Source organism: Rhizobium subbaraonis (assembly GCF_900220975.1).
GTDB classification, from domain to species: Bacteria; Pseudomonadota; Alphaproteobacteria; order Rhizobiales; family Rhizobiaceae; genus Mycoplana; species Mycoplana subbaraonis.
Genome location: NZ_OBQD01000014.1, coordinates 1 through 54,625, shown reverse-complemented (window position 1 = coordinate 54,625; position 54,625 = coordinate 1). Strand labels below are relative to the sequence as shown.

The 54,625-nt window shown below is 61.7% G+C and carries 56 protein-coding genes and 10 pseudogenes (1 of these 66 cut by a window edge); 33 read left to right on the top strand and 33 right to left on the bottom strand.

Annotated elements, in window-relative coordinates; translation table 11 throughout:
- The 7 genes and pseudogenes from CRO48_RS20830 to CRO48_RS33510 all read left to right on the top strand — a co-directional run.
- Positions 1–453: the 3' end of an ABC transporter ATP-binding protein gene (locus CRO48_RS20830; protein WP_097141787.1), read on the top strand. Its footprint begins 657 nt before the window's first position; 453 of the gene's 1,110 nt are visible here — the last part of the coding sequence; its start codon lies beyond the left edge, outside the window; its stop codon occupies positions 451–453.
- Positions 454–493: 40 nt separating this feature from the next.
- Positions 494–1,375: a polysaccharide deacetylase family protein gene (locus CRO48_RS20825; protein WP_097141786.1), complete on the top strand. Its 882-nt coding sequence runs from the start codon at positions 494–496 to the stop codon at positions 1,373–1,375.
- Positions 1,376–1,442: 67 nt separating this feature from the next.
- A complete protein-coding gene (locus CRO48_RS20820) occupies positions 1,443–1,775 on the top strand; it encodes a hypothetical protein (protein ID WP_097141785.1) in 333 nt (110 codons plus the stop codon).
- A complete protein-coding gene (locus tag CRO48_RS20815) occupies positions 1,768–2,844 on the top strand; it encodes a CobW family GTP-binding protein (protein ID WP_097141784.1) in 1,077 nt (358 codons plus the stop codon). The genes CRO48_RS20820 and CRO48_RS20815 overlap by 8 nt, the downstream gene beginning before the upstream one ends.
- A complete protein-coding gene (locus CRO48_RS20810; RefSeq protein ID WP_097141783.1) occupies positions 2,841–4,061 on the top strand; it encodes an ABC transporter substrate-binding protein in 1,221 nt (406 codons plus the stop codon). Before CRO48_RS20815 ends, CRO48_RS20810 begins: the two co-directional genes overlap by 4 nt.
- 10 nt (positions 4,062–4,071) lie before the next feature.
- Positions 4,072–5,427, top strand: coding sequence for an amidase (locus CRO48_RS20805; protein ID WP_097141782.1), 1,356 nt, complete (start codon positions 4,072–4,074; stop codon positions 5,425–5,427).
- Between the two features lie 446 nt (positions 5,428–5,873).
- Positions 5,874–6,044: pseudogene (locus tag CRO48_RS33510) on the top strand (hypothetical protein); the annotation flags it as partial.
- Between the two features lie 161 nt (positions 6,045–6,205).
- On the opposite strand, the gene CRO48_RS20795 reads toward CRO48_RS33510, so the two are convergent.
- A complete protein-coding gene (locus tag CRO48_RS20795; RefSeq protein ID WP_097141781.1) occupies positions 6,206–6,892 on the bottom strand; it encodes a GntR family transcriptional regulator in 687 nt (228 codons plus the stop codon).
- Positions 6,893–7,030: 138 nt separating this feature from the next.
- Between CRO48_RS20795 and CRO48_RS20790 the strand changes: the two genes are divergently transcribed.
- The 3 genes from CRO48_RS20790 to CRO48_RS20780 are packed head-to-tail and all read left to right on the top strand — an operon-like array spanning position 7,031 to position 11,142.
- Positions 7,031–7,804 carry a LamB/YcsF family protein gene (locus CRO48_RS20790; RefSeq protein WP_097141882.1) on the top strand — a complete coding sequence of 258 codons (774 nt, stop codon included), beginning with the start codon at positions 7,031–7,033 and terminating at the stop codon, positions 7,802–7,804.
- Positions 7,797–9,428, top strand: a complete 1,632-nt coding sequence (locus CRO48_RS20785) for a 5-oxoprolinase subunit B/C family protein (RefSeq protein ID WP_097141780.1) — start codon at positions 7,797–7,799, stop codon at positions 9,426–9,428. The genes CRO48_RS20790 and CRO48_RS20785 overlap by 8 nt, the downstream gene beginning before the upstream one ends.
- Before the next feature lie 4 nt (positions 9,429–9,432).
- Positions 9,433–11,142: an acetyl/propionyl/methylcrotonyl-CoA carboxylase subunit alpha gene (locus CRO48_RS20780; protein ID WP_097141779.1), complete on the top strand. Its 1,710-nt coding sequence runs from the start codon at positions 9,433–9,435 to the stop codon at positions 11,140–11,142.
- A gap of 345 nt (positions 11,143–11,487) precedes the next feature.
- Here the strand turns inward: CRO48_RS20780 and CRO48_RS20775 are convergent.
- The 3 genes and pseudogenes from CRO48_RS20775 to CRO48_RS20765 all read right to left on the bottom strand — a co-directional run.
- A pseudogene (locus tag CRO48_RS20775) lies at positions 11,488–11,598 on the bottom strand (DDE-type integrase/transposase/recombinase); the annotation flags it as partial.
- Positions 11,599–12,014: 416 nt separating this feature from the next.
- A complete protein-coding gene (locus CRO48_RS20770; RefSeq protein WP_097141778.1) occupies positions 12,015–13,466 on the bottom strand; it encodes a sensor histidine kinase in 1,452 nt (483 codons plus the stop codon).
- Positions 13,463–14,128, bottom strand: a complete 666-nt coding sequence (locus CRO48_RS20765; RefSeq protein ID WP_097141777.1) for a response regulator — start codon at positions 14,126–14,128, stop codon at positions 13,463–13,465. Before CRO48_RS20765 ends, CRO48_RS20770 begins: the two co-directional genes overlap by 4 nt.
- Before the next feature lie 65 nt (positions 14,129–14,193).
- Here CRO48_RS20765 and CRO48_RS20760 point away from each other — a divergent pair, with 65 nt between their 5' ends.
- From CRO48_RS20760 to CRO48_RS20740, 5 genes are all read left to right on the top strand, one after another.
- Complete coding sequence (locus CRO48_RS20760) at positions 14,194–15,333, top strand: Bug family tripartite tricarboxylate transporter substrate binding protein (RefSeq protein ID WP_141402086.1); 1,140 nt, start codon at positions 14,194–14,196, stop codon at positions 15,331–15,333.
- A 19-nt stretch (positions 15,334–15,352) separates the two neighbouring features.
- Positions 15,353–16,327 (top strand): Bug family tripartite tricarboxylate transporter substrate binding protein, encoded by a 975-nt coding sequence (locus tag CRO48_RS20755; protein WP_097141775.1) that lies wholly within the window; start codon positions 15,353–15,355, stop codon positions 16,325–16,327.
- Positions 16,328–16,377: 50 nt separating this feature from the next.
- Positions 16,378–16,872 (top strand): tripartite tricarboxylate transporter TctB family protein, encoded by a 495-nt coding sequence (locus CRO48_RS20750; RefSeq protein ID WP_176526838.1) that lies wholly within the window; start codon positions 16,378–16,380, stop codon positions 16,870–16,872.
- A 10-nt stretch (positions 16,873–16,882) separates the two neighbouring features.
- Positions 16,883–18,385 carry a tripartite tricarboxylate transporter permease gene (locus CRO48_RS20745; protein WP_097141773.1) on the top strand — a complete coding sequence of 501 codons (1,503 nt, stop codon included), beginning with the start codon at positions 16,883–16,885 and terminating at the stop codon, positions 18,383–18,385.
- Positions 18,386–18,677: 292 nt separating this feature from the next.
- Positions 18,678–19,382 (top strand): IS6 family transposase, encoded by a 705-nt coding sequence (locus CRO48_RS20740; protein ID WP_097141772.1) that lies wholly within the window; start codon positions 18,678–18,680, stop codon positions 19,380–19,382.
- 52 nt (positions 19,383–19,434) lie between these two features.
- On the opposite strand, the pseudogene CRO48_RS32315 reads toward CRO48_RS20740, so the two are convergent.
- From CRO48_RS32315 to nikA, 6 genes and pseudogenes are all read right to left on the bottom strand, one after another.
- A pseudogene (locus CRO48_RS32315) lies at positions 19,435–19,506 on the bottom strand (helix-turn-helix domain-containing protein); the annotation flags it as partial.
- Between the two features lie 225 nt (positions 19,507–19,731).
- A complete protein-coding gene (gene nikE, locus CRO48_RS20735; protein ID WP_097141771.1) occupies positions 19,732–20,517 on the bottom strand; it encodes a nickel import ATP-binding protein NikE in 786 nt (261 codons plus the stop codon).
- Entirely contained in the window at positions 20,514–21,317 is an 804-nt protein-coding gene (locus tag CRO48_RS20730) for an ATP-binding cassette domain-containing protein (RefSeq protein ID WP_097141770.1), read from the bottom strand. The genes nikE and CRO48_RS20730 overlap by 4 nt, the downstream gene beginning before the upstream one ends.
- Complete coding sequence (nikC, locus tag CRO48_RS20725) at positions 21,317–22,192, bottom strand: nickel ABC transporter permease subunit NikC (protein WP_097141769.1); 876 nt, start codon at positions 22,190–22,192, stop codon at positions 21,317–21,319. Before nikC ends, CRO48_RS20730 begins: the two co-directional genes overlap by 1 nt.
- Positions 22,189–23,133, bottom strand: coding sequence for a nickel ABC transporter permease subunit NikB (nikB, locus tag CRO48_RS20720; RefSeq protein WP_097141768.1), 945 nt, complete (start codon positions 23,131–23,133; stop codon positions 22,189–22,191). Before nikB ends, nikC begins: the two co-directional genes overlap by 4 nt.
- Positions 23,134–23,138: 5 nt before the next feature.
- Complete coding sequence (nikA, locus tag CRO48_RS20715) at positions 23,139–24,701, bottom strand: nickel ABC transporter substrate-binding protein (protein ID WP_097141767.1); 1,563 nt, start codon at positions 24,699–24,701, stop codon at positions 23,139–23,141.
- Positions 24,702–25,019: 318 nt separating this feature from the next.
- Here nikA and nikR point away from each other — a divergent pair, with 318 nt between their 5' ends.
- The gene (gene nikR / locus CRO48_RS20710) at positions 25,020–25,472 is read left to right on the top strand and encodes a nickel-responsive transcriptional regulator NikR (RefSeq protein WP_097141881.1); all 453 of its coding nucleotides are present in this window, start codon (positions 25,020–25,022) and stop codon (positions 25,470–25,472) included.
- Here nikR and CRO48_RS20705 read toward each other — a convergent pair.
- The 9 genes and pseudogenes from CRO48_RS20705 to CRO48_RS33505 all read right to left on the bottom strand — a co-directional run bounded on the left by CRO48_RS20705 (position 25,469) and on the right by CRO48_RS33505 (position 31,982).
- The gene (locus tag CRO48_RS20705; protein WP_245423613.1) at positions 25,469–25,792 is read right to left on the bottom strand and encodes an SCO family protein; all 324 of its coding nucleotides are present in this window, start codon (positions 25,790–25,792) and stop codon (positions 25,469–25,471) included. The genes nikR and CRO48_RS20705 overlap by 4 nt on opposite strands.
- Positions 25,793–25,954: 162 nt before the next feature.
- On the bottom strand, positions 25,955–26,887 hold the full coding sequence (locus CRO48_RS20700) for a copper uptake system-associated protein (protein ID WP_097141765.1): 933 nt from the start codon (positions 26,885–26,887) through the stop codon (positions 25,955–25,957).
- Positions 26,884–27,669, bottom strand: a complete 786-nt coding sequence (locus CRO48_RS20695; RefSeq protein WP_097141764.1) for an ABC transporter ATP-binding protein — start codon at positions 27,667–27,669, stop codon at positions 26,884–26,886. Before CRO48_RS20695 ends, CRO48_RS20700 begins: the two co-directional genes overlap by 4 nt.
- On the bottom strand, positions 27,666–28,700 hold the full coding sequence (locus CRO48_RS20690; protein ID WP_245423605.1) for a FecCD family ABC transporter permease: 1,035 nt from the start codon (positions 28,698–28,700) through the stop codon (positions 27,666–27,668). Before CRO48_RS20690 ends, CRO48_RS20695 begins: the two co-directional genes overlap by 4 nt.
- 26 nt (positions 28,701–28,726) lie before the next feature.
- Entirely contained in the window at positions 28,727–29,830 is a 1,104-nt protein-coding gene (locus CRO48_RS20685) for an ABC transporter substrate-binding protein (protein ID WP_097141762.1), read from the bottom strand.
- 64 nt (positions 29,831–29,894) lie between these two features.
- Positions 29,895–30,575, bottom strand: a complete 681-nt coding sequence (locus CRO48_RS20680) for a Crp/Fnr family transcriptional regulator (protein ID WP_245423604.1) — start codon at positions 30,573–30,575, stop codon at positions 29,895–29,897.
- A gap of 89 nt (positions 30,576–30,664) precedes the next feature.
- Positions 30,665–31,069, bottom strand: a complete 405-nt coding sequence (locus CRO48_RS20675) for a hypothetical protein (RefSeq protein WP_097141761.1) — start codon at positions 31,067–31,069, stop codon at positions 30,665–30,667.
- A 168-nt stretch (positions 31,070–31,237) separates the two neighbouring features.
- Positions 31,238–31,764: pseudogene (locus CRO48_RS20670) on the bottom strand (response regulator transcription factor).
- The gene (locus CRO48_RS33505) at positions 31,764–31,982 is read right to left on the bottom strand and encodes an ATP-binding protein (protein WP_407071946.1); all 219 of its coding nucleotides are present in this window, start codon (positions 31,980–31,982) and stop codon (positions 31,764–31,766) included. Before CRO48_RS33505 ends, CRO48_RS20670 begins: the two are co-directional and overlap by 1 nt.
- Positions 31,983–32,218: 236 nt before the next feature.
- Here CRO48_RS33505 and CRO48_RS20660 point away from each other — a divergent pair.
- Together CRO48_RS20660 and cydB are read left to right on the top strand one after the other, a co-directional pair.
- Positions 32,219–33,295 (top strand): annotated as a pseudogene (locus CRO48_RS20660) (cytochrome ubiquinol oxidase subunit I); the annotation flags it as partial.
- Complete coding sequence (cydB, locus tag CRO48_RS20655) at positions 33,285–34,289, top strand: cytochrome d ubiquinol oxidase subunit II (protein WP_097141760.1); 1,005 nt, start codon at positions 33,285–33,287, stop codon at positions 34,287–34,289. The pseudogene CRO48_RS20660 and the gene cydB, both read left to right, overlap by 11 nt.
- A gap of 485 nt (positions 34,290–34,774) precedes the next feature.
- Here cydB and CRO48_RS20650 read toward each other — a convergent pair whose 3' ends face one another.
- Positions 34,775–35,077: a hypothetical protein gene (locus CRO48_RS20650; RefSeq protein WP_097141759.1), complete on the bottom strand. Its 303-nt coding sequence runs from the start codon at positions 35,075–35,077 to the stop codon at positions 34,775–34,777.
- A gap of 42 nt (positions 35,078–35,119) precedes the next feature.
- Positions 35,120–35,350, bottom strand: a complete 231-nt coding sequence (locus tag CRO48_RS20645) for a hypothetical protein (protein ID WP_097141758.1) — start codon at positions 35,348–35,350, stop codon at positions 35,120–35,122.
- A gap of 152 nt (positions 35,351–35,502) precedes the next feature.
- Here CRO48_RS20645 and CRO48_RS20640 point away from each other — a divergent pair, with 152 nt between their 5' ends.
- Entirely contained in the window at positions 35,503–35,838 is a 336-nt protein-coding gene (locus CRO48_RS20640; protein WP_407071948.1) for a hypothetical protein, read from the top strand.
- Positions 35,738–36,178 (top strand): annotated as a pseudogene (locus tag CRO48_RS20635) (3'-5' exonuclease); the annotation flags it as partial. The gene CRO48_RS20640 and the pseudogene CRO48_RS20635, both read left to right, overlap by 101 nt.
- Before the next feature lie 61 nt (positions 36,179–36,239).
- Here the strand turns inward: CRO48_RS20635 and CRO48_RS20630 are convergent.
- From CRO48_RS20630 to CRO48_RS20595, 9 genes and pseudogenes are all read right to left on the bottom strand, one after another.
- Positions 36,240–36,434, bottom strand: a complete 195-nt coding sequence (locus CRO48_RS20630) for a hypothetical protein (protein ID WP_141402084.1) — start codon at positions 36,432–36,434, stop codon at positions 36,240–36,242.
- 41 nt (positions 36,435–36,475) lie between these two features.
- Positions 36,476–36,658, bottom strand: a complete 183-nt coding sequence (locus tag CRO48_RS20625) for a hypothetical protein (protein WP_245423602.1) — start codon at positions 36,656–36,658, stop codon at positions 36,476–36,478.
- 29 nt (positions 36,659–36,687) lie between these two features.
- Positions 36,688–36,861 (bottom strand): hypothetical protein, encoded by a 174-nt coding sequence (locus CRO48_RS32310; RefSeq protein ID WP_176526837.1) that lies wholly within the window; start codon positions 36,859–36,861, stop codon positions 36,688–36,690.
- A 117-nt stretch (positions 36,862–36,978) separates the two neighbouring features.
- Positions 36,979–37,188, bottom strand: coding sequence for a hypothetical protein (locus CRO48_RS20620; RefSeq protein WP_097141754.1), 210 nt, complete (start codon positions 37,186–37,188; stop codon positions 36,979–36,981).
- Positions 37,189–37,298: 110 nt separating this feature from the next.
- Positions 37,299–38,471: a tyrosine-type recombinase/integrase gene (locus CRO48_RS20615; protein ID WP_097141753.1), complete on the bottom strand. Its 1,173-nt coding sequence runs from the start codon at positions 38,469–38,471 to the stop codon at positions 37,299–37,301.
- A 26-nt stretch (positions 38,472–38,497) separates the two neighbouring features.
- On the bottom strand, positions 38,498–38,773 hold the full coding sequence (locus CRO48_RS20610) for a type II toxin-antitoxin system RelE/ParE family toxin (protein ID WP_097141752.1): 276 nt from the start codon (positions 38,771–38,773) through the stop codon (positions 38,498–38,500).
- Entirely contained in the window at positions 38,773–39,033 is a 261-nt protein-coding gene (locus CRO48_RS20605) for a CopG family ribbon-helix-helix protein (protein WP_097141879.1), read from the bottom strand. The genes CRO48_RS20610 and CRO48_RS20605 overlap by 1 nt, the downstream gene beginning before the upstream one ends.
- A 64-nt stretch (positions 39,034–39,097) precedes the next feature.
- Positions 39,098–39,474: pseudogene (locus tag CRO48_RS20600) on the bottom strand (type II toxin-antitoxin system VapC family toxin).
- A pseudogene (locus tag CRO48_RS20595) lies at positions 39,471–39,662 on the bottom strand (prevent-host-death protein); the annotation flags it as partial. The pseudogenes CRO48_RS20600 and CRO48_RS20595, both read right to left, overlap by 4 nt.
- 84 nt (positions 39,663–39,746) lie before the next feature.
- Here CRO48_RS20595 and CRO48_RS20590 point away from each other — a divergent pair.
- Positions 39,747–40,497: pseudogene (locus CRO48_RS20590) on the top strand (IS6 family transposase).
- Between the two features lie 96 nt (positions 40,498–40,593).
- On the opposite strand, the pseudogene CRO48_RS20585 reads toward CRO48_RS20590, so the two are convergent.
- A pseudogene (locus CRO48_RS20585) lies at positions 40,594–40,838 on the bottom strand (IS6 family transposase); the annotation flags it as partial.
- Positions 40,839–40,948: 110 nt separating this feature from the next.
- Here CRO48_RS20585 and CRO48_RS20580 point away from each other — a divergent pair.
- From CRO48_RS20580 to CRO48_RS20525, 12 genes are all read left to right on the top strand, one after another.
- Positions 40,949–41,854 (top strand): dihydrodipicolinate synthase family protein, encoded by a 906-nt coding sequence (locus tag CRO48_RS20580; protein WP_097141751.1) that lies wholly within the window; start codon positions 40,949–40,951, stop codon positions 41,852–41,854.
- A gap of 138 nt (positions 41,855–41,992) precedes the next feature.
- Entirely contained in the window at positions 41,993–43,000 is a 1,008-nt protein-coding gene (locus tag CRO48_RS20575; protein WP_097141750.1) for a TRAP transporter substrate-binding protein, read from the top strand.
- A 54-nt stretch (positions 43,001–43,054) separates the two neighbouring features.
- The gene (locus CRO48_RS20570; RefSeq protein ID WP_097141749.1) at positions 43,055–43,621 is read left to right on the top strand and encodes a TRAP transporter small permease; all 567 of its coding nucleotides are present in this window, start codon (positions 43,055–43,057) and stop codon (positions 43,619–43,621) included.
- Entirely contained in the window at positions 43,618–44,895 is a 1,278-nt protein-coding gene (locus CRO48_RS20565; RefSeq protein WP_097141748.1) for a TRAP transporter large permease subunit, read from the top strand. Before CRO48_RS20570 ends, CRO48_RS20565 begins: the two co-directional genes overlap by 4 nt.
- A gap of 105 nt (positions 44,896–45,000) precedes the next feature.
- Positions 45,001–46,320, top strand: a complete 1,320-nt coding sequence (locus CRO48_RS20560) for an FAD-binding oxidoreductase (RefSeq protein WP_342588286.1) — start codon at positions 45,001–45,003, stop codon at positions 46,318–46,320.
- 1 nt (position 46,321) lies between these two features.
- Positions 46,322–47,317: a dihydroxyacetone kinase subunit DhaK gene (locus tag CRO48_RS20555; protein WP_097141747.1), complete on the top strand. Its 996-nt coding sequence runs from the start codon at positions 46,322–46,324 to the stop codon at positions 47,315–47,317.
- Complete coding sequence (locus CRO48_RS20550) at positions 47,314–47,919, top strand: DAK2 domain-containing protein (RefSeq protein ID WP_097141746.1); 606 nt, start codon at positions 47,314–47,316, stop codon at positions 47,917–47,919. Before CRO48_RS20555 ends, CRO48_RS20550 begins: the two co-directional genes overlap by 4 nt.
- An 88-nt stretch (positions 47,920–48,007) precedes the next feature.
- Positions 48,008–48,817, top strand: coding sequence for an IclR family transcriptional regulator (locus tag CRO48_RS20545; protein WP_097141745.1), 810 nt, complete (start codon positions 48,008–48,010; stop codon positions 48,815–48,817).
- Between the two features lie 272 nt (positions 48,818–49,089).
- Entirely contained in the window at positions 49,090–49,995 is a 906-nt protein-coding gene (locus CRO48_RS20540) for a dihydrodipicolinate synthase family protein (RefSeq protein WP_097141744.1), read from the top strand.
- A 99-nt stretch (positions 49,996–50,094) separates the two neighbouring features.
- Positions 50,095–51,075 (top strand): Bug family tripartite tricarboxylate transporter substrate binding protein, encoded by a 981-nt coding sequence (locus tag CRO48_RS20535; RefSeq protein WP_210202010.1) that lies wholly within the window; start codon positions 50,095–50,097, stop codon positions 51,073–51,075.
- 61 nt (positions 51,076–51,136) lie between these two features.
- Positions 51,137–51,622, top strand: a complete 486-nt coding sequence (locus CRO48_RS20530; protein ID WP_097141743.1) for a tripartite tricarboxylate transporter TctB family protein — start codon at positions 51,137–51,139, stop codon at positions 51,620–51,622.
- On the top strand, positions 51,619–53,118 hold the full coding sequence (locus tag CRO48_RS20525) for a tripartite tricarboxylate transporter permease (RefSeq protein WP_097141742.1): 1,500 nt from the start codon (positions 51,619–51,621) through the stop codon (positions 53,116–53,118). Before CRO48_RS20530 ends, CRO48_RS20525 begins: the two co-directional genes overlap by 4 nt.
- 579 nt (positions 53,119–53,697) lie before the next feature.
- Here CRO48_RS20525 and CRO48_RS20520 read toward each other — a convergent pair.
- Positions 53,698–53,994 (bottom strand): type II toxin-antitoxin system RelE/ParE family toxin, encoded by a 297-nt coding sequence (locus CRO48_RS20520; RefSeq protein WP_097141741.1) that lies wholly within the window; start codon positions 53,992–53,994, stop codon positions 53,698–53,700.
- Positions 53,984–54,256, bottom strand: coding sequence for a type II toxin-antitoxin system ParD family antitoxin (locus CRO48_RS20515; RefSeq protein WP_097141740.1), 273 nt, complete (start codon positions 54,254–54,256; stop codon positions 53,984–53,986). Before CRO48_RS20515 ends, CRO48_RS20520 begins: the two co-directional genes overlap by 11 nt.
- Positions 54,257–54,625 lie beyond the last annotated feature (369 nt).

The following is a 54,625-nucleotide window of genomic DNA, read 5'->3' as shown; positions in this document are numbered from 1 at the left end:
CCGCACCAGCTCTACACCCGGCCGAACACCCCCTTCGTCGCCCAGTTCATCGGGCGCAACACCATCTTTTCGGGCGAGGTGCAGAAGGCCGACGGAGATAACGCCGTCGTGAACACGCCGGCAGGCGTGCTCTCGGGCCGGATCAACGGCGCCGTCGCCAGCAAGGCGAAGGTGAACCTCGTCGTGCCGGCCGAAGCGATCGAAATCCATGGCACGTCGGAGACCGATCGTGGTCGCGCCAGCGCCGAGTTCGGCGGCAACGTCATCGACGCGAAGATCACCCGCTCCGACGTCGTCGGCCATCTGGCGCAACTCACGGCGGCACTGCCGGACGGACGGGCCATTTCGCTCGAGGCGCATATCGACAAGTATCGTCCTGGCGCCTTTGCGACGGGATCCGACGTCCTGCTCGCCTGGAAACCCTCCGAGGCAACTGTCATCCCGGCCCACTGAACATCTCAAACAGAAAAGCACCACAGAAGGAGACTTACCCATGGCGAAGGAAATTTTCTGCAGCTTCGGCATCGACGTCGATGCCGTCGCGGGCTGGCTTGGTTCCTATGGCGGCGAGGACTCGCCCGACGACATTTCGCGCGGCCTCTTCGCCGGCGAGGTCGGAAGCCCTCGGCTGCTGAAACTCTTCGAACGTTTTGGCATCAAGACGACCTGGTTCATCCCCGGCCACTCGATCGAAACCTTCCCCGAGCAGATGCAGGCGGTGGCCGAAGCCGGCCACGAGATCGGTATTCACGGCTACACCCACGAAAATCCGATCGCGATGACGCGCGAGCAGGAAACAGAAGTGCTCGACAAGTGCATCGAGCTCGTAACCAAGCTGTCTGGCAAGCGCCCGACCGGCTACGTGGCGCCGTGGTGGGAATTCTCCAACGTCACCAACGAACTCCTGCTGGAGCGCGGCATCAAGTACGATCACTCGTTGATGCACAACGACTTCACGCCCTACTATGTGCGTGTCGGCGACAGCTGGACCAAGATCGACTACTCCAAGAAGCCGTCGGACTGGATGGTCCCGCTGAAGCGCGGTCAGGAAACTGATCTCATCGAAATTCCGGCATCATGGTACCTCGACGACCTGCCGCCGATGATGTTCATCAAGAAGTCGCCGAACAGCCATGGCTTCGTCAACCCGCACGATATCGAACAGATGTGGCGCGACCAGTTCGACTGGGTCTACCGCGAGATGGACTATGCCGTCTTCCCGATCACGATCCATCCCGACGTCGCCGGCCGTCCGCAGGTGCTGATGATGCTGGAACGCCTCTACGCGTACATGATCAAGCATCCGGGCGTGAAGTTCGTGACGATGAACGAGATCGCAGACGACTTCGCCAAGCGCTTCCCGCGCAAGAAGTAAGGATGCAGAATGCCGGCGGGCGGTCAGAAGCCGCCCGCCGGTCCTTCAATTGAGACAGAGGCAGCACATGTGTTCGCTTTGCGGCATTCTCGGAGGCAACGAGCACTGGGCGGACGCGGTGGCCCGGCCGGGGATCTATACCCGCAACACCGAGCGCCTGGACCGAAGGCGCGAGCGTGTAAACCGCGTCAACGCCGCCAACAGGGTGTTGTCCTGTTTCGCGCTCAGCCTTTCCGACTGGCAGGGCTCGTCCTATGTGATTGCGAACCGCACCGGCAAGAGCGAGATGATCGAGGATCTGGGCCATCTGTGGCCGGCCGCCGAGAAGATGACGGGCCGGCCCCTCGACCCGCTCGATCTTGCCCTGATCGCCCGCATGGAAGCGATGTGCGATGACTGACCTTCCGCCTTTCACGAGCGTCAACCTGCTGACCGGCTTTCTCGGTTCCGGCAAGACCACACTGCTCAAACGCCTGCTGGCCGATCCATCGCTTGCCGATGCTGCCGTTCTGATCAACGAGTTCGGAGAGACCGGGCTCGATCATCACCTCGTCGAACGCATCGATGAGAACATGGTGCTGCTGCAATCGGGCTGTGTGTGCTGCACGGTGCGCGGGGAGCTCGCGGACGCCATCCGCGATCTTTTGTCCAAGCGTGATCGTGGCATCGTGCCGCCTTTCCGGCGCCTCGTCATCGAGAGCACCGGCCTTGCCGATCCGTTCCCGGTGCTTTCCACCCTCAAGGCCGATCCGGTCCTGCGTCACCATTTCAAGGCGGGCAGCGTGATCACCACCGTGGACGCGGTGAACGGTATGAGGTCGCTGGATACCTATCTGGAATCCAATCGGCAGGCGGCAGTCGCCGACCGCATCGTCGTGACGAAGACTGACCTTGTGCCGGATACGGAACGGCTCATCGAGCGGCTACGACGCATCAATCCCGATTGCGCGATCATCGACGTCCGCGATCCCGCTCTGTCGGTCGATGCGCTTCTGGCTGACGACGGCTGCTCCAGGGGCAACCAGTCGCAGTCCGCCTCCGGCTTCTACTGCGAGGAAAGCCTCGACGTGACGGATGCCGAGGGAAATCCACACAGCGCCCGCTTCCGGTCGTTCTCGATTTCCGTCGATCGTCCCGTCGACTGGACGGCATTCGGCATCTGGCTGACGATGCTGATCAACCGCCACGGCGAACAGGTGCTCCGCGTGAAGGGCATTCTCAATATCGCCGGCGAGGAACGCCCCGTCGCCATTCACGGCGTGCAGCATCTCGTCCACCCGCCGGTCCACATGGAAGCATGGCCGAGCGAGGACCGGCGCTCGCATGTCGTTTTTATTGTTGACGGACTCGACCCGGGCTTGATCAAACGCTCATTTGAAGCCTTCACATTGGTCAAGCGTGCAGCGGACGGCGGGCCTCGGCGTGAAGCACGAGACGAGGAGCCCATGATGGTCGGGATCGGCGGATGAACAAGCATCAACCAGCGCCGGACGTGTCCGACGCACCGGCGCTTCACCTGGGCGGCAAGCCGCGGCTGCGCGTGCTCGGCACTGCCATTTCCCTGCTGGAGGAATTGCGGGTCCAGGCGGAACGGGACCTGGATATCGAGATCGTCTTCGACAACAACGACTTCCTGACGGCCCAGACCAAGGCCGCGCAGGAGCCGGAGAGCTACGACATCTACGATCAGTGTTTCCACAACCTCGATATCGTCTGGTACTGGCGCGCCATCCAGCCGATCGATATCGGCCGCATTGAACTGTGGGACGAAATCACCGACCTGACGAAGACCGGGCAGATCGCGCCGACGGCTCGGCTGGGGCAGGGCGATGCGCCGGTGAAGAAGCTGTTCGTGCAGTCCAATCTCGCCCTTGGGGAAAAGCCCAGCAGCTTGATCTCCATGCTTCCGACCACGCACAATTTCGACAGCTTCGCCTATCGGACCGACGTGGCCAGCGCGGCGGAAGTCAATAGCTGGGCGGCCCTGTTCGACGACCGCTGGAATGGGCGCTGCGCGCTGGTCGACGAGCCGGCGATCGGCATTTTCGATGCGGCGCTCGCAGCCCAATCGGCGGGCCTGCTGAGCTTCGGCAACATCGGCAACATGACGATCGCTGAAATCGACAGTCTCTTCGATCTGCTCGAAACAAGGAAGAAGGCCGGTTTCTTCCGCGGTTTCTGGCGCACCGCAGAGGAAGCTGCCGAGCTCATGGTCAAGGAGCAGACCGACATCCAGAGCATGTGGTCGACCGGCATAGGCATCCTCAACAGTGCCGGCCTTCCCGTCGAGCAAAGCGTTCCGGCGGAAGGTTACCGCGCCTGGCACGGCGGACTGTGCCTCTCGCGCGGGCTGGAAGGGCGAATGCTGGACGTGGCCTACGAGTATCTGAACTGGTGGATTTCCGGCTGGCCGGGCGCAGTCGTCGCCCGGCAGGGTTACTACATCTCCACCCCCCACCACACGCGCCGGCACATGACCGAGGCCGAGTGGGACTACTGGTATCGCGGGCTTGCGGCTGCGGAAGACCTGCCGGGGCCGGACGGCTCCATGCGCATCAAGGCCGGTTCCGTGCGCAGCGGCGGCTCCTACTGGCAGCGCGCCAACTCGATCGCGCTTTGGAATACGACGATGGACGAGCACAACTATCTGGTCCGCCGGTGGATGCAGCTCGTCGGACGAAACTGATTGCCGAGGAATGCACAAGATGAAATCGATCGCCCAGCTTTCAAGCCTCATCCAGTCCGGTCAGTTGGACCCCCTCGCGCTTGCCGAGGAGACCATTGCCGGCATCGAGGCCTATTCCGACAAGGCCGTTTTCACAACGCTGACCAGGGACCGCGCACTGGCCGAGGCCCGCGCGGCATCCGCACGCATCCGCAACGGTCGCTCGCTTGGCGCGCTCGACGGCATTCCGATCGCCTGGAAGGACCTGTTTGCGATGGAAGGCCTGCCGACGACGGCGGGATCAAAGGTGCTGGCGAACGACCCGCCCGCCGCTGCAGACGCGGCCGTGGTCGCCTTGCTCAAGGCAGCGGGCATGGTCAGCGTCGGCCGCGTCAACATGAGCGAGTTCGCCTTTTCCGGCCTCGGCATCAATCCGCACTACGGCACGCCGGCCAATCCCATATCCACCGACGGCCATCGGCTGCCCGGCGGCTCTTCGTCGGGTTCAGGCGTCGCAGTGGCTGCAGGGCTGGTGCCGGTCTCGATCGGGACCGACACCGGCGGCTCCGTTCGCATTCCGGCCGCCTTCAACGGCATCGTCGGCTACAAGGCGACGCGCGGCCGCTATTCGATGCAAGGCGTGTACCCGCTGTCGAAAAGCCTCGATTCGCTTGGTCCACTCTGCCGCACGGTCAAGGATGCTGTCCTGATCGATGCCGCCATGCGCGGTGCGACGACGCCGACGCTTGCGGCGCGCAGCGTCCGGGATCTCGCCCTGCTGATCCCGGAAACCGTCATGTTCGACGGCGCCGAGCCTGAAGTGGTCGCCGGTTTCGAAGCCGCGTTGGAGCGCCTTCAGGCGGCCGGCGCAAAGATCCGACGCTCGCCTGTGCCGGTGTTCGGCGAGATCTTCGAACTCATGGCAAGGCACGGAGCTTTGGTGACCGCGGAAGCCTATGCGCTGCATCAGACCCGTCTCGCAGGCGCGGAAGCGGACGGAATGGATCCGCGCGTCGTGGCGCGCGCGCGGCTGGGCGCCAATATCTCGATGCCGGACTATATCGCCACGCTTGACGCCCGCGAGCGCCTGATTGCCCGGATGGCCGATATCCTTCGGCCCGGCGAACTGATCGCTTCGCCGACGCTGCCGCACGTCGCACCGAAAGTGGCGCCGCTCATTGCAGACGACGATGCCTTCTTCGCGATGAACGGCAAGACCTTGCGCAATACCCTGATCGGCAATTTCCTCGACTGGTGCGGAGTATCGCTGCCGTGCGGCCACGGTGCGCATGGCATGCCCGTCGGTTTCCTGCTGTCAGGGCCGGCGAATGCGGACGAGTTGCTGCTCGGCCATGCGCTGGCGGCCGAGGAAATCGTCCGCGGCTAGACTGCAAACGTGCGATCTGCCCCCTTCGCGTCAAACATGCGCGTCGGGCTGGATCATCGGGCGGTGAGCCCGCAGGCGGGCTCGCGCCGACGGACCTGAAATGGCTGCCGTGGCGGGGCCTGCCGACATGCGCGACCAATCACCGATGCACCTTCCAGATTCTGGAAAAATATCCTCCTCCAGATCACCATTCTCATTACACAGGAATTTTTGTACCAATTTTCTCCGGAGCGCGTTGAGCCGTGGCGAGAATAATAGTATAGTTATTTTATAGATTAATTGCTTCTGGGAAGGGGATACGGCATGGCGAAAAGCGGTGATTTGACCATTTCGACCGTCATGAACGATGCCCCGATCGCAAGGCATTGTCGCCGCTCTAGTTAGGCCATCCGCGGCCGTGAACACGGCTGGATATGAAACTGATCAGACATCGGCGGTCAACGACCATGAGCAAGCAAGTCATCGAGCATGCAGGGGTACCTGTGGGCATAGCGATCCCGGACGAGGGGCAACTGCGGTTTTTTGCCGTGAAATTCAGCGTATTCGACCTGGACCAGCGCCACCTTCTGGACATTGGCAATGCCGGCCACATCAACATCGCAAGCGGCTTCGGTCGCTGGACGGACGGCTACGATTTCCTCGATCGCCTGAAGGCCAGTATCGGACGGGAAGCTTTTTCCGCGGGGAACGGCACCCGGCTTTTCTCGGCAGCCGTCGCCAATACCGGCCTGACGATCTAGCGGCTTCCCCCGGCGTGATGCTCGACCGGCCCGCGGTCCTAAGCCAGCTTTCGGGCCTGTCCCTTTTGCCGTTGCAGCGCTGCCAGCACCGCGCGTTCCGATTTCAGCAGATATACCTCAAGCTGTGTTACGGCATCCGCAATCCGCCCCGCTTCGAGGGCGATCACCAGTGATTTGTTCAGCGCCACATAGGGCTCGTGCAGGTGGGCGGTGTCGTCCAGCTGGCCGAAGACGAGCCGCAGTTCGGCCAGCACGAGATCGAACCAGGCGCTCAATCGCGGGCTGTCACAAAGCTCAACCATTGCGCGGTGGAACTCCATGTTGAGCGTGCCCACCTTTTGCCAGTCGCCCAGGTCGAGCGCCGTCTCCGCCTGCGCAACGAGTTCCCGCATCCGCTTCAGTGCCGGGTGGCCGGGGCCGGCCGCGATGACGGCACCCCGCTGGATCACCTGCCGCACCCGGTAGATGTCCAGGACCGCCGCTTCGCCCGGAGCGGCGACGAAGGCACCGCGATTGGGGATGTGCTCGACCAGCCCCTGGCTGCTCAGCAAGCGGAAGGCCTCCCGCAGGGTGTTACGCGAAACCCCGAACTGTGAAGAGATCTGCTGCTCCGACAGCTTCTCTCGCGGCGAGAAGCCTCCGTCGATCAGCATGTCCCTGATCCGGTCCGCGACCTGGATGGCGAGCGATTGGTCCTCTGCTGGCAGTGCGGACGTGACGGGCATGAAATATCCTTGCGAACTGTACTTCGCCGCTGCCTCAGGCCAATTTTCGTGCCTTCAGCGGATTTTATATTGTTGAACAATCCATAATAGGTTATTGAACAATAATCGACATAGGGCGTGCGTTCAATGGGGTGCGACATGGCAATCATCGATCTCAACAGCGATCTCGGCGAGAGCTTCGGCCCGTGGCCGATGGGCGACGATAAAGCGATGCTCCAGATCGTCACCAGCGCCAACATCGCCTGCGGTTTCCACGCTGGGGATCCGGCCGGCATTCTGACGGTTCTTCGCGAGGCAGCAAAACGCGGTGTGACGGTCGGTGCGCATGTCGGCTATCGCGACCTCGTCGGCTTCGGCCGCCGCAACATGGATCCGTCCAGCGCCGAGCTCGTCGGCGACACGATCTACCAGATCGGCGCCCTGCAGGGGCTCGCGCGCGCAGCGGGCACGTCCGTACGATACGTCAAGCCGCACGGCGCGCTGTACAATACCATCGCCGACGACGCGCGGCAGGCTGCCGACGTGATTGCCGGAATCAAGGCGATCGACCCCTCTCTCGTGCTGATGGCGCTGGCCGGGGCCCCGATCGTCGCGCAGGCGCGGCAGGCCGGGCTTGCCGTGGTCTGCGAGGCCTTTGCGGACCGCGCCTACAATGCGGACGGGAGCCTGGTCAGCCGCCGCCTGCCGGGATCGGTGATCCATGATCCGGCCGTGGTGGCCGAACGGATGCTGCGCATGGTCACGGAAGGCCGCGTGACGGCCATCGACGGTACCGACATTGCGCTGGAGGCGCAGTCGATCTGCATTCATGGCGACACGCCGGCAGCCGTTGCCATCGCCCGTACCCTGCGCGAAACGCTCGAGGCGCATGGCGTCGAGCTGAAATCCTTCGCAGACGCGGCCCATGTCTGAGCGCCTGCGCTTCCTGCAGGCGGGCAGCGACTGCTTCCTCGTCGAGCTCGCCGACCTCGAGGCGACACTGACCCTGCTCGACGCGCTCCTCGCCGACATGCCCGAGGGTGTGATCGAGGCAATCCCGGCTGCAAGGACCATCATGGTCCGGTTCGACCCGCTGGTCACGGACCGCGGGCGGTTGACGGCGCTCATCTCCCGGCTAGACCTAACGAAACGCAGTTCGCGCCAGGGAGAACTGTTCGAGATCCCGGTGACCTATGATGGCGAGGACCTGGGCGACGTGGCCGATATCCTCGGCTGGACGGTCGATGAGGTCATACGCCGCCACACGGAAGCGACCTATACCGTCGCCTTCACCGGCTTTGCGCCGGGCTTTGCCTATATGACCTGCGACGATCCGGGTTTCGACGTGCCGCGACGCAAGAGCCCGCGCGTGCGCATTCCTGCAGGCTCGGTCGCCATCGCAGGAAAATTCGGCGGCATCTATCCCTCTGACACTCCCGGCGGCTGGCAGTTGCTGGGGTCGACGCCGCTGAAGATGTGGGACACGACGCGCGCGCGCGCGGCGTTGCTCTCGCCCGGTGACCGCGTGCGCTTCCGCAACATTGCTAAGGGAGCGAGCGTACCTGTGGCCGCGCCACCGACGCCAAAGCGCGAGAGTGCTGCGCAGGCAAAAGGCCTTCTCGTCACCCGTGCAGACCGGCCGGCACTCTATCAGGATCTCGGGCGCCCGGGTCGCGCCAGCCAGGGCGTCGCCCAGTCCGGCGCCCTCGACCGAGGTGCGCTGCAGGCGGCAAACCTATGCCTCGGCAATCCCCGCGATGCGGCTGCGGTGGAGATCACCTTCGGCGGGTTTGCCGTTAACGTCGATCGCCCCGTCACCATGGCAGTGACGGGCGCGCCTTGCCCCCTCACCATCCGGACGGCTGCGGGGCGGGAAGTTGCCGCACCGTTCTCGCGCCCCTTTGCGCTCGATGCCGGAGACGAACTGGTGCTTGGGACCCCGGCGGAGGGCCTGCGGAGCTATGTGGCGCTTCGCGGCGGATTCCTGGTCGAGCCCGTGTTGGGTTCAGCCGCGTCGGATACGCTGGCAAAGATCGGTCCGGAGGCCATTCAGGCCGGAAGCGTCCTCGTGCCGGCCGAGCGTGCAGCGGGCGCTGTGGATCCGGCCCCGCCGGCTCCGGCCCGCCTGCCGCGAGCCGGCGAGGTGGTAACGCTGGACGTCGTTCTCGGTCCCAGGACCGATTGGTTTGCGCAGGGTGGCATCGAGACGCTGCGCACGCAGGATTGGGAGGTGACCCCGGAATCGAGTCGCATTGGCATGCGGTTGTCGGGTGCCATCGCGATCGAGCGCCGCGACCAAGCCGAACTGCCATCCGAGGGAACCGCACTCGGCGCAATCCAGGTGCCGCACACAGGTCAACCCGTCCTTTTCCTGGCCGACCATCCGCTGACCGGCGGCTACCCCGTCATCGGGGTGGTGGCACGGCATCACCTCGATCTGGCCGGACAGATCCCGATCGGTGCGCGCATCCGCTTCAACCCGATCGAGGCCTTCGATCCGCAGGAGAGTGCCTCCGGCACGGACATCGCGGCACCCATCGCCCAACAGAAAGACTGAACCGATGAAGAAGCTGCTCATCGCCAATCGTGGCGAGATCGCCGTCCGCATCATCCGCGCCGCACGCGACTATGGCGTTGCCTCGGTCGCGATCTATTCGGATGCCGATGCACGCTCGTTGCATGCCGAACTCGCCGACGAGGCCTATGGCCTCGGTCCCGGCCGCCCGGCGGAGACCTATCTGAGCATTGAAAAGATCCTGGAGATCGCCCGGCGAGCCGGCGCGGATGCCGTGCATCCGGGCTATGGGTTTCTGTCGGAGCGCGCGGAATTTGCCAAGGCCGTCATCGACGCCGGCCTGATCTGGGTCGGGCCGGCGCCGCAGGTCATCACCGCACTTGGAGACAAGGTGGAGGCGCGGCGCATCGCCGAAAAGGTTGGTGCTCCGCTGGTCAAGGGCTCCGACGGCCCGCTGGCGTCGGCCGCCGAGGCCGTCGCATTCGCGCGCGAGGCGGGTCTGCCGCTTGCCATCAAGGCTGCCTTCGGCGGCGGTGGCCGCGGCATGAAGGTGGCACACCATCTGGAAGAGGTCGGAGAGCTGTTCGATTCCGCCGTACGCGAGGCGACCGAGGCCTTCGGACGCGGCGAATGCTATGCCGAGCAGTTCCTCGACAAGCCGCGCCACATCGAGGCCCAGGTGATCGCGGACAGCCATGGCAACACCGTGGTCCTCGGCACGCGCGACTGCTCGCTGCAGCGGCGCAACCAGAAGCTCGTCGAGGAGGCGCCGGCGCCTTTCATCACGCAGGACCAGCGCAACCGCATCCACGAAGCGGCCCGCGCGATCTGCGCCGAGGCCGGCTATACCGGCGCCGGAACGGTCGAGTTCCTGCTGTCGCAGAACGGCGTGATCTCCTTTCTGGAGGTCAATACCCGCCTGCAGGTCGAGCATCCTGTCACGGAGGAAACGACCGGGATTGACATCGTCATCGAGCAGCTGCGCGTCGCCGACGGCCTTCCCCTTTCCGTTACCGAGACTCCGGAAGCGCTCGGCCACGCATTCGAGTTTCGCATCAATGCCGAGGATCCGGGCCGCGGCTTCCTGCCCACGCCTGGCCTGATCACGCAGTTCCGCGCCCCGGGAGGGCCAGGTGTACGCCTCGATACGGGGGTCGAGACGGGTTCGGAGATCCCTGGCCTCTACGATTCCATGATGGCGAAGCTGGTCGTCACCGGTGCCACGCGCGAGGAGGCCCTGATCCGCGCGCGCCGGGCGCTTGCGGAGTTCCGCATCGAGGGTGTCGCCTCGGTCCTCCCCTTTCACCGGGCCGTGCTTCAGGAGCGCGACTTCACGGGCGAGGAAGGCTTCAAGGTCTACACCAACTGGATCGAGACGGCGTTTCGCGGCATCGAGCCCGCGCCGCGCGTCGATCCGGCCGAGGGCGGCCTGCTGCGCAGCTTCATCGAGATCGACGGCAAGCGCCACGAGCTCGGACTACCCGCCGCATTGTTCTCCGGGCTCGGCACTGCGCAGCCTGCAACGGCAACCACGCCGAAGGCCGGCGCGGGCGCCGTCACCGCACCCATTCCCGGCACGTTGCGGCAGTGGCTTGTCGAAGACGGCGCCCAGGTCGCAGAGGGCGAGGTCGTGGCGGTGATGGAGGCGATGAAGATGGAGACGCGCATCTCAGCACCGAAAGCCGGCCAGATCAGCCTTGTTGCGGAGATCGGCGCAACGGTCGGTATTGGCACCGAACTGGCGACGATAGCCTGAAAGCGGCAAGGGGGCCGCGCTCCAGGCTGATAGAGGCGTTCGTCGCCCAGGCGAAACTCAACATGCCGGCCCCGTCGCGGCTTCTGAACGGCGCGGCATGAGGTTGATGTCATGTCTGGATGGTGCCGGTCTGGCAATGTGATTTTGGCTGATGGTTGAGCTTGCGGGTCGGGTGCAGTCATGTCTCCGACCTGTTCGCGTCGCACAAATAGCCGCTGGCCCTTGTCGTTTGGCGGTTAACCGTGAGATTGCGGCCGTTGTTTTCCCATTTTGCACCTATTTTGAGATCATGTCGGCCGAGAATCTCAAATTAAGTGCAAGTGTGTCGACCCGAGGGACTCACGCGAGCAGCCTCGCGGCTATCGTATCGCGCCGTCTTTGAACGATCTCGTCGAGAACATAACCGTCTTGGTCAACGGCACGCCAAAGCCAGTGTTTGCGGCCCGCTATTTCTACGCCCCACTTACTGACAGCGGGTTTATGTGACAACACCGGTGCGTTCCATTGAAGTTTCCTTGCGATTAATAACCCATTGGCATCATTCGCAAGTCGCAGTTCAAACTTGTACCCACCGCGGCTAGCGCTTTGTAGCAAAATGAGATTTACGCATAGTGCGGTAGTTCGACGCTCGAGCCACAGGGATCTGTCCGGGCCAACGCATCGTGATACTCCCCCAGAAGAGACCCTGATGCCTATGTGGACCGACCCGGCTAGCAAGATGTTCGCCTGCTGAGCTTCCGTCGGACGCTGCAGTATAGGTCCGGCTTATCTGCGCGGGGTGGTGTGGTTTTAACCTATTTGTGCGTGTCATGACGGTATTCGCCAGCAAGGTGAACCAGCTCCTCGACAAGCGTGGATTGAGTGGCGAAGAACTAAGCCGAACCGTCAGAGAAATCACTGACTTCATTTCCTCCACCGTCGTTGTGATCTTTCTTGGCGTCGCGTAAATCCGCCTTGAAAATGACGCGGAATCGGGTTGTTTCGGCTTCGGGGCGCGATTCGAGATCGACCATCGCCCCAAGTCGATCCACGATCTGCCGAACGATGGCGAGCCCCAGGCCGGAACCACCGGCGCCCGCGGATGCGCCGCGCTGGAAGCGGCCGAATATCTTCTCTCGCTCGTCCGGCGGGACGCCCGGTCCGTCATCCGTCACGGTGAGGATGACCTGACTGCCAGTCTGCGCGACGGCCACGTCCACGACGGTGCCGTCCCCCCCGTGCCGCATGGCATTGTCCACGAGGTTCATTACGATCTCGCGGCATAGGAGCTCGACACCCTGAATGAACGTCGGCTCCGGTTGCAGCGAAAAGCCAATGTCGCAGCCCTGACGCTCGCTCATCAGCAAAAGCTCGGGCACCATCTGCCGGACCAACGCGGCGAGATCGAACCGGGTGGTCTCGGCACCGCGCAAGCCGGCTTCGTTTCGACTGTAGACCAACAACTGGTCGGCCAGCCGGGCCGAGGCGCGGGTATCGTCGACGAGGGCGGAGATCCTGTCGCGCAAGGGGCCATCCGGCAGCTCGCGCTGCAACAGCTGTGCGCGCAGCTGCAGCGAGGTCAGCGGCGAGCGCAGCTGATGGCTGGCGTTGTCGATGAACTCGCGTTCGTGCTCCATGGCCTGCCGCAGGCGGGCGACGAGCGTGTTCAGGGCCTCGCCGATCGAGCGCAGGTCACTGGGCAGCGCGGCCTGGATGGGCGACAGGTCGGTCGCAGAGCGCACGTCGAGCTGGTCGCGGAACTGCAAGAGCGAGCGCAAGCCGCGCCGCACCGCGAAGAACGCCAGCACGCCCGCCCCGGCCAGCAGCACCCCCAGCCGCAGCGCCGATGAGGTGACCGAAGCTAGCGTCGCCGCGTCGCGCTCGTTCCGGGTCATGCCGACATGAACGGTGATCCAGTCCGGCATCAGCGCGTCCGAGCCGAAAAACCGCAGCGATACCGCGCGCAGCCGCTGGCCCCGATAGGTCATGTCGCTGATCCGTGGTACGCCCGGTTCCAGCGCCGTCTCGTCGCCCGGCGGGCGCAAATCCTCATATCCGGTCAGGTACGAGCGGCTGGGCCCGATAATGCGGTAAAAGATCCGCTCCTGCGTCGTGTTGCGCAACAGCGCTATGATCTCGTCTTCAACCAGATCGCCATAGGTTCGATCGACCGCCTCCGAGATGCTGATCGCCGATGCCACCAGCATCTGGTCGTAAAGCCGGTCGGTGGCACGGCGGGCGCTGACCCAGGCCTCGCCGAGGAAGGCGAGCACCACCAGGCTCAGCGGCACCAGCAGCCACAGCAGCACTGACCATGTGACCGAGGGCCGCCGGTCGGCCCTCATCCCGCGTCCAGCATGTAGCCGAGGCCTCGCGCGGTGCGGAGCTGGCAGCCGCTACCATCCAGCCGCTTGCGGAGGCGGTGGACATAGATCTCGATGGCATTGGGCGTCAGCTCATCGTCAAAGCCGGAAAGCCGAGCGGTGATGCGTTCTTTGGGCACCACGCTACCTGCGTTCTCTGCCAGTAGTTGCAGCAGCGCACGCTCGCGCGCAGGCATGTCGAGCGCCACACCGTCCACCCGCGCCTCGCGGCTGACGATGTCGAAGCTGAGCAGACCGAGGCGGATCAGCGGCGCCTCGACCCCGCCTAGGCGGCGGGCGAGGGCGCGAATGCGGGCTTCGAACTCGGCCAGTTCGAAGGGCTTGACCAGATAGTCGTCGGCGCCGAGGTCGAGCCCCCGCACACGGTCCTGCAGACCGCTGCGCGCGGTCAGGATCAACACCGCCACCGCCTTGCCCGAGCGCCGCAGATGCCGCAGGAAATCAAGCCCGTCATCATTCCTGAGGTTCAGGTCCAACACCACGAGCTCGTAATCCGCAACGGCCGCCAGGTCGAGGGCCTCGGGCAGGGAGGCCGCCCGGTCTACGGCATGGCCAAGGCCCTCCAGCGAACGCTGGATGCCCGCGGCGATGCCGGGATTGTCCTCGACGATCAAGCTGCGCAACGCTCTCCCTTTCTCCGCGCAGGCTGCCTTGCGGCGGCCACTTCTTTATCAACCATGAAAGCTCGATGAAAGAAACCCCGTGCTATCGGGAATTCGGAGGAGGACGGCATCGCGGCTACGACCGCGCGCGCCGGCCATGGAGGACGACCGTGGATCGCAGATTATTTATCGCCGCCATCGCTGCCGGGATCATGGTCCCCGCCGGCGCCCATGCGGCCGCCCCCATCCAATGGGTCGTGCCCTTTGAGCAGGGCGGCGGCACCGATGTATGGGCGCGGTTTATGGCCGGCTGGCTATCGGCAACGCTGCCCGGGCGGCCCGAGGTGCGGCGGCTGAACATCTCGGGCGGGAACTCGACCCGGGCCGCGAATTTTTTTGCAGCCGAGGCGCGGGCCGACGGGCGAATGCTGCTGGGCACCACCGGATCGACGCAATTCGCCGCCCTTCTGGGCGACCGGCGGGTACAATACGACTATGCCGACTGGCGGATCGTTGCAGCCTCGCCCTCGGGCGGGGTGATCTATGTGCCTGCCTCGCTAGGCATCGGCAGCATGGCCGAGCTGATCGCGCGCGGGCAAAAGGTGCATTTCGGCTCGATCGGGGCGGCGTCGCTCGACATCGTGCCGCTGCTGGCACTGGAAATACTAGGGCTGGAAGTGGCGGTGCTGCTGGGTCTCAACAGCCGCAATGCCGCCCGCGCCGGGCTGATCGCCGGCGAGTTCGACGTCGATTACCAGACCTCGCCCGGTTATCTGGCCCAGGTCCGACCGCTGGTCGAGGCGGGCCAGGTGGTGCCGCTGATGAGCCTCGGTGCTCTGGACCGCAACGGGAGGCTGGACCGCGATCCTGCCTTTCCGGCGTTGCCAAGCTTCCTCGAGGTCTATCGTCAGATCCATGGCCGCGATCCGGAAGGCGCCGCATGGCAGGCCTGGCAGGCGTTGTTCCGCGCCGGATTCGCGGCGCAGAAGATGGTGTTCCTGCCGCGCAGCGTGCCCGAGGCGCGTACCGATGTCTTTCGCCGCGCCTTTGCTCGCATAGCTGCCGATCGGCGCTTTCGCGCCGAGGCCTCGGCAGTGCTCGGTCCCTATCCGCTGCTGGCCGGCCCACAGGCCGATGCCGCGCTGGCCTCGGCCATGACCATGGTGCCCGAAATCCGCAACTGGACCCGCGACTGGCTGGAACGCCGGTTCCGCGTCACCCCCTGAACCTGTCGAGGAGGACAGCATGAAGATCAACCGACGCATATTCGGCCTGATGGCCGCCGCCATGATGACGGCCTTGCCCGCCATTGCCGCCGCCGAATACCCCGAGCGCAACATCACCCTGGTCGTGCCCTTCCCGCCGGGCGGCGGCAATGACGCCATGGCGCGCATCATCGGCGACGCGATGACGCGCGTGATCGGCGCCACGGTCGTGGTGGAGAACAAGGCCGGCGCCGGCGGCGTCGTGGGCACCCAGTCCGTGCAGCACGCCAAGCCCGACGGCTATACCCTGCTCTTGGGCCATTCCGGCACCATGGGCATCAACCCGCATGTCTATCCGGCGGCAGCCTATCACCCGACCAAGGATTTCACTCCGGTCGGGCTCATCTCGGAAATCCCGCTGGCGCTGGTGGTCAACAAGGACCTGCCGGTGCAGGACGTGGCGGGGCTGATTGCGCTGGCCAAGGAAAAGCCCGGCGCGCTCAGCTATGCCTCCTCGGGCGTCGGCACCGGCTCGCATATGGCGGCCGAGCTTTTCGCCCACAACGCCGGCATCGAGATCGCGCATATTCCTTATCGCGGCTCGGGACCGGCAATGACCGACCTGCTGGGCGGGCGCATCGACTTGTTGTTCGGTGTTATTCCATCTTCGCATGCGCAAATCGCGGCGGGCAAGGCGCGGGCACTGGCCGTGACCGGCGCGGAACGCTCGGCCACCATGTCCGAGGTGCCGACCATGCAGGAGGCGGGCGTCGAGGGCTACGAGGCCGCACTGATCTATGGCCTGCTGGCTCCGGCCGGCACGCCGGAGGACGTGGTGGCCAAGGTCAATGGCGCGCTGAACACGGTGCTGGCCGACCCGGCGGTTCAGGAAAAGCTGGCTGTGGACGGCTCTGTTCCCCGTCCCGGTACACCCGAGTATCACGGCAAGGCACTGGACGCCGACCTCGAGAAATGGGGTGCGCTGATCCGCGACGCCAAGATCGAGATCCACTGACACCACCCGCTCCGCCAGACCGGCGGGGCCCACCTCAGGGAAACATCACCATGACTGACCAATCCCAACCCATCGAGGGACTGGGCCGGCCGCGACTGTCCCAGGACCGCGTGGCCGGGCTGACGCTCATCGCGGTCTCTGCCTTCGCGCTCTGGGCCTCGTCCGATCTGGAGACCGGCACGCTGCGCTTCATCGGGCCGGGGCTCATGCCCAGGTTGCTGGCCTCCTTGGTCGGCGTCACCGGCCTGATCCTGCTGGTCCTGTCCTTCCTGCGCCTGGGCGAGGCCATGCCCCGCATCGCGCTGCGCGGCCCGGTCTGCGTGCTGGCCGGTATCCTCGCCTTCGCATTGACGGTGCAGACGGTTGGCTTTGCGATTGCCGCGCCCCTGCTGGCGATGCTGGCGGGTCTCGCCGACCGCGACATGCGCTGGATTGAGCTCCTGGGCTTTGCAGCCTTCATGACCGTAGGCTGCATCCTGGTCTTCAAGGTCGGGCTGAACCTGCCGATCCCGATCCTGACCATCCCCGGCATCATCCAGTATTGAGGAGGCACGCATGGATCTCATGAGCAATCTCGCGTTGGGCTTCTCAACGGCGATGTCTTTGCAGAACCTTGGGCTGGCTTTCATCGGCTGTCTCGTCGGCACTCTGATCGGCATCCTGCCGGGTGTCGGTCCCATCGCCACCATCACCATGCTCTTGCCGATTACCTTCGGCATCGACCCGGTGGGCGCGTTGATCATGCTCGCCGGCATCTATTACGGCGCGCAATACGGCGGTTCGACCTCGGCCATCCTGGTCAACATCCCGGGCGAAGCCGGCTCGGTTGTGACCGCCCTTGACGGCCACGCCATGGCGAAGAAGGGCCGCGCCGGGGCGGCGCTGGGAATCTCGGCCATCGGCTCGTTCATCGCAGGCTGCATCGCCACCGTGGTGATCGCGGCGCTGGCGGTGCCGCTGACGGACCTGGCGCTGCGCTTTGGCCCGACCGACTATTTCGCGCTGATGGTGATGGGCCTAGTCTTTGCCGTGGTGCTGGCACATGGCTCGGTGCTGAAGGCCGTTGCCATGATCCTGCTGGGCATCCTTCTATCGACCATCGGCTCAGACCTTGAGACCGGGCAGGCGCGGATGACTTTCGGCTCGCTGCACCTGGCGGACGGGATCGACTTTGCCGTGCTGGCGATGGGGATCTTCGGCTTCGCCGAGGTGCTGCGCAACCTGGAGGGCGGCGAGCAGCGCGATGTGATCAGGGGCACCATGGGCCCACTGCTGCCTACGCGTGAAGAGATGCGGCGGTCCATCGCGCCAATCCTGCGCGGCACCGGGCTGGGCTCGGTCCTAGGGATGTTGCCGGGCAATGGCGCGGTGCTGGCGCCCTTTGCCTCGTATACGCTGGAAAAGAAACTCGCCAAGCGCCCGCAGGATTTCGGCAAGGGCGCCATCGAGGCCGTCGCCGGCCCGGAATCGGCCAACAATGCCGGGGCGCAGACCAGCTTCATCCCGCTGTTGACGCTGGGCATCCCGCCGAACGCGGTCATGGCGATCATGGTCGGCGCCATGATGATCCAGGGCATCGTGCCCGGTCCACAGGTGATGACCGAAAGCCCGGCCCTGTTCTGGGGCATGATCGCCAGCATGTGGATCGGCAACCTTATGCTTCTGGTCATTAACCTACCGCTGGTCGGCATGTGGGTGCGATTGCTGAAGGTGCCTTACCGGCTGCTTTTCCCGGCCATTCTGATATTTTCCTGCATCGGCATCTATTCCATCGACAACAATCCGATGGACGTGGTTTTCACGGGCGGCTTTGCTATAGCGGGCTATCTGCTGATCAAGATGGGCTTCGAACCCGCACCGCTGCTGCTGGGCTTCGTGCTGGGCCACCTAATCGAGGAGAACCTGCGCCGCGCCATGCTTCTTTCGCGGGGCGAGCTCTCGACCTTTGCCGAGAACCCGCTGAGCCTGATCCTGCTGATGATCTCGGTCGGGCTGCTGCTTCTGTCGGCGTTGCCCACACTGCGCGCAAAGCGCGAAGAGGTGTTCGTCGAGGATTGACGCGTGCCTGGAACATTACGGAGGGGGATTAACCTCTGCCTGAGCAAGATGGCGGATGCGACCAATACCCATACTTCTGGTAGCAGATCTGCATTGCGCGCCGACATGTCGAGGGTAAAGCCTACAGTCGGCCGCTTGCCATCGTGGTCGAGGTACAGACGGGTTACCCATCGCTAAGTTCTGGGGGATGGGTATCTCGGCATCAAGCGACGATCGGCTCTACGCCGCCATAGAGCAGGCGGATGTTGTCACATACACCTGCTGCCAGTAAGTGGGGTGTAGAGATAGCGGGATGAAGAATTCAGCTATCAGCTACAAGCGCCACCGTTTTCCCGCAACATATCATCGCCATTCGGTCTGGTTGTACTTTCGGTTCCCGCTGAGCCTGCGCCTGGGCCAGGAATTGCTGGTGGAGCGCGGCATAGTCGTTTCGTATGAAACGATCCGCCGATGGGGTCGGAAATTCGGACCGGCTTACGCGAAGCAAATCCGTCGCCGGCGGCCGTCGCAGCGGGGCGTCTGGCATCTGGACGAGGTGGTGGTTTCCATCGCCGGCCGCAAACACTGGCTTTGGCGTGCCGTTGACCAGGACGGTTATGTTCTCGACGAGATCATTCAAAGCCGGCGCGATACGAAAGCCGCGAAGCGACTGCTGATCAGGCTACCAAAGAAAGCAGGCATGCCGCCCAAGCGGATCGTCACCGACAAACTCCGTTCGTATGGCGCGGCCAAGCGTGACGTTGTGCCGGCTGTCGAGCACCGGTCCCACAAGGGTCTAAACAATCGAGCGGAAAATTCTCATCTGCCGCTCCGAAAACGAGAACGCCCGATGCAGGGTTTCCGCTCAGCCGGCAGCTTGCAGCGGTTCATCTCGATCTTCTCGGCGCTCCGAAATCTCTTCGTCACCCCGCATCACAAACGATCCGCTCTGGCCACTCACATTCACCGCATCCGCGCAATAGCGCATTGGAAGGCCGTGACGGGCGCGGTTGCCTGATCTCAGAGAGCCGTGGGCGCAGTCCGATCACCGCTCTATAACGTGACAACTCCAGTAGCTGATCTCTCCAGCTATACAATGTCGGCCTTGAGACGCCCAGCCGATCAGCTACCTGTTGGCATGTTCCGTCCAACCTTCGGGCACCAATAGAACTGATCCGTGAGCACGGTTCGCATTGCGTGAGGGCCAGTAGTCTACGTTTGCCATCAGGATTGCGACTCCCATTCCCGGCAACCGCATTATGATGCCCGAACTGCCTGATCGTCGGCTCGAACCCCTTCAAGGCGAGCCATCCTGACACAAATTTACTGGCCGTTCCCTTGGCTCCCTTTAACGGCTGCTGGATTGCTTATCTCGGCGTAGCCGGAAGGACAGCGTCCTGAAGTGCCCTGCCTTCCTGGCTGGTCAGGTCCAATCGGTCATCCACCGGAGACATCTCGACCATCTGCCCGGCCTTCAGGACCACCACGCGTTCGCAGAGCAGACGGACCAGCCGCAAGTCGTGGGTGATGAAGATGACGGCCATGCCGGTCTTCTGCCGCAGTGTGTGAATAAGGTCGATGATCTCGCCTTGCAGCAGGATGTCGAGGTTTGAGACCGCCTCGTCCAGCACCAGAAGCCGGGGATCGGTGGCAAGCGCGCGGGCGATACATACCCGCTGCAACTGGCCGCCGGACATCTGGCCGGGGAACTTGGAGGCGTCCGCCGGGTCGATGCCGACAGAGGAGAGCAATTCGGCGACGCGGGCCTTCTGTTGCTCTGACGTCAGCGATGTCAGGTGTCGCAGCGGCTCGGCAATAATGCGGCCGACTTTGTGGCGCGGATTGACGGCGCCGATGGAATCCTGAAACACCATCTGAACGGCACGCCGGAACTCCTTCCTCTCGGCTTGCGACAATTGTCGGAGATCACGCCCCTCGAAGTGGACAGAGCCGGCGCTCGGCTTTTCCAGTCCCAGCAGCTGGCGGATCAGGGTGCTTTTGCCCGAGCCGCTGCGGCCCAGGATCGCCAGGCTTTCACCGGGCTCGATGTCCAGGTTGATCTCGGATAGCACCTGGCGCGGCGGATGGGAACGCAGCAGCGACTGGCGACGGTAGCTTTTTGTAAGCCCGCGGGCGGAGAGAAGCGGTGTCATGCGATGGCGCCCTCGTAAAGTTTCAGATGGGCCGCGACCAGGGCACGGGTGGCGGGATGCCGGGGCGCGTGGAAAATATCCGCCACCGGCGCTTCCTCGACGATCTGGCCGGCCTCCATCACCGCGACGCGCGTCGCCAGGCGGGCCACGACGCCCATGTCATGGGTGACCAGCAACATGCCGAGCCCCCGGCGCGCGACCAGCCCTGAGAGGAGGTCGAGGATCCGTGCCTGGACGATCAGGTCGAGATCGGTCGTCGGCTCGTCGGCGAAGATGAAGGGCGCCCCTGACAGAATTGCGAGAGCGATCATCACCCGCTGCAACATCCCGCCGCTCATTTCGAACGGGTAGAGGTCCATCACGGTATCAGCGTCCTCGAGGCCGACCTCGAGGAATGCCTCTCGCACGGCCGTTTTGTCGCCGGCCGGGCTGGCGGCAGCGACGCGGCGGACCTCGCATGCGTGATCGAACATGGTGCGGACCGGATTGAAGGCTGAGCGCGGGTTCTGCAGCACGGTCGAGACCAGCCGCCCTCGCAGCGCGCGGGGGGCGAGGTGCACGCCGTCCACCAGCACGTGGCCGTGAGGTGAGATCACGCCGGGCGGCAGGACGCCCTGCGCGCCGGCGCAGGTCATCGATTTTCCCGAGCCGGACGCTCCGACAAGGGCGAGGATCTCCCCGGTGTTCAGCGTCAAGGACAGATTGCGGACGAGATCGATGTGATGGCCCCGGCGGGTCGCGCAGACGGAGAGCCCCCGTATTTCAAGGGTGCGCGGTGTCGAGATGTCGGATGTCAGCATCAATGGTGATGTCCGGTCTGGTTGTTGGGGTCGAGCCGGTCGCGCAGGGCATCGCCGAGGATATTGGCGGCCATGACGCTGAAGAGCAGGCACAGTCCGGGCAGGACGATCAGCATGGGCTGACTGAAGACGAATTGCCGGGCATCGGAGATCATAACGCCCCATTCCGCCGTGGGCGTTTCCACGCCCAATCCCAGGAAGGACAGGCCCGATACATGCAGCATCATGTGGCCGACATCGAGACTGGCCAGCACGACCATCTGGGCTGCAATCGAGGGCAGGAAGTGATCGATGAACAGGCGCGTGCGTCCGGCTCCGCAGACGCGGGCGGCGAGCACATAATCCTTCGACCTGAGGTTCATGACGACGCTTCGGACCATGCGGGCGTAAAAGGGAAAGTGCGAGATGGCGATGGCGATGATGACATTAACGAGGCCGGTCCCCAGTGCGCCGATCAGAAAGAGGGCCAGAACGACGGTCGGAAACGTCATCATGCCATCGCAGAGACGCATCAATCCCTGGTCCAGGCGCCCCCCGATGAAGCCGGCGGCGCCGCCGAGGGGAATTGCAATCGCCAGGATGAGAGCGATGCAGAGGATCACGGAGCCGAGCGACATGCGCGTTCCGTAAATAAGACGGGAGAGAATGTCCCGCCCCAGATGGTCGGTGCCCAGCCAGTGCGCCGCACTCGGACCTTTCAGGCGGTCGGCAAGGCTGACCAGATTGGGGTCCTGCGGGGCAATCCAGGGCGCAAACAGAGCCGCAGACAGCAGCACGACGACGACCGTCAGCGCCAGAACAAGCGGGAGGCGGCGCCATGTGCTGCCATGGTGGCCATGGTCTCGGATCGGGGAAGACAGGGTTTTGTCGGTCATGCCTCTCCTCCTTCGCCCAGCCGCAGCTGTGGATTGAGGGCGGCCGAGAGGATGTCGACGATGAGATTGCAGAGGACGAACACGACGACCATCATCAGCGTGAAGCACTGTATGACCGGAAAATCCTTGTTGCCGATGGCGCTGACGGCATAGCGGCCGACGCCGGGCCAGGCGAAGATCGATTCAACCACGAGCGTCCCGCCGATCAGCTCTCCGAGATGCATGCCGGTGGCGGTGACGATCGGCATGATGGCGTTGCGCAGGATGTGACGACGCTCCACCTGCCTGTCGCTGAGGCCGCGCATTCTGGCCCAGGCGACGTGGCGCGCATGGGTGTTCTCCAGAAGGCTCGAGCGAAGCAGCCGGGCGTTGATCGACAGCGACATGAAGGAAATGGCCGCAACCGGCATGATCATATGGGCAAACGTGCCTGTGCCGAATGGCGGCAACCATTTGAGCCAGACGCCGAACGTCAGGATCAGCAGGAAGCCGAGCCAGAAGTTGGGCGTCGAGACGCCGAGAAATGCAAGACCGCGGACGGCCTGATCGGGCCAGCGGTCCTTGTATCGGGCCGACCAGATGCCGAGCGGTACCGACACGACCAGCGTGAAGATCAGCGCAACGCCCGCAAGCTGCAGCGTGGCAGGCATGAAGTGCAGGATGTCCTGCAGGACGGGTCGTCTCGTGGCGAAGGAAGTACCGAAATCTCCCTGTATGGCTTGAGACAGCCAGGACCAGTACTGGACCAGCAAGGGTTGATCAAGCCCGAGGACGCGACGCGCCTCGGTCAGCGCCTCTGGCGTCGGCGGAATGTTCGACAGCCTGAGATAGGCAAAGGCAGCGTCACCCGGCGCTAGCCGGATGACGGTGAAAATTGCAAAGGAAACCACCAGAAGCAATGGTAGCAGGAGCGCCAGGCGGCGCAGGCTATAGTGCAGCAAGGCGATTACTCGACCGGCTTGATGGTGTCGAAGGGGAACTCATAGGATGTCACACCGAAGCTCAGTCCCGTCACATCCTTGCCCAGCACGCTGATCGCCGTGGCGTAGCTGATTGGGAGGTAGACCGCCTCGTCGTGCAGGGTCCGCATGATAAAATCATACTTTGCCTGCCGTTCAGCCTCATCCGTCGACGCGAGTGCCGCGCCGATCGCCGCGTCGATGGCGTGCTTTTCTTTGAGGCCGGACTGCGCCTGGAAATCGGCATGGGAGGGAACGCGCATGGAGCTTGCAAAGGCGTGGGGATCATAGGGCGCGCCCCAGGTGCTGTTGAAGATCAGCTGGAAGTTCCCATCATTCTGGCGGCCATAGAACTCTGTATCTTCGGCGCCGACCAGGCGGACCTCTATGCCAATGGCGGCAAGATCGGCCTGGACCACTTCGGAGATGGATTTCATCACCGCATCGGCGGCACGGTAGACGAGATCCATGGCGAGCGGCTGTCCGTCCTTGGACCGCACGGTCTGTCCCGCAGGCAGGGTCCAACCGGCAGCGTCGAGTTCCGCCTTTGCCTTTTCCTGATTGAAGTCATAGGGCTTCAGGCCGATATCGGCATAGGGGACGGCGGTCGAGAATAGGGTGTCAGCGCGACGCTGGGTGCCATAGAAGATGCCGTCGATGATCGCGTCCTTGTTGACGGCATGATTGATCGCCTTGCGGACCGCCAGATCGTTTGTCGGCGCCTTTCCTGTGTGGAGCGCCAGCGCCAGGGTTTCAAACGGAGCGGATATGCCCGTCTGATAACCTTCTTCCGAAAGGCGCTTGAAGGTATCCGGCGTAATCTGGCCGTCGGTGCCATAGATCAGGTCGATCTCGCCGGTTTCCAATGCGATCGCACGAGTGTTCGGATCGGCAATGACCTTGACAACGACCTTTTCGAAGGTCGGCTTGGTGCCCCAATAGGTCTCGTTGCGGGTGAAGACATCATACTGACCCAGAACGCTTTCGGTCAGGACCCAAGGACCGGTCCCGATCGGCGCCTTGATGCCATCGGCGGTATTGCCTGAGTCCGGGAAGGCTTGCGGTGCGAGGAATCGAACCGGACGGACGAGCGACAGTTCCTGCAGGAGCGGGTAGTAGGCATGTTTGACGACCATCTCGACTGTCAGGTCATCGATGGCCTTGACCGAAGCCAAGGCTTCCACCAAGCCCAGCCAATCATGGTTCGATGCATTGGACAAAACAGTCTGGAAATTTTTCTCGACGGCCTTGGCGTTGAACGCTTCGCCATCTGAAAATTTCACGCCGGGACGCAGCTTGAAGGTGAAGGTCTTGCCATCGGCTGACACGGTCCAGCTTTCGGCCAGCCAGGGGGCGACCGTGCCATCCGCCTGATACTTGACCAATGATTCATAAACCATCGCCTGGGCGAACATCTGATTGGGGGAATAGGCGTGCGGGTTCAGCGGTCCGACATTCTGCGACCAGGAAAAATCGAGGGTCTGGGCGGAGGCGCCGACCGGCAGAAGGAGACTGAGCGCCAGGGCGGCACTTGAAAGCAGACGAAACATGGATTCCCCTTAAATTGAAATGTTATAACATTAATATTCAAGTGTCCGACGACGATCAAGGGTGAAGATCAAACCACTCATCTCGGCCTCAAGTCATACCCTTCACCACACCGGAGAATTGCCCACCGCATCCACCGCCACCGAGGCAACGCCTATTCTGCGCCGACAATTCATCCGTAACGCCGCCAAGATAGGCGGTGGAATAGTATGACGTCTATAGGAAAATATCATACGACATCGACGAGGGATTCTCGTCGAATGCGCTACTTTGCCGTGCTAAGCACTGCGTTTGAGCAATACGACGATGAAGAGGACATCATGCAACGAGTCACCGTCACCCTGGACGACGAGCTTATGGCCGAACTGGACCGCGTGATCGCCGAACGTGGGTATCAGAACCGCTCCGAGGCCATTCGTGACCTGGCCCGGCTTGGACTGAAGGAAAGCATGATCGAAACAGGCAAGATCGAAAATTGCGTCGGCATTTTGAGTTACACCTACGATCATAAGGCACGCGATCTCGCCAAACGGCTGACGACGACGTTCCACGATCATCACGATCTCTCGATCGCCAGCATGCATATCCATCTTGATCAGGAGCGCTGTCTCGAAGTGAGCGTCTTGCGGGGCAAGACGGCGGCGGTTCGCCACTTCGCGGATCACGTGACCTCCGAACGATCCGTGACCTATGGCGAGCTTGCCATCATTCCTTCGCCTGCCGATGGTGAGCCGGGCCATCGTCATGGTCAGGGGGAGAGCCACGACCATTAACCGAAAAAGCGTGTCTGGCGAGAGTCCTGCGCCCGCCGCTCGTGCTTGGGGCTGGCTGAGGGCAGCAAGGTGCCTGTCCGCAGCGATTTCGGAAGGCTGCACGGCCCGCCGCTATCCACAATGACCGACAGTTTGTACGCGAATTCTAGAGGCACGTGGTTTTGGCGGCTTCGATCCACTGAGAAGAAGTAGCTTTTCAGTGATGCGCCTTCTGGGCCAAGCTCCTTCAGATAACCAGCCACTTCATACAAGGTTGTCGGGCACACCTCCGGGCAATGCGTATAGCCAAAATAGACGAGGGCTGGGTTTCCTTTGAAGATTGAATGATCGACAGGTTTTCCTCGGTCATCAATTAGCGAAACCGGGGTGCGGAATGGCCCCGGCCGGTGCGTATCGGCAGCTACCTAAAACATGACGCTGATCAAGCAGGTCAAAAAAGATCCCGCCTACCAGCGCACCTGCAAAAATAACCGGATTGCCTGTCATTTTCCGTGATCCTTGTGAGCGTCATGGGCGTTGTGGTCACTGTGATCTTCCGCGCCCTCGACCATGACCGTGCCTTCAAAGCTTGCGAAGAGTGCGAGCGTTTCCGGATCGACATGCGTCTCTGCGTCGGCGAGCTTAGTCGACAGGGTGCCCGCTTCGTCTTCTGACAGGCCCATCGATTTCAGGGCGCTGGCCTGTTTCAACCCATCGCCGCTGCACAGATAAATGGTCCAGCCGTCGCCTTTCTTTTTCAGGAGCGCGCGGCCACCGCGGCCCTCCTGCGTCCAGCCAGCAATGGCCCACTCACCTTCGACGACGACCGGGCCGACCGTCAGAGGCTTGTCGGCTGTCTCGAAGATTGCCTTCATTTTTGCAGGGATTGCTTCTTGGGGATCGGCGGACTGCGGCTCCATCTGCATGGCGGCGTGGTCGCCATGCTTTGCATGGTCGTCGTGCTTCATCTCGGGCTCGCCGCCAGCCGGCGAGCCAACCGAGAACTCGACTTCGACAGATCCCGCCTTTTCGAAGGTCAGGGTCGCCTTGACGGTTTCGCCCTCCTTGAACGGCTGCTTCACGTTCATGAACATTACGTGATAGCCGCCGGGTTTCAGCTCGACGGTTTCGCCTTTGGGAACCGCGATCCCGCCCTGCAGTTCGCGCATGATCATGACGCCGTTGTCGATCTTCATCTCGTGGAGCTGGATCGACCCTGCCCTGTCTGATGTTGCGCTGACCAGCCTGTCGTCGGCGCTGCCTTCATTGGTCAGCTTCAGGTATCCGCCGCCGACTTTGGCACCCGGCAGCATGGCGCGGGCGTAGGGATGGCCGATTTCGATGTCGCCGACCTTGAACTCGTGTGCGAGGGCTGGTGAGACGAAAGCGAGGGTAGCGATTGCGATAGCCGCAAGTCTGGTGGTGAGGGATTTCATGGTGTTTCCTCCATAGGATTTGCTTCAATTGAAGTGGGCGATAGCGGCAGGATCACCGATATCCCCGACTGGCTCGGAATAAACTCGGCATCGATCCCATAGACGGATCGCAAGACGTCTGGCGTAATTACTGTGTCGAACGCCCCGTGTCCCACAAGCCTGCCGCCGTTCAGAAGCATGACCGTATCGCTATGGCGGGCTGCCAGGTTCAGATCGTGGACGGCGATCAGTACGAGCGCGCCGGTCCTGGCCACGTAATCCTTCAGAAGCCTGAGCACATGCATCTGATGCCTGACATCCAGAGCGCTGGTCGCCTCGTCGAGCAAAAGCAGCTGCGGTTCGCGCAGGAGGCGCTGGGCCAGAAGCACCAGCTGTTGCTGACCGCCAGAAAGGGTCTGCATGCTGCGAGCTGCAAGATCACCGATCGCGAAAAATGCCAATATCCGAGAGGCCGCGCTCATGATGTCATCGGCAATGCGCCAGCCGAGCTGTTCATGACGGCCGAGCAGAATGACTTCGAGAACAGACAGGTCTGCCCTGACCTGGCATTGCTGCGGCATGAAACCGATATCACGGGCGTCCACCGGCTTGCCGCTCCATAGGATCTTGCCTTTTGTGGAGAGCTGTCCGGCAATGGCGTTCAGGAGCGTGGACTTGCCCGCGCCGTTCGGACCGATCAACCCGACGATCTGACCGGCCTTGATAGAGGCAGACACGCCGGAAAGGACCTTGGCTCGGCCATGCTGGACGTCTACGTCTCTCAACACTAGCCGCGCCGTCATGCCAAGCCTCGCTGACCGCGTTTGGCGATGACGGCAAACAGCATCGGCACGCCTGCGACGGCCGTGATAATGCCGACTGGGATGACGGCTGCCGGCGAGATGAATTTTCCGAACACGGAGGCGCCGATCAGGATGATGGCTCCCGTCATTGCTGCCAGCGGCAGGGAGAAGCGGTGGTCTTCTCCGACCATGGCTCGGGCGACATGCGGGGCAATTAGCCCAACGAAGCCGATGGTCCCGACGAAGGAGACAGCCCCGGCGGTCAACAGCGCAACGATCAGGAAGGTATGCCGACGGATTTTTTCGACGGAAAGCCCGAGGCTGCGGGCATTGGCGTCACCGAGTCGCAGCGTGGTCAGGGCCCAGGTGCTGCCGGCAATAAAGGGAAGGCAGGCGCATGCGATGGCAGCAGTCACCGTCACGCTCGTCCAGCTTGATTTTAGAAGGCTGCCGAATAGCCAGAAGATGATCTGTTGCAGAACTTCCGGCGATGCAAGGAATTGGAGCAGCGATTGCAACGATTGAAAGAAAAACAGAACAGCAATGCCACCGAGAATCAGGATCTCGGGCGTGGCGCCACGAAGACGGGCGATCAGGTAGACCAGGGCGCAGGCGACCAGCGTCATGGCAAAGGCGCATGCCGGAATGACGATGAAACCGGGCAGGGGGATGAGCGAGCCGAACATGATCGCCAATGCTGCCCCGAAGCCGGCTGCTGCCGAAAAGCCAAGCGTAAAGGGGCTGGCGAGCGGATTGCCGAGGATCGTCTGCATCTGCAGGCCTGCAAGACCGAGGCAGGCGCCAACCAGAACGCCCATGACGGTCTGCGGCATGCGCAATTGCCAGAGGATCGTTGCCACCATGCGGTCGTCGCCGGCGGGCCCGGCGAGCAGCCCGTGCCACACATCGACAAGCGGCATGCCGGACGGACCCGTGGTGAGATCGAGCACCATCACCAACGCGAGGCAAATGAGGGCACCGATCAGCACGAAATTCCGACGAGCGGATGCGCGGCGATAGCCGTCGCGCATCCTGTCAATCTCTGCTGAGAATGGCGTCATTGTCCGGCCGCTTCATAAGGCAGAACGAACACGCCGTCGGCATTGATCGGCAACCATTTGTCGTAGTAGTCGGCGATGTTTTTAGCCGGATCGACGTCCTTGAAGGCATCCGGATAGAGCTGCTTGGCAATATATTGCGCATACACATAGTCCGACAGCGTGCGTGCGCCACCGTGGTAGATCGCATGCACACCGCCGTTCTTGACCGCAGGCAGGTCCGACCAGCCCGGACGCGCCAGATAGGCCTTCATGCGTTCGCGGGTGACAGTCGGATCAGCCCCAAAGCCGACCTGAACCGACTGCGGCTTGTTCAACCACTCGGAACCACCGAGAAAGATCAGATCCGGCTTTTGTGCCAGGACATATTCCGGACTGAGCGGCCCCCAATTTCCGATCTGGCCCTTGGCAATGTTATTGCCGCCAAGCCTGTCGATCAGCGCACCCCACATCGTATCGCCGTAGGAATTGCCGACTGCGCCAGGTCCCTTTTGTGCGAGTTCGACATAGACTTTCTTGTCCGTCGGGCCGGCTTTCTCGATGCGAGCCTGAACGTCGGCCATCGCGTCTTCATAGTTTTTGGCGAGCGTTTCGGCACGGTCTTCGGTGCCCATCAGCTTGCCGAGCGCCAAGGTGGACGCGACGTGCTTTTCGACGGTCTGGGCATTGTAGTCGAGTGTCACGATCGGAATGCCGGCAGTTTCAATCTGCTTGATCCCTTCGCCGAGCGCGTCATAGGACCAGGCCGCCAGAATGAGCAGGTCGGGTTTGGCCGCAATCACCTTCTCGATCGAGAACGTATTGTCTTCGGTATTGCCGACATCAGGGATAGAGGCGAGCTTCGGCAGCGCCTTTTCGTAAGCGGCGAATTGGTTCGGTCGCCAGTCCTTCCAGGTGGAAAGCGAGAGGGCCACGACCTTGTCGAGTGCGCCTGGCCCGGCGATGGCAAGATAGTCCTCGTAATAGAAGCTGAGGACGATGCGTTCCGGCACCTTTGGCACTGTGACGGTGCGTCCCTTGACGTCGGTAACGGTGATGTCTGCAAAGGCACTGGTTGTCATGGCCACAAGGCCGATTACGGCAGAGACGACGATTTTTTTCATGGTGTTTCCTTAAGGTATGCGTGGCGGGCGCGCGAACGCCCGCCCATCGTGAAGTTTGGAGGCGTCAGCTCAGCGCGCGCTTTGGCTGTCCCGCAGCGAGTAGGCGCAAAGCGTCCTCGTCGGCGATGGTGATGATCTCGGGATGTTTGAAGGTGATCAGACCGCTGCGTTTGAAGCTGTGAAGACAGCGGCTAACCGTCTCGAGGGTCAGCCCCAGCCAGTCTGCAAGGTCGGCCCTTGTCAGATAAAGCGTGAATGTTGTGGCATTTCTCGTGTCGCTGGATCTGCGCGCGAATTGCTGTCCGAGATCAAGGAGCGCCGTTGCGACTTTTTCTGCGGCTGTTTTGCGTCCGAGAAGAATGGCGTGCTCGTGTGAGCGATGCAACATGAGGCGAAGTGCATCTTCAACGCCTTTGCGTTCGCTATCGACATCTATCGTTTCCAACTGCGTGAATGTCAGTGCAGCCGCGCTACAGCGTGTCGTATCCGTAACCGCATTCCCGAAGAGGCGGCCCGCTCCCAAGACATCGAGTATCTGCCTTCGACCGTCAGCAAGCTGCTGGAAAAGGCATACACAGCCTTCGACAATGCGGACAGTAGCTTCTCGCCGGATGCCCTGCAGGATAATCGTCGTTCCAGGCGTGACAAGCCTCAAGCGTGTTCCGCCGCTGGCTTGCGGGTTCAATATGAGGCAGTCGATAGGTAGAACGGGTGAACTTGCACCCAATAGGGTTCCGTTGAGCATGGAAATCTGCCGGCAGCAGTGCCGGAGATCGTCCGCTCACGGACACCCCGGCACAAACTAAACAAGCCGCTGCCATTGGCAGCGACGGCTCAGGCTTGAATGCCGGAAGGAGGGCCGCGGGGAAACGTGTTTGGAGGGAAGAGCTGCCGGTAGTGGGCCTCGACGCGGGACGGGAGATCCCCGTCAACCTCGCGGAACACCGGTTCGACCGCGGTATTGCCAGGCGACGGCAGGATAATCGAGGCGCTCAGTCGGCATGCTTCGCATCCTGGGCCGAACGTGTGGTCCTGATGTTTGGCCTTTCCGTCTTCGCTTGGCAGGCAGAGGACGGGCAGCGTCCCGTCCGGGAGGACATATTGCGCCACTTCGTCAATCGGCAAGGATGATGGAGCGAGAGGCAAGACGGGAGGCTTATGGGCGAAACCAACGCACAGCAACGCGATTGCGCAAAATATGCGCAAAAGTTTTGCCATTGAAGTTGCAGCGTTGCTCATTCGTCAGTGTCCCTGGAAATCAATTAACGCTTTCCGCCTGATGGGGCAATGCGGCAAATGTGTCGCGTCACTGGATGGCCAAACGTCAATCCGTGCTCTGCTCTGGCGATAGACTTTCATCGCTGTAGTTTCGCTCGTCAGAAAGGGACCGGGGAGCCCCGCAATGCCTTACGTGACACGGCGCTTCTCAAGCTTACGGGCGAGCGTCCGCCGGTGCATGCCCAGGCGCCGTGCCGCTTCGGAAATATTGAATTCCGCTTCCACGAGGGTTTCGTGTATTCTCTCCCACTCGAGATTTTTCAAAGATGTGGGCCGTCCCTCAAGTGGCACAGTTGCGTCGCCGTCCACCCTGCCGAACGCTCTTTCAATATCGTCCGCGTTCGAAGGTTTTGGCAAATAGTGACATGCCGCGAGTTTGATGGCTTCAACGGCAGTCGATATACTGGCAAATCCCGTCAGAACGACAATCTTCGTCTCGCTATCCCGCTCATGAAGGCCTTGACGCATTCCAGTCCAGACTCGCCGGCAAGCTTTAGATCGATAACCGCGAACTGTGGGCAACTACTGGCGAGCATCAGTTCCAGCTCCTGGAGGGTGGAACAGCGGTCAACGTCGTAACCACGGCGCTCGAACGAGCGTTTGAGCGCTTTGGCAAAAGAGGTATCGTCTTCGACAATGAAAAGGGATCTCGCCATCAAGCAGCACTCTTCAAGGCGGCAACCGGCAGTGTCAGCGTGACACAGGCGCCGCCCTCATCGGCGTTCTTGGCAGCAACGGTCCCGCCGAGTTTCCGGATGACATTGACGACCAGAAAGAGACCAAGGCCGGCACCAGTTCGCGATTTCGTGGTGCAATAGGGCTTGCCGAAGTCGTCGAGGAGATCCGGACGGAAACCGGAGCCGCCATCGCTGATGGAGATGACCAGTTCACCATTTTTTTTCCGGCAGCCACCCCGATCCAGTTGGGAGATGCCTCGAACGCATTGTCGAGGACATTGAAAATGACCTGCCTGAGAGCAAGGTCCGAGATGATCCGCTCGTCACAGTTCACCACATTGGTGTAGTCGAACGAAGATGGCTGTTTGCGCGCGCGCCAATCCTCGATCGCCTCATTGAGGAAACGGTTGAGCGTTGTATGGACTGTGCCTTCGGCGTCATGTTGTTTGGTCTGCATAGGGTCGGACCAAAGCTGCATTTCCTCGCCACCTTCATGGTCGCCTTCGGCACGCTGATCTCGGCCACCTGGATCCTCTCCGTAAACTCCTGGATGCAGACGACCGCAGGTTTCGGCATGAACGAGGCCGGACAGTTCATCCCGCTTGATTGGTGGAAGATTGTTTTCAACCCGTCTTTTCCCTACCGCCTCGTACATATGGTATTGGCCGCCTACCTCACCACGGCCTTCGTGGTGGGAGCCGTCGGCGCATGGCATCTCCTGAAAAACACTGCACCGCGGCGTTGGCGCACGATGTTTTCAATGGCTATGTGGATGGCGACGATCGTCGCGCCGATCCAGATTCTGGCCGGTGACGCCCATGGCCTCAACACGCTGGAATACCAGCCTGTCAAGGTCATGGCGATGGAAGGCCATTTCGACAGCCATCCCGATGGCGCACCGCTGATCCTGTTCGGCATTCCCAACAGTGCGGACAAGCGCATCGATTACGCAGTCGAGATCCCGAAACTGTCGAGCCTGATCCTCAAGCATGACCTGAACGCGCCGCTTGCCGGCCTCGACACAGTGCCGGACGAACTGGAGCCGCCGGTCGCTATCGTCTTCTGGTCGTTCCGGATCATGGTCGGCATCGGTTTTGCGATGCTAGGCATCGGTCTGTGGAGCCTGTGGAACCGGTATCGCGGAACGCTCGACAGCAATGACTGGCTTCACAGGGCAACAGTCGCCATGGGGCCGGCAGGCTTTGTGGCCGTGCTTGCCGGCTGGGTCACGACAGAGGTCGGCCGGCAGCCCTACACGGTCTACGGCCAGCTACTGACGGTCAATTCGATCTCGCCGGTGGAGGCGCCGGCCGTCGCTGCGTCGCTGATCGCGTTCATCGTCGTCTACTTCCTCGTCTTCGGCGCGGGCACCTTCTACATCCTGCGGCTGATGAAACGCCTGCCGCGCGATCCTATGCCCGATCTCGATGATGGGCCAATCCGCACCTCTGGAGTCATGCCAGGCCCCGCTGCGGGCACCACTCATAGGAGCCAGCATCATGGCCATTGATCTTCCCTTCATCTGGGCCGGCATCATCGCCTTTGCCGTACTGGCCTACGTCGTGCTCGACGGTTTCGATCTCGGCGTCGGCATCCTGTTTCCGTTCTTCCCGGAAAAGCACGATCGTGATGTCATGATGAATTCGGTGGCACCCGTCTGGGACGGAAACGAGACCTGGCTGGTTCTGGGTGGCGGTGGACTGATGGCAGTGTTCCCGCTGGCTTATGCCACGATCCTGCCGGCACTCTATGCGCCGATCATCGCCATGCTTCTCGGTTTGATTTTTCGCGGCGTCGCCTTTGAGTATCGATGGCGCACGAAGCGTGGCGAGTTCCTATGGAACGGGGCATTTGCGGGCGGCTCCCTGCTGGCGGCCGTTGCTCAAGGGGTGACCCTGGGTGCCCTCGTCCAGGGTATCCCCGTCGTCAATCGCGCCTATGCCGGCGCCTGGTGGGACTGGCTCACGCCGTTTTCGTTGGCAACGGGCCTTGCGGTCGCGATAGGGTATGCGCTGCTGGGATCCACCTGGCTGGTGATGAAAACCACGGGTAAGCTCAACGAGAAGGCGCGCCGTATCGCGTTTCGCTGCTGCTTTGCGACCATTGCCGCGATGGGTGTGGTGAGCCTGTGGACCCCGTTTCTGGAACCGATTTATCTTGATCGCTGGTTTGGATGGCCAACGGCGATCTTCAGCGTCATCGTGCCGGTCCTCGTACTTGGCTGTTTTGCACTGCTGATCACAGGCATCCGCAACAAGCGCGACACGCAACCCTTTCTCGCAGCGCTTGGGTTGTTCGTTCTCGGCTTTGCAGGCATCGGCATCAGCTTTTACCCGTTCATCGTGCCGCCGTCGGTGACCATCTGGGAGGCTGCGGCTCCAGATTCGAGCCTTGGCTTCCTGCTGGTCGGCGCGGTCGTTCTCGTTCCGATGATCCTAGCTTACACCGCATACGCCTACTGGGTATTCCGCGGCAAGATCGATCCGGAAGAGGGGTATCACTGATGCTAGGTCATAACAGCGTGCCGAAGAAGCTTCTCTGGTTCGTCGCCCTTTGGGCGTCGGGCGTGTTTGCTGTCGGGATTGTTGGCCTTGTCATCAAGATGGCGCTGGCGCCGTAGCTGTTCACGATCCGGCATGGATTGTCGCCTAGCCACCCAGATTGGTTCCGAAAGGCCTCCACAGCCGCGGGGTTGAACACATGTCGGTCTGCTATTGTCGGTCAGAGGGAGGGCACTCCCAAGCCTTTGCTGCCCCCATCGCAGGATATCGGCGGCTTACGTCGGTGAGGGCAGCCAGCAGCACCCAGATGAATTCTGTCGGCATGGTCGCTGCGCCATCGTGCATACGTGGGGCTGACACGCGCCCTTGGACAGAATGTCCAAGGGTAAAAGGGCCTGCATATTGGTACTTCGGTTCCCGAATCGATCGAGCTCGCTGCTGGCGGGATTTCTTTGAGGGATCAGATGCGACCGCCGCGGCACGACAAATCATTTGCGCACGATAAGCCGCACGGGGTCGACAATGACGGCTTTCACCGACCTATCTTTCAGCCCGCGGTCGCTTTTGGCCTGTCGGCCGAGGAGCATGATAGCAAATCCCATCTGGACACTTGCGAAGGTGAGGCCGAGGACGAGGGCAAGACAGGCAATCGTCATCGGGCCGCTCGCAGAAGCCTTGGCAAGCGTGCGCAGGCCCGCAACATCCAGCATAACCAACAGAAAAACGAGCGCGGTGGCGATCGAAAATCCGATCAGCACATGAACACCGAGAAAACGCACGAGTCTTGGCATGGCTGGCTGGTTCCTTCAGGCGGGTGTTCGGGTCGCATGCAGTTACGCAACGATTTCGTTGATACACGTCGCGCCGCCATAGATAGCCAGCAGCGCCATAGGAACGGCGAAGTTTGCATCCCTGGTCGCAGCCCATCCGGCAAGTGCCAGCAGGCACAGCGCGCCATGCGCGAGACCCAGCCACCAGCCAACCGGATCCCCTCGTCCTTTCAATGTGGCGAAGACTATGATCATTGCAACAGCGGCGCATACGAAGAATACGAAAGGTCCCATCAAATTACTCCTGCCAAAATATTTGGCAACAAAAACATATTTCTAAAATATAGTCAATATTGTATTCAGATCATATCGATATTTATCTGGGATTCTAAAGTAAAAACTGATTTATGCATATATTCACACTTTGGGGATGAAGGAGCGAGGGGATGAACTCCATTTCAATGTCCATTGCTCCGGCTCGGCTGGCGGCTATTCCCGGCTATGATGATCAAATCATCCGCCGTTTTACGGTCGCGACGACGGTCTGGGCGCTTTTCGGCTTTTCCGCAGGCGTCATCGTGGCGGCGCAGCTTGCCTTTCCGCTGCTCAATCTGGGTGAATATTTTACATTTGGAAGGCTGCGGCCGGTTCACACGTCCGGTGTCATTCTGGCCTCCAGCCAAGGCATGGGCCTGCTCGGTTTCCGAGATCGATTGGTCTGGACGAGGCTTCGAGGGGAGCAAGCTTGGCTATCTCGTTGGGCAGGCGGGGTTGTTCCATGAAGGCCACCGCGCCGTGGACGATTGCTTCGCACTGCTGGAAATCCTTGACCGTAAGGGAAGCGGGCAAGCGAGTTCTCCCTTTTGCGAGCTATACACGGCCAGCCAACAGTCGCGTGTTCGCATCTTCGCCGAGAACAGTCCCTATGATTCAAAGGATCAGCTGAAGGGGAGGGGATATCGCTGGTCGGACGGTAGCGATGGCCGGCCGAAAGCCTGGTGGACGGAAGTGGCCGAACCGATGCTCGAGGAGGAACTGCTATGGCTTCGCAACGAAATCTATCGCTACGAGGCCACACCATTGATGCGTCGCCTGACGGCGGTAGACAGGTTCAGGGCGTGAGCGGGGCCGAACTCACGCAAATGCAACGCTGGACCGGCGATCCGGTCCTTTGCCCAGCAACTCAATACGTCATCGCGGCAATCACAACCGCGGTCGGAATGCCTACCGTGGCCACCGTTGCCAACAGCATGGTGGTCACTTTCCAGAACCGGTCGCGCCTGGCGACTTGCTCGCTCCACTCGCATGCCATCCCATCCTCCTGGCTACGGCCCATCGAAGCATCGAACAGAAGCTGAGTCGAGTTGGTTAGGGACATGGGTGTCTGCGGGCACATCCTAAACCGACAACGTTTCACGTTCACCCTTCTCCAATGAACTTGCCGGGCAACCGGGTTCGCCAGCCACGCGTGAAGCCGTGCCCCATGGCTATCGAAGCGAACCTGAGTTTCTCTTCCACGGCATCCCGCTCGGCCAGCAGCGTTCGGATCGCTTCCAGCGCGTTGCCATCGTGCATTTCAAGGATCGCGGCCGCCTCGTCCATCGGAGGCGGTTCGTCTGCAGTGGCGGCACTCATTGAAGCGGCAGGCGGAGTTGGTTGCCGGTCTTACGCAGCACATAGACGGGGCGCGGTGCTTCAACGTCTTTCTGCATCTCGGCACGACGGGCAAGCATGCGCTCACAAAGCGCTTTGGAAGCTGCAACCGCGGCGAGGGCATTCGCGATGACTTTGTCGGTGCTGGCCATAACGAGAACTCCGGTTTGTTCCCTTTATGTTCTCACTCAAGATGCGTGCAGTCAAGACCTCGTTGAGGTCCGAAGGTGCTGCTTGCAGGCGATGGGGGTGTTATCGGACAGGGGGTTTCAGTCCTCGATCATCAGCCCGTCGAAGACCTCCAGCATCGCTTCGACAATGGCCTGTCCGAGGGCATTCGCGGCGTCAGCGACCTTGTCTTCAACGTTGTCGCGCGCAGCGAGGGCCAGATTGCTGCCCTGTTCGGCAATGATGGCACCGGCGCGCTCGATGGCCCATTGCGCAAAGTCGGCCCGCGAGCCGATGGTCGTTGTTTCCATGGTTGTTTTCCTCGCATTCTCAGAAAGTCTTCAGATGCTGTCGGCACAATGGCAGCCAGCGCGCTCAGGTGTTCTCGTCCGCGCTACCAAGCCCCCCAACTGATTTTCAATCAGACAATCAACCGCGCCGCCTTGCCGCGCTTGCGGTCCGGGTTGTTGTAGTAGGCCGCCGCCTGGGTCAGCGATCTATGCTGCGATTGCTGCATCGCCTCCGGCAGGGGAATGCCACGATTGGCAGCCTCCGTCAGATAACCGGAGCGCAGGCCGTGCGCGGAGAACTTTTGCGGATCGAGCCCGGCCTTTGCACAACGGGATTTCAGCATCAGGTTGATCGACTGCGGGGTCAGCGCGCGGCGGTCGACATTGCCCCACTGGTCGATGCGGCGGAACACCGGACCGCTGTCGATCCGGGCTTCTTGCAGCCGGTGCTTCATCGCCTCGACCGGTCGTCCGATCATCAGCGACCGGGCATCGTCGTCCGGACCCGTCGTCTTTGTGCGGCCGAGACGGATCGCCAGACAGGCCAGGGTAGGGGAGGCAGGATCGTCGGGCGTGGCCTGCACCGGTTCCTCCTCGATGAGGTCATCGACCCGCAGGTTGGCGATCTCCGAGCGGCGGCGGCCGCCGGAGGCGAAGGCGGTCAGGAGAATGGCGCGGTCGCGGATATCGACAAGCCGTTCGCCGGCACAGGTGGACAGCAACTGGGCGAGCACGTCGGCGGTGACGGCGCTCATGCTCTTGCGCTGGCGTGGCCGCCCGGTGGCGCGGACGGCCAGCCGAAGGGCGCTCTTCAGCGACGGGGCCGAGAAGGCGCCGGTGAGCCCGCGCCAGCGCGTCAGGATCGACCAGGAGGTCAACCGCCGTCGTACCGTGGCCGGCGCATGCGGACCCTCCGATCGCAGCAGTCCCTGGCTGCGCAATCCGGCTTCGACCGCCGCTGGCATGCCGTGCGCCGGGTCGTCTTCGCGTCGGGCCGGATCCCACAGGTGGTGAGCGACGAACTTCAGCAGCAGTGCCTCGGACGCTGGCCAGGGGAGAGGCGCGTCGGTGGCCAGTGCGTACCAAGCCTCGAGATAGGCGAGGTCGGAGGCGAGCGCGCGCAACGTGTTCGCGCCCATGCCTTCCTTGGCCAGATGCTTCAGCGTGGCGACATCATCATCGGTCAGAAGTGCTGCCAGTTGGTCGCGACGGTCGAACGGCAGGATGGCGTCGAGCGCATCGAGTTCCTCAGCGCGTTTGAGCACGGTATCCTTCACCGTCGCAATATCCTCTTTCGCCGCCATAACCCCTCCTAGCCACTCGGCCTTACTTAGCGGTCCTCGCGCGTATGCCAAAGCCGCAAGACATAGATCGTCGACTGTTGGATCTCGTAGCGGATCTCGTAATGACCTATCAGAATGCGCCGAACTTCCCGCGGCTCGAACTCCTCCAACCGTTCGCCCAGTCGCGGCTGCTCGAGCAGCCGCTTGGGCGCCGCTGTCAAGGACTGGACGATGCGTGCTGCGGATCGGCGATTGACCGGCGCGAGAAAATCATAGAGGCGGGCGAGATCCGAAACGGCCTTGGTCGTCCACTTGAGCTCCATCAGAGCGGCGGTTGAAGAGGCTTGTCGCGATCGAGGCTGCTGGCCCAGGCTTCAACAGCCTGGTGATCAACAACGCGCCCATTATCGACATCGGCGAGAGCCTCCAATGTCAGGCGTCGCCGTTCCTCTTCCTGATCGACCCACGCCGACAGAGCCTGCTTGACGACCCAGCCGCGTGAGCGTTCCAGTCGCGTCGCAATCTCGTCGACCTTATCCGCCAGCGGCCGGGGCACGTGAGCAGTTAGGACTTTTGTTTCCACGAACATATCCCCATTGATTCAAACTTAATCATAGTGATTAGAATTGATTAGTTCAACCAAAATGCTACCAGACCCGTTCGTGCAGCACCTTGTCGAAGGCGCCGTCGACGGAGACAAACGCGCAGTGTTCCAGCCGCGTCTGGGCCGCGAGCAGGCGGTCCCAGGGGTCGCGGTGATCCCAGTCGAAGCTTGCCGCCAGTTCGGCATGCAGATCGGTGATGGCAAGCGTCTGCAGGCCGCTGTCGGCAACGGGGCCCGCAACTGCTATGGTCTGAGATCGAGCTTGTTCAGCCGCATCTTGTCGTCGAGCTGGCAGAAGGAGACGGCGCTGACAAGAATCATGTTGGCCTTGTCCTCGATCATCGATCGTGCGGTCAAAGAAAGCCGATCCCTGCCGATCGTCCACCAGTACACCGCGTGGCTGTCGAGCAGCACCTTCATGTGGGCTGGCCGCCGTTTTCGGGCTTGCGCTGGGAGATGCCGACATCGTCATTCCACTCGCCGGCATCGATTGCGGCCTGTTCGGCGTCGACATCGTCGAACAGGTCATCCGGCAGGCCGCGCTGGCGCAGCAGGCCGAACGGGCGCTTGCCGCCGTCCGCCGGGCCGATGCGGGCATAGCCCTGGTTTCGGGGACGTGTCGCAAATTTTCTCAGTTAACGAGCTGTTGACCATCAGTGGGGAAATTGCCGCTCCCATGTGAAGAGCTGCCGATGATTCTGAATGCTATTGCAGAAAAGCTGCAGCGCTAATCGAAGGATGACTTCAAAGGGCGGCACTTCGAGGCGTGGTTGATCGTGCAGGCGGTGACCTGGTACCTCCGCTATCCGCTCAGCTACCGAGATCTCGAGGAGATGTTCCGCGAGCGCGGCTTCGAGGTCGACCACAGCACAATCAATCGCTGGGTTCTCGCCTACGCGCCGATGATAGAGAAGCGGCTGCGCCCGTTTCGCCGACCGCATTGTGGCTCAGTCAGGATTGACGAGACCTACGTCAAAATCCGCGGCAAGTGGCGTTGTCTGTACCGCGCCATCGACAAGCATGGAAGCCCGGTCGACTTCCTACTCAACGCGAAGCGCTACCTTGATGCCGCCAAGCGCTTCTTCCGCAAGATGCTCAAGGCGAGCCGCTCCTCTCGCAGGAAAAGATCGGCACCGATGGCGCCGACACCTTCCCCACAACGATTGAGTCGGCCGTCGATGACGGTCACCTTCGTCCGAATCCGGTTCACATTGTAACCAAGCATCTCCAGCAAGGCATTGAGAGCGACCATTTTCGCGTGAAGAAGAACATGCCGAAGATCGGCGGCTTCCGATCTTTCAGGACGGCGCGTCGAACCATCGCTGGGTTCGAAGCCATGCTCTGGTTAAAGAAGGGCTTCGGCTTCTCGGCGACTGGACCGTCATCGATCAGAACGACCTGCTCGCGCGCCTGTTCGGAATTCAGAAGGTTAACAAAGCGTGAAAACGCGGCAGAACATGGGGCAGCTTTGACCCTCTCAACGGTTTGCGACACGCCCCTCCGAAATCTCTTCGTCACCCCGCATCACAAACGATCCGCCACCTCGTCCAGGCGCCGGACGTCCCGCTGCGACGGCGGCCGGCGACGGATTTGCGTCGCGTAAGCCGGCCCGAATTCCGAACCCATCGGCGGATCGTTTCATACGAAACGACTACGCCGCGCTCCAGCAGCAATTCCTCGACCAGGCGCAGGCTCAGCGGGAACCGAAAGTACAACCAGACCGAATGGGCGATGATCTGTTGCGGGAAACGGTGGCGCTTGTAGCTGATAGCTGAATTCTTCATCCCGCTATCTCTACGCCCCACTTACTGACAGCGGGTTTATGTGACAACACCGTTGACGTAGCCTTATATGTCCATTATGCAGACAATATGTTCGCATAATGGAGGACGCGATGACGGCAGCGCCGCAATTCTTTGGTATCATACCGCCGACCACAACCCCCTTTGACGCCAATGGCGATATCATCTTCGACCAGTTCAAGACCCAGATCCGCTTCATGTTGGATGCAGGCGTCCACGGCATCTGCGTTGGTGGCTCGTCGGCCGAAGGCCACACGCTGGAAATGTCCGAGTTGCAGGCCCTGCTCGAAAGTGCAGCGGAAACCCTGAACGGCAAGGCGCCGCTGATCGCCGGCGTCATCATCAACTCCACCCGCCAGGCCGTGGACCGCTGCAAGATGGCAAGGAAGGCGGGCTCGGTCGCGCTGCAGGTCACCCCGCCGCATTACGTCTTCCGCCCCTCCGACGATGCGATTGTCGAGCACTTCAAGGCGATCGCCGGCGAAAGCGGCCTGCCGGTCCTGATCTACAACGTCGTGCCGTGGTGCTATCTCAGCCCGGCACTGTTGATCCGCATCATGACGGAAGTGCCGGGCGTCATCGGCGTCAAGCAGAGCAATGGCGACCTGAAGCTTCTGGCCGATCTCTTGCAGGAAGTGCCGGAAGGCAAGCTGGTCTTCACCGCCGTCGACGCGCTGCTCTACCCGAGCTTTGCACTCGGTGCGCATGGCACGATCGCAGCCAACCCGGCTGCAGCCCCCGCTGCCGTCGTCAAGCTGTGGGATCTGGTCCAGGCTGGCAACCATGTCGAGGCATTGGCGCTTCACCGCAAGCTGCTCACCTTCTGGAACGCGCTGGTCTGCGACGACCTGCCGGCCTGCATCAAGTATGCCCAGTCGCTGCAAGGCGTGCCGCTGGCGCTGCCGCGCGCGCCCATGCGCATGCCCGACGAAGCCCGAAAGCGCCGCATCGCAGACGCCTTCGCCGCTCTCGAGGTCCCGTCCAAAATGGCGGCCTAGGACCCATCGGTCAGTTCCGGCGGCACGGAGGTGGGTCGCCGGTACTACAGTCGGAGAACTATCGCGGCACGACAGCCTTCTTGTGCGGGTCAGCGGGTATTTCCGAATTAGCTGATTTAATATTTCTGGGAGGAAACAATGCTTCAACTACGCAATTTCATGTTCGCCGCATCCGTTGCGGCTGTGATCACTGCCATGCCCGCCACGGCCCATTCGGCCGATTTGAGGGCCGGGACCAGCATGGCTGCGAATCATCCGTCGGCCATGGTCCTCAAGAAGCTCTCCGAACTCGTGACGGAGAGAAGTGGCGGCAAACTGAACATCAACGTCTATACGGACGGCACACTCGGCAACGATGGACAGATGCAGCAGCAGGTCCAGTCGGGCACCCAGGATATCTCGACTGCCAATGCTGCCGGCCTTGCCGCGCAGGTCAAGGAAATGGCGGTCGTCGAATTTCCGTTCATCTACCGCAACTCCGACGAATTCTACGACGTCCTGGGCGGGGACATGGGCAAGGAACTGGCTGCCAAGCTCTACGAAAAGGGCTGGGTTGCGCTCGGCTTCTCCCATAACGGCTTTCGCCACGCGACCAACAGTAAGCGCCCGATCCAGAAGTGGGAAGACTTCAGCGGCCTGAAGGTCCGCGTCATCCCCAATGCTATGTATGTCGACATGTTCTCCGCGCTCGGTGCCAATCCGACGCCCATGCCGGTCTCGGAAGTCTACGCCGCCCTGGAAACCGGCACTGTCGACGCACAGGAAGCGCCGCTGGCCCAAATTAGCGCCATGCGCATCTTCGAAGTGCAAAAGTTCATCAGCCTGACGGGCCATTCTGTCAACTCGGAAGTCATCGTCATGAGCCGTAAGACCTACGACGCAATGTCGCCGGAAGACCAGAAGATCGTCGTCGCCGCCGGCAAAGATGCGGTCGAATGGAAGCGCAAGCAGTTCGCCGAATTGGAAGCCGGCCTCCTAACGACAATTGAGGAGGGCGGTATGACCTCCAACAAAGTCGATAATGCCGAACTGGACCGCATGGCCGCGCAGATGAAGCCGGTCATCGCCAAGCACTCGGAGTTGGCAGGCAAGGATTTTGCCGACCGCTACATCAAGGCGATCGAAGCATCGCGTACCGGCAAGTGATAGCGCTGTGGAGCCGGGGCGTCCCTCCGGCTCCACATCCGGGAGATCAATTTGATGCGCTATGTCGACTGGCTTTTCCGCCTTTTTGAAACCATCCTTGTCGCCTTGCTGGCCTGCATGGTTATCATGGTGTTCGGTAACGTCGTTCTGCGCTACGGCTTCAACTCGGGCATCACCGTCTCCGAAGAACTCTCTCGTTTCGCCTTCATCTGGCTGGCCTTCCTGGGCACGGTCGTGGGCATGCGCGACAGGGCGCATCTGGGGGCCGATTTTCTCGTCAGCGCGCTGCCGCCACTGGGCAGGAAGATCTGCTTCGTGCTGTGTTCGATGCTGATCATCTGGAGCTGCTCGCTGATCTTTCTCGGCACGATCCGTGGCCACTCGATTAACATGCAGAACTATTCGCCGGTCATGGGTATTCCGATGGAATACGTCTATGCGTCGGCCTACGTGCTCAGCATCGGCATCATCGCCCTGACGGCTGCTCGCCTCTACCAATTCGCAAGGGGCCGGATCAGCAATGACGACCTGTTCTCGGCCGTCGATGCGGAAGAGGCGCTGGCGATCGAAACACCCGGACCGGGCAGGACCGCCGCGAAATCCGAAGAGAAGAATCAATGACAGTCGTCGTCTTCGTATCCACCTTGCTGGGCGCCATGGCGATCGGGCTGCCGATCGCATTCGCCCTGCTGGTCACTGGCATCGCGTTGATGGTCTATCTCAACAATTTCGATGCGCAGATCATCGCCCAGAACCTGTTCACCGGTGCCGACAGCTTTCCGCTCATGGCCGTGCCCTTCTTCATGCTTGCAGGCGAGCTGATGAATGCAGGCGGCCTGTCGCGGCGCATTGTCGAAGCGGCCATGGCCTGGGTAGGTCACTGGCGCGGTGGCCTTGGTTATGTCGCCATCATCGCCTCGGTCATCATGGCATCGCTTTCGGGCTCGGCGGTGGCCGATACGGCCGCGATCGCGGCGCTGCTCATCCCGATGATGCGCAAGGCGAATTACAACATACCCCGCTCTGCGGGCCTGATCTCGGCCGGCGGCGTGATCGCGCCGATCATTCCACCCTCGATCGGCCTGGTGCTCTACGGCGTGTCCGGCAATGTCTCCATCCGTCAGTTGTTCCTCGCCGGCATCGTGCCGGGCATTCTGATGGGCATAGCGCTGATGGCGACCTGGTGGACGGTCGCGCACCGGGACCAGGTCGCCACCACTCCGAAGGCAAGCTGGGCCAAGCGCCGCAAGAGGGTCATCGACGGTTTCTGGGCTTTCCTTCTGCCGGTCGTCATCATTGGTGGCCTGAAGCTCGGCGTGTTCACGCCGACGGAAGCCGCCGTCGTGGCGGCGGTCTATGCCCTGTTCGTCGGCCTGTTCATCTATCGGGAACTGAAGATTGCCGACCTCTACCAGGTCTTCCTGTCGGCGGCGAAAACCACGTCGGTGGTGATGTTCCTTGCCGCGACTGCCGTTGTCTCCGCATGGCTCATCACGATCGCCAACGTCCCCGCCGAGGTCGGACGCCTTCTCGAGCCTTTCATGGACAACAAGATCACGCTGATGTTCGTCATCATGGTGCTCGTCGTGATTATCGGAACCGCGCTCGATTTCGTCCCGACCATCCTCATCCTGACGCCTGTCCTCGTGCCGGTCATCAAGATGGCGGGCATCGATCCGGTCTATTTCGGCGTGCTGTTCATCATGAACAACGCGATCGGCCTGATCACGCCGCCCGTCGGCACGGTGCTGAATGTTGCGGCGGGAGTCGCACGGGTTCCGCTCGGATCGGTCATCCGCGGGGTGACGCCATTCCTCCTCGCCGAGATTGCCGTGCTCTTTCTGCTCGTCCTGTTCCCGGAGCTTGTCACCGTACCGCTCCAATACCTGCGCTGAGGTCACGCCATGCAGCCAATGACAGAACCATCATCGGATTTCCAAGCCAGAGTCCTGCCCAGGCTTGCCGCCCTTCTCGGTGACCGGATTTCGACTTCCCGCGTCATGCGTGAACAGCATGGCCATGGCGAGGGCCTGCCGGACAGCGCCATGCCTGATGCGGTCGCGTTTGCACAAACAACGGAGGAGGTCGCCGCGATCGCGGCGATCTGCAACGACACCCGCACGCCCCTCATTCCTTTCGGAGCCGGATCCTCCCTGGAGGGCCACGTCGTCCCGCTTTTCGGCGGCGTGGCCCTCGACTTGTCCGGCATGACGAGGATCATTGCGGTCAATGCCGAAAGCATGGACTGCCGGGTCGAGGCGGGCGTCACGAAAGAGCAGCTCAATTCCGAGTTGCGCGCCAGTGGCCTGTTCTTCCCCGTCGATCCGGGCGCCCATGCGACGCTTGGCGGAATGGCCGCCACGCGCGCCTCCGGCACCAATGCCGTGCGCTACGGCACCATGCGCGAAGTGACGCTCGGCCTCACCGTCGTGACGCCCAACGGCCGCATCATCCGCACCGGCGGCCGGGCGCGCAAATCCGCAGCCGGATTGGATCTCACCCGGCTCTATGTCGGCAGCGAAGGAACGCTCGGCGTCATCACGGAAGTCGCGCTGAAGCTGAGCGGCATTCCCGAGACGATCTCGTCAGCCGTCTGCCAGTTTCCGGACATGCAGAGCGCGGTCGGCACCGTCATCGCCGCCCTGCAGATCGGCATCAATGTGGCGCGTATCGAGCTTGCCGACGAAATGCAGATGCGCGCCTGCATCCGGTATTCCAAGCTCGACGAATTTCAGGAGCAGCCGACGCTCTTCTTCGAGTTCCATGGCACGCCCGCGGTTGCTGCCGAGCAGACGGAAACCATGCAGGCGCTTGCGGAAGAATTCGGCGGCAATGGCTTCCAGTTCGCCAACCGCCCGGAAGAGCGCTCGCGCCTCTGGACGGCAAGGCACAACACCTATTTCGCCAATGTGGCGCTGATCCCCGGCCACCGGTTGATCGGCACCGACGCCTGCGTGCCGATTTCGGAGCTGGCCGCCTGCATCGAGGCGACGAGGAAGGACATAGAGGAAAGCGGCATGACGGCACCGCTGGTCGGCCATGTCGGCGATGGCAATTTCCACCTTGCGATCCTGTTCGATCCCGAAAATCCGGAAGACCGCAGAAAGGCCGAGGCGCTTGCGAGCCGCGTCAGCCTGCGCGCCATCCAGTTCGGCGGCACCTGCAGCGGGGAACACGGCATAGGCATCGGGAAAATTCGCTACATGGAGACCGAACACGGCGTGGCGCTCGACGTCATGCGCACAATCAAGACTGCACTCGATCCCAATGGGATCATGAATCCCGGCAAAATGTTGCCTTCAGGCATGGGAGACCGCTGATATGAAGAAACTGATGAATGCACCCGGCGATTTCGTCGATGAGGCTTTGGACGGCCTGACCATGGCCAATCCCTCCATCGTCCGCGATGGCGAGAATGGTCGGGTCATCCGGCGGGCAGAAGGCGCGCGCAAGGGCAAAGTCGGCGTCGCCTCCGGCGGCGGATCCGGCCATCTGCCGTTGTTCACGGGCTATGTTGGCCAGGGACTGCTCGACACCTGCTCCATCGGCAACGTCTTCGAAGGCCCGAATGTCGGCTCTTGCATGGACGCGATCAAGCTTGCCAATGGCGGCCGCGGCGTGCTTCGCCTCTACGCCAACTACGGCGGCGATCGCATGAATTTCGATATGGCCGGCGAAATGCTGGAGGACGAGATCCGCACCACGACGGTGCTCGGCACCGACGACATTGCCAGCGCCTCGCCGGAGGAAAGCGCCAAGCGCCGCGGCGTGGCCGGAATCGTCTATGCCTACAAGATCGCCGGTGCGAAGGCTGAGACCGGCGCCGACCTCGACGAGGTTACGGCCACGGCCGCCAAGGCGGTCGCCGCGACACGCACCATCGGCGTCGCTCTTGCTCCGTGCCAGCTCCCGGGCTCAGCCAAACCGACATTCACGCTTGGAGATGACGATATCGAGATGGGCATGGGCATTCATGGCGAGCCCGGCATCTGGCGCAACAAGCTCAAGTCCGCCGACGAGATTGCCGACGAAATGCTGGATAGGCTCCTGGCGGAGGCACCGAAGAATGCCGGCTCTGAGGTCTCGATCCTGGTCAACGGTCTCGGCGCAACACCGCTGGAGGAACTCTTCATCCTCTACCGGCACGCCTCCCGGAAGCTGACCGCGGCCGAACTGACCATTGTCCAGCCGCTGGTCGGCAACTTCGTCACCTCGATGGAAATGGCGGGCGCCTCGATCAGCCTCTGCTTCCTCGACGAGGAACTCAAATCGATGTTGGCGGCACCCGCCTATTGCCCGTTCTGGAGGGTCGGATGAGCACTTTCGCAGTCAAAGACGTCAAGGCTATCGTCAGCAAGGCAGCCGCCGCCATGGTGGAACTGGAGCAGGAACTGAACGCCGCCGATGCCAAGCTCGGCGATGGCGATACCGGCGGCATGCTGGCGCGCGTGATTTCCGCGATCGACAAGGCGGCCGCAGCGTCCGACGAGGATGTCGGCGCCTGTTTTTCAGCCTATGCGAAAGCGGCGGCCGTTGCGACCGGATCGAGCCTTGGCACCCTGTTTGCCACGGCGCTGATGACCTTCGCCAAGGGCACCAAGGGCCATGAAGCCGTGCCGCTTTCCGAGCTGGCGCCGCTGTTTGCCAAGGCGCGCGACGCGATGATGGCGCGGGGCGGAGCAGCGCTCGGCGACAAGACTGTTCTCGACGCGATCGATGCCGTGGCGCGGGCGCTTGAAGGGGTCAGCGATCCGCTGGTGGCGAAGCGCCTGGCCGTCGAGGCGACGCAGGCCGCTCTCCTGGAATTTCACGGCAGGCCGAACAAGATCGGCCGCGCCCGGATGTTTGCCGACCAGACGATCGGACTGGACGATCCGGGCATGCTCGCCTTCGCCAAACTGTGCAAAGCGGTGGCATGACGGGTTAATGCGCTCGCCTCCGGCAACATTTCAACGGTCGGCAAAGCGTGATAACCCACGTTCAAGAGGATGCTGATCAGGAGCGGGAATGTCTAAGCAGATCGAACAATCCGAAGCGGAAAACGAACGCAGTTCCAGCCAGATGCTTTCCTTTTCGAAGATGCTGGCGGTGCTGGACTGTTTCTCGCGTGACGACCGCTCGCTCTCCGTTTTGGAAATCGCCAGGCGCACCAAACTGCCGCGCACGACGGTTCACCGCATCGTCGGTTCTCTGCGTTCGCTCGGTCTGATCGACCAGGATCGCGACCGCGAGAAATACCGCCTCGGGCTCAAGCTTTTCGAGCTCGGCAATACCGTTCTTGCCAATATGGATGTGCAGCGGGAGGCGAGCGAAAGCATTGCGACGCTCGTCAACAAGACCGGCCAGTCGGTGCATCTTGGGGTCTTCGATGGCTTTGAGATCGTGATGGTCGAACGCGCCGATTCGAGGGTCGGGCACGTGAACCGGGTCGTCACACTCGAAAGCGCGGCCGCCTATTGCAGTGCCACCGGCAAGGCGGCACTCGCCTTCCAGCCGCAATCGGTCGTCGACCGGATCATATCGCATGGCTTCACCGCGCTGACACCGAACACGATCACCTCCGGCGAACAGCTGATGGACGATCTCGCCGCGATCCGTAAACGGGGATACTCCATCGACGATGCGGAATACGAGGATTGGCGCCGCTGCGTCGCAGCGCCCATCCGCAACGCCAGCGGACGGGTTTTCGCGGCGATCAGCGTGACCGGCAAGAAAGAAAACTTCACCGACAAAACGATCCCGGAATATGCCAGCCTGGTTGTCGCCCAGGCGGACAAGATCTCGCGCCGCCTCGGATACGAACGCAACGCGGAGTAAATCCGAAGACGTGGCCGTACGGTCCACCGATACGCCGTCGCTCGATCCGGTTTTGTTGAACCGTTTCGATGTCGATGGCGCCTGCCTGCGCTGCAGAATTCTCCAATGAAAACAAAAGCGTATCTGCGGTTAGTGCTTCTGCCGCCCTCTGGCATGGTGCCTTCGCTCTCACGGAAAATTGGTCAGATAAAAAGGCGCAATTGCATGTCGGCGCTTGACGCGGCTTTATATGTCCACTATTCAGACATTATGTTCGCATAATGGAGGAAAGCATGGCGTCCGCACCGCAATTGTTTGGCATCATCCCGCCAACCACCACCCCTTTCGACGCCAATGGCGACATCATCTTCGACCAGTTCAAGACGCAGATCCGCTTCATGCTGGAGTCCGGCGTCCACGGTATCTGCGTCGGCGGTTCGTCGGCGGAGGGTCATACGCTGGAAATGTCCGAACTCCAGTCTCTTCTGGAGACGGCGGCCGAGACGCTTGCCGGAAAGGCGCCGCTGATCGCCGGCGTTATCATCAACTCCACCCGCCAGGCCGTCGACCGCTGCAAGATGGCCGCAAGGGCAGGCTCGGTCGCGCTGCAGGTCACGCCGCCGCATTACGTCTTCCGTCCGTCCGACGACGCCATCGTCGATCACTTCAAGGCGATTGCAGGCGAAAGCGGCCTGCCGGTTCTCATCTATAATGTCGTGCCGTGGTGCTATCTGAGCCCCGCTCTATTGATCCGGATCATGAAGGAAGTGCCGGGTGTCATCGGCGTCAAGCAAAGCAATGGCGACCTGAAGCTGCTCGCCGATCTCCTCCAGGAGGTGCCGGAAGGCAAGCTCGTCTTCACGGCCGTGGATGCGCTTCTCTATCCGAGTTTCGCGCTCGGAGCGCATGGAACGATTGCCGCAAATCCGGCGGCAGCGCCTGCAGCCGTCGTCAAGCTGTGGGATCTCGTCCAGGCCGGCGACCATGTCGGAGCGCTTGCCCTGCACCGCAAGCTGCTCACCTTCTGGAATGCCCTGATCTGCGACGACCTGCCGGCCTGCATCAAATATGCTCAGTCGCTCCAGGGCGTGCCGCTCGCCCTGCCGCGTGCGCCCATGCGCATGCCAGACGAAGCCCGCAAGCGCCGCATCGCCGCAGCTTTCGAAGGCCTCGATGTGCCCTTCAAGGCCGCCGCGTAAGCGATCAAGCCAGAACCGGCGGCAGGGAGGTATGCCGCCGGCTTGCAGATGGAGAAGTATCCGGGCATGAAGCCCGCAACCGTTTCAAGGGAGGAAATCTTGAACAACGTTTCCAGAACATTTTCGCGCCTTATCGGCAGCCTCGCTGCTGCCGGCGGCATTCTGTCCGCCTCCGCCGCCATGGCGGAATGGCCCGAACGGCCGGTTCAGATGATCGTCGTTGCCGGCGCCGGTGGCGGCAGCGACTACACGATGCGTCTTCTCGGCGCGGGTCTCGAGGCCGAACTCGGCAAGCCTTTCACCATCGTCAACCAGGCCCAGGCCTCTGGCATCGTGGGTTACACGACCTATGCCAATGCGCCCAAGGACGGCCATACGCTCGGTCAGCTCTCGCCGATCGCGCAGTTCAAGCTGCTGGGACAGGCCAATTTCACGCCTGAAACTTTCACGGCCATCGCCCAGTTCAACGCCGATCCGTCGGCGATCCATGTCGCCAAGGACTCGCCCTTCAAGGACACCAAGGAACTGATCGCGGCAATCAAGGCCGATCCGGGCAAGTTGAAGATCCATTGCGGCGGTTCCTGCAATGCGAGCTGGGACATTCCCTTCGTCGCCATGCTGCTCGATCAGGGGGTAGACGTCACCAAGCTGAACCTCATTCCCGGAGCCGGCTCTTCGGCCGCGCTGCAAGAGCTGGCGGCCGGCGGTGTCGATGTCGTTCTCTGCTCCATTCCGGAAACGACGGCCCTCGCACAGGCTGGGGCTGTCCGCACGGTCGCGGTCATGAGCGAGGAACGCATTGCCATAGATCCCAACGTGCCGACGGTGAAGGAACAGCTCGGCAAGTCCTATGTCGGCGGCACCTGGCGCGGCATCGGCGGGCCGGCCCAGATGGACCCGGCACTTGTCTCGCGCATTGAAGCGGCGATCCAGAAGGTGGTCGAAAGCGAGACGTTCAAGAAGGGCATGGAAGCCCGTGGCTTCGGCGTCGCCTGGCGCAATCATGCGGACTTCACGAGCTTTCTCGGCGAGCATTTCGAAGAGACGACCAAGGTCATCAATGCGCTGAAAACCAAGTGACGTCAAAAGAGACTGAAGAGGTGAGGCCGGTGGCTTCACCTCCACAGTCGGGAGAGATTTCATGACCAATCTTGGGGACAGAAGGCTTGGCCTTCTTGTGGCGGTGGTCGGCATCGTCATCATCTACATGTCGCTGCAGCTCCCGGAGCCGATGTCGGGCACTCACATCGCCTACGGCCCGGGATTTTTCCCGGCTTTGCTCGGCGTTGCGGCTGTGGTGGCGGGTGTGACACTCGCCATCGTGCAGCCGAGTGCCGAGCAGAACGAGGATGAGGACGCAGCGGCGCCTGCCGAGACCCCAAGGCTCGGCGGACCCGTTCTGGTCCTCCTGGCAGTGCTTTCCTATATCTATCTCAGCGACCTGATCGGCTTCATTCCGCTCGCGACCGCGACACTTGCAATCCTCCTGATGTTCGGCGGCATGCGGTTTCCCAAGGCCATCGCGCTCTCCCTGCTCGCCAGCATCCTCATCTATCTGATGTTTTCAAAGGGCCTGCTCGTGCCTCTGCCGCGCGGTTTGCTCCAACCCTGGGCGCTCTGGCTATGATGGCAAATATCCTTGCGGCAGCTGCCGAACTCTTTTCTCCTTATGTCCTTGCGGTGATCCTCGGCAGCGCCGTGTTCGGCCTGTTTTTGGGCGCTGTGCCGGGGCTGACCGCGACAATGGCAACGGCACTGCTTGTCCCGGTGACATTCTACATGGACCCGGTTCCGGCAGTGGCGGCGATGGTGACCGCGTCCGCAATGGCGATGTTTGCGGGAGACATTCCGTCGGCTTTGCTCCGCATGCCGGGGACCCCGGCCTCGGCCGCCTACACGGATGATGCCTATTCCCTGACCAAAAAGGGGCTTGCCCATGTCTCGCTCGGCATATGCCTGCTCACGTCGGCGATCGGCGGCATTTTCGGCGCCCTCGTGCTCTCCGTTTTCGCGCCGCCTCTCGCCGCAATCGCCCTCAAGTTCAGCAGCTTCGAATATTTCTGGCTCTGCCTTCTTGGCCTGACGACATCCGCCTTCATCATGCAGGGATCGCCGATCAAGGGCATTATCTCGTTATCCCTCGGTCTGCTGGTCTCCACCATTGGCATCGATCCCGTCAGCGGTGTGCCGCGCTTCACCTTCGACAGTCCAGCCTTGATCGGCGGCGTCTCGCTCGTCCCAGTCATGATCGGTGTCTTCGCCGTTGCCGAAATCTTCCGCTTCTATGCCCGTCGCAATCCGCAGCTGGCGCTCGAACAGGTCGAGCTCAAGGGCGTATTTTCAGGCCAGATCCGCATCCTGTGGCGGCAGCGCAGGGCGATTGCACAGGGCAACGTCCTTGGCACGATGATCGGAATCGTACCCGGCGCTGGAGCAGATATCGCGGCCTGGGTGTCCTATTCGCTTGCCAAAAAATTCTCGAAGGACCCTCAGGATTATGGCCGTGGATCACAGGAAGGCCTTGCCGCCGCTGGCGCGGCCAACAATGCCGCCGTCAGCGGTGCGTATGTGCCGGCACTCGTCTTCGGCATTCCAGGCGACGCGATCACTGCGATCGTCATCGGCGTGCTGTTCATGAAGGGCGTCAATCCGGGACCGACGATCTTCCTCAACAATCCGGTCACCGTCTACGGCATATTCATGGCCTTCATCCTGGCCAACCTGCTGATGATCCCCCTCGGCTGGGCAGCGATCCGCTGCGGCCGGATGATCCTGAAGGTGAAGCTTCCCATTCTGATGCCGATCATCCTGGTGTTCTGCATGGTCGGCTCCTTCGCCGTCGAGAACACGATCACGGCCGTTGGCGCGGCCCTGGCTTTCGGTGTCGTCGGTTACGTCATGGAAGAGAACGGCATTCCGATTGCGCCCTTTGTTCTGGGCATCGTTCTTGGACCTCTAGTAGAGCAGAATTTTCTGACCTCGATGATGAAGTCCGGCGGATCGCTGCTCGCCTTCTTTGACCGACCGATCGCCGCATCGCTGGGCGCCATCACCCTTCTGATCTGGATATCGCCCCTGATCTCGATGCTCAGGCGGAGGCAATCCGCATCCCGGGAGACCTGATTTTCATCACATACAAAGTTATCGCTTGGCTATGAGAGCCGAGGTCATTCATCGGCGCAGGGCCATGGAAGAGATTTGAAGCGTCGAATGCGGTACTTTGGAATGGCTCTCTCCTGGAGCCCATTGGAAAGATGCCGCCAGCCCCCACCGAAGAGCGATATTACGTTATACTCGACGCACCAGCAATGGCTGCATAAGTTAAACATGGCGTAATTGAGGCGCGGTTCGCTCCGTGGCCATTTCCTCAGTAATGTCTAGCAGGGGTGGTTGCCTCAGATAAAATGACAATACTGGCTCTCGCATCCCGGTCAGCTCGTTGCACAGCACTGGCCTGGAAGCGCCAAACCGCTGGCTAGGTATTGCAGTCCCCGCTCGCACTTTGGTGAAGTTCCATCAATAGTCTTACGCTGCATCTTTCTGTAAGGGCTTTTTAGTAATGCGACAGTTGGGCGAGTTAGAGATGCGACAGTCTCGCCTCTTTATGCACTGGTCAATGCCAACGTCGGGAGCAAGATGACGCTGAAAGCAGCCATCCCCTCGGCGTTTCGCTTTCAGTTGTTTCAGATCGACCGGATTTGATCATTCGCCAAAAAGGAATAGGCCATAGTCCGTTGCGCCGTGCAGGATGTGGATAATGACCACTTTGGCGGGCTCAACGCGATAGAAGATGAGGTAGTTGCCGTGAACGCGTCTACGGATTCCATGATGTTCATAGCGAGGGACGAGGGCGAAGCTGTTTGGGTTGCTAACAAGGTCTTCACACCGGTTCCGCAGCTCTCGGATGAATGAAAGAGCGCGCCGTGGATTGTGCTCGGCAATGTAATCGGCGATCTGCTCAAGGTCGCCTTCGGCCTCGCTGGTAAACTCAAGGATCATGGGAATTTTCGGCTTTGTCAGCCATCGCACGGTATTTAGCGTCGAGACGGTTGAACACATCGCTAGCCGACTTAGTCCGACCGGCGTCCGCATCAGAGATGCCGCGCATGATTGAGGCATTCAGCGCGGCGAGGCGCGTCTCACGGTCCTGAACCAGTCGCACTCCTTCGCGCAGAACTTCGCTTTTCGAGCCGTAGCGACCAGTATCAACGAGCTGCTGAATATAGCTTTCGAGCTGCTTTCCCAGATCGGCGCTGATCATGCGTACCTCCATCTTATGTGACGGTCAGAGTTTAGTCGACTTATCAACTATTATCAATGGAGTGCATGCGCACTTCTGCTGTTCAGCGCTCGTCATCTCCTCTTTTCCTATCGGGCGGCCCGAGGAGACTTCGGCGAAAATTGTGGTCGGTGCGAACTCAGTAGTGCGGGACTGTCGGGAAAGCCTCCGAAATAGTCCTGCGATACAATATTTATGTAGTGCAACTGGCGGGTCATCGGTTCGGATCCTCTCAAGGCGGAGACGACCGGCATAGTGGCCTGCCCCCATGGGGTGATCCGGTTGGAATGTTAGTGCATGCTTGGCCTGCTGGCCACCGCTGGCGTTGATGCCGGTCCGTTTTGGCGAGGC

Coding starts and splice junctions, on each gene's coding strand:
- CRO48_RS20825 (WP_097141786.1), top strand. CDS start 494: ATGGCGAAGGAAATTTTCTGCAGCTTCGGCATCGACGTCGATGCCGTC.
- CRO48_RS20820 (WP_097141785.1), top strand. CDS start 1,443: ATGTGTTCGCTTTGCGGCATTCTCGGAGGCAACGAGCACTGGGCGGAC.
- CRO48_RS20815 (WP_097141784.1), top strand. CDS start 1,768: ATGACTGACCTTCCGCCTTTCACGAGCGTCAACCTGCTGACCGGCTTT.
- CRO48_RS20810 (WP_097141783.1), top strand. CDS start 2,841: ATGAACAAGCATCAACCAGCGCCGGACGTGTCCGACGCACCGGCGCTT.
- CRO48_RS20805 (WP_097141782.1), top strand. CDS start 4,072: ATGCACAAGATGAAATCGATCGCCCAGCTTTCAAGCCTCATCCAGTCC.
- CRO48_RS20795 (WP_097141781.1), bottom strand. CDS start 6,892: ATGCCCGTCACGTCCGCACTGCCAGCAGAGGACCAATCGCTCGCCATC.
- CRO48_RS20790 (WP_097141882.1), top strand. CDS start 7,031: ATGGCAATCATCGATCTCAACAGCGATCTCGGCGAGAGCTTCGGCCCG.
- CRO48_RS20785 (WP_097141780.1), top strand. CDS start 7,797: ATGTCTGAGCGCCTGCGCTTCCTGCAGGCGGGCAGCGACTGCTTCCTC.
- CRO48_RS20780 (WP_097141779.1), top strand. CDS start 9,433: ATGAAGAAGCTGCTCATCGCCAATCGTGGCGAGATCGCCGTCCGCATC.
- CRO48_RS20770 (WP_097141778.1), bottom strand. CDS start 13,466: ATGAGGGCCGACCGGCGGCCCTCGGTCACATGGTCAGTGCTGCTGTGG.
- CRO48_RS20760 (WP_141402086.1), top strand. CDS start 14,194: ATGAAAGAAACCCCGTGCTATCGGGAATTCGGAGGAGGACGGCATCGC.
- CRO48_RS20755 (WP_097141775.1), top strand. CDS start 15,353: ATGAAGATCAACCGACGCATATTCGGCCTGATGGCCGCCGCCATGATG.
- CRO48_RS20750 (WP_176526838.1), top strand. CDS start 16,378: ATGACTGACCAATCCCAACCCATCGAGGGACTGGGCCGGCCGCGACTG.
- CRO48_RS20745 (WP_097141773.1), top strand. CDS start 16,883: ATGGATCTCATGAGCAATCTCGCGTTGGGCTTCTCAACGGCGATGTCT.
- CRO48_RS20740 (WP_097141772.1), top strand. CDS start 18,678: ATGAAGAATTCAGCTATCAGCTACAAGCGCCACCGTTTTCCCGCAACA.
- nikE (WP_097141771.1), bottom strand. CDS start 20,517: ATGACACCGCTTCTCTCCGCCCGCGGGCTTACAAAAAGCTACCGTCGC.
- CRO48_RS20730 (WP_097141770.1), bottom strand. CDS start 21,317: ATGCTGACATCCGACATCTCGACACCGCGCACCCTTGAAATACGGGGG.
- nikC (WP_097141769.1), bottom strand. CDS start 22,192: ATGACCGACAAAACCCTGTCTTCCCCGATCCGAGACCATGGCCACCAT.
- nikA (WP_097141767.1), bottom strand. CDS start 24,701: ATGTTTCGTCTGCTTTCAAGTGCCGCCCTGGCGCTCAGTCTCCTTCTG.
- nikR (WP_097141881.1), top strand. CDS start 25,020: ATGCAACGAGTCACCGTCACCCTGGACGACGAGCTTATGGCCGAACTG.
- CRO48_RS20700 (WP_097141765.1), bottom strand. CDS start 26,887: ATGAAATCCCTCACCACCAGACTTGCGGCTATCGCAATCGCTACCCTC.
- CRO48_RS20695 (WP_097141764.1), bottom strand. CDS start 27,669: ATGACGGCGCGGCTAGTGTTGAGAGACGTAGACGTCCAGCATGGCCGA.
- CRO48_RS20690 (WP_245423605.1), bottom strand. CDS start 28,700: ATGCGCGACGGCTATCGCCGCGCATCCGCTCGTCGGAATTTCGTGCTG.
- CRO48_RS20685 (WP_097141762.1), bottom strand. CDS start 29,830: ATGAAAAAAATCGTCGTCTCTGCCGTAATCGGCCTTGTGGCCATGACA.
- CRO48_RS20680 (WP_245423604.1), bottom strand. CDS start 30,575: ATGCTCAACGGAACCCTATTGGGTGCAAGTTCACCCGTTCTACCTATC.
- CRO48_RS20675 (WP_097141761.1), bottom strand. CDS start 31,069: ATGAGCAACGCTGCAACTTCAATGGCAAAACTTTTGCGCATATTTTGC.
- cydB (WP_097141760.1), top strand. CDS start 33,285: ATGGCCATTGATCTTCCCTTCATCTGGGCCGGCATCATCGCCTTTGCC.
- CRO48_RS20650 (WP_097141759.1), bottom strand. CDS start 35,077: ATGCCAAGACTCGTGCGTTTTCTCGGTGTTCATGTGCTGATCGGATTT.
- CRO48_RS20645 (WP_097141758.1), bottom strand. CDS start 35,350: ATGGGACCTTTCGTATTCTTCGTATGCGCCGCTGTTGCAATGATCATA.
- CRO48_RS20640 (WP_407071948.1), top strand. CDS start 35,503: ATGAACTCCATTTCAATGTCCATTGCTCCGGCTCGGCTGGCGGCTATT.
- CRO48_RS20630 (WP_141402084.1), bottom strand. CDS start 36,434: ATGTCCCTAACCAACTCGACTCAGCTTCTGTTCGATGCTTCGATGGGC.
- CRO48_RS20625 (WP_245423602.1), bottom strand. CDS start 36,658: ATGGACGAGGCGGCCGCGATCCTTGAAATGCACGATGGCAACGCGCTG.
- CRO48_RS32310 (WP_176526837.1), bottom strand. CDS start 36,861: ATGGCCAGCACCGACAAAGTCATCGCGAATGCCCTCGCCGCGGTTGCA.
- CRO48_RS20620 (WP_097141754.1), bottom strand. CDS start 37,188: ATGGAAACAACGACCATCGGCTCGCGGGCCGACTTTGCGCAATGGGCC.
- CRO48_RS20615 (WP_097141753.1), bottom strand. CDS start 38,471: ATGGCGGCGAAAGAGGATATTGCGACGGTGAAGGATACCGTGCTCAAA.
- CRO48_RS20610 (WP_097141752.1), bottom strand. CDS start 38,773: ATGGAGCTCAAGTGGACGACCAAGGCCGTTTCGGATCTCGCCCGCCTC.
- CRO48_RS20580 (WP_097141751.1), top strand. CDS start 40,949: ATGACGGCAGCGCCGCAATTCTTTGGTATCATACCGCCGACCACAACC.
- CRO48_RS20575 (WP_097141750.1), top strand. CDS start 41,993: ATGCTTCAACTACGCAATTTCATGTTCGCCGCATCCGTTGCGGCTGTG.
- CRO48_RS20570 (WP_097141749.1), top strand. CDS start 43,055: ATGCGCTATGTCGACTGGCTTTTCCGCCTTTTTGAAACCATCCTTGTC.
- CRO48_RS20565 (WP_097141748.1), top strand. CDS start 43,618: ATGACAGTCGTCGTCTTCGTATCCACCTTGCTGGGCGCCATGGCGATC.
- CRO48_RS20560 (WP_342588286.1), top strand. CDS start 45,001: ATGCGTGAACAGCATGGCCATGGCGAGGGCCTGCCGGACAGCGCCATG.
- CRO48_RS20555 (WP_097141747.1), top strand. CDS start 46,322: ATGAAGAAACTGATGAATGCACCCGGCGATTTCGTCGATGAGGCTTTG.
- CRO48_RS20550 (WP_097141746.1), top strand. CDS start 47,314: ATGAGCACTTTCGCAGTCAAAGACGTCAAGGCTATCGTCAGCAAGGCA.
- CRO48_RS20545 (WP_097141745.1), top strand. CDS start 48,008: ATGTCTAAGCAGATCGAACAATCCGAAGCGGAAAACGAACGCAGTTCC.
- CRO48_RS20540 (WP_097141744.1), top strand. CDS start 49,090: ATGGCGTCCGCACCGCAATTGTTTGGCATCATCCCGCCAACCACCACC.
- CRO48_RS20530 (WP_097141743.1), top strand. CDS start 51,137: ATGACCAATCTTGGGGACAGAAGGCTTGGCCTTCTTGTGGCGGTGGTC.
- CRO48_RS20525 (WP_097141742.1), top strand. CDS start 51,619: ATGATGGCAAATATCCTTGCGGCAGCTGCCGAACTCTTTTCTCCTTAT.
- CRO48_RS20520 (WP_097141741.1), bottom strand. CDS start 53,994: ATGATCCTTGAGTTTACCAGCGAGGCCGAAGGCGACCTTGAGCAGATC.
- CRO48_RS20515 (WP_097141740.1), bottom strand. CDS start 54,256: ATGATCAGCGCCGATCTGGGAAAGCAGCTCGAAAGCTATATTCAGCAG.